50 protein-coding genes are annotated in these 57,671 nt (G+C 62.1%); 27 read left to right on the forward strand and 23 right to left on the reverse strand.

The genetic code is table 11. The features are described 5' to 3' along the window. Positions 1–163: 163 nt before the first annotated feature. The 7 genes from FEU76_RS16440 to FEU76_RS16470 form a co-directional block, all read right to left on the reverse strand. Positions 164–901 carry an anti-sigma factor gene (locus tag FEU76_RS16440; protein WP_144984396.1) on the reverse strand — a complete coding sequence of 246 codons (738 nt, stop codon included), beginning with the start codon at positions 899–901 and terminating at the stop codon, positions 164–166. Further along, a complete protein-coding gene (locus FEU76_RS16445) occupies positions 898–1,476 on the reverse strand; it encodes a sigma-70 family RNA polymerase sigma factor (RefSeq protein WP_096922757.1) in 579 nt (192 codons plus the stop codon). Before FEU76_RS16445 ends, FEU76_RS16440 begins: the two co-directional genes overlap by 4 nt. A gap of 115 nt (positions 1,477–1,591) precedes the next feature. Further along, positions 1,592–2,113 (reverse strand): DUF3455 domain-containing protein, encoded by a 522-nt coding sequence (locus FEU76_RS16450; RefSeq protein WP_039179550.1) that lies wholly within the window; start codon positions 2,111–2,113, stop codon positions 1,592–1,594. 107 nt (positions 2,114–2,220) lie between these two features. After that, on the reverse strand, positions 2,221–3,336 hold the full coding sequence (gene ugpC / locus FEU76_RS16455) for a sn-glycerol-3-phosphate ABC transporter ATP-binding protein UgpC (protein ID WP_039179547.1): 1,116 nt from the start codon (positions 3,334–3,336) through the stop codon (positions 2,221–2,223). Next, a complete protein-coding gene (locus FEU76_RS16460) occupies positions 3,324–5,003 on the reverse strand; it encodes an alpha-glucosidase (RefSeq protein ID WP_144984399.1) in 1,680 nt (559 codons plus the stop codon). Before FEU76_RS16460 ends, ugpC begins: the two co-directional genes overlap by 13 nt. A 140-nt stretch (positions 5,004–5,143) precedes the next feature. Further along, the gene (malT, locus tag FEU76_RS16465) at positions 5,144–7,846 is read right to left on the reverse strand and encodes an HTH-type transcriptional regulator MalT (protein ID WP_144984402.1); all 2,703 of its coding nucleotides are present in this window, start codon (positions 7,844–7,846) and stop codon (positions 5,144–5,146) included. A gap of 107 nt (positions 7,847–7,953) precedes the next feature. Continuing rightward, positions 7,954–9,489 carry a carbohydrate porin gene (locus FEU76_RS16470; RefSeq protein WP_144984405.1) on the reverse strand — a complete coding sequence of 512 codons (1,536 nt, stop codon included), beginning with the start codon at positions 9,487–9,489 and terminating at the stop codon, positions 7,954–7,956. Between the two features lie 352 nt (positions 9,490–9,841). On the opposite strand from FEU76_RS16470, the gene FEU76_RS16475 reads away from it, so the two are divergent. From FEU76_RS16475 to FEU76_RS16500, 6 genes are all read left to right on the forward strand, one after another. Next, on the forward strand, positions 9,842–11,113 hold the full coding sequence (locus FEU76_RS16475; protein WP_144984408.1) for an ABC transporter substrate-binding protein: 1,272 nt from the start codon (positions 9,842–9,844) through the stop codon (positions 11,111–11,113). A gap of 14 nt (positions 11,114–11,127) precedes the next feature. After that, positions 11,128–12,111, forward strand: coding sequence for a carbohydrate ABC transporter permease (locus tag FEU76_RS16480; RefSeq protein WP_096922752.1), 984 nt, complete (start codon positions 11,128–11,130; stop codon positions 12,109–12,111). Beyond that, on the forward strand, positions 12,111–12,953 hold the full coding sequence (locus tag FEU76_RS16485) for a carbohydrate ABC transporter permease (protein ID WP_016914219.1): 843 nt from the start codon (positions 12,111–12,113) through the stop codon (positions 12,951–12,953). Before FEU76_RS16480 ends, FEU76_RS16485 begins: the two co-directional genes overlap by 1 nt. Before the next feature lie 64 nt (positions 12,954–13,017). Further along, positions 13,018–14,634, forward strand: coding sequence for an alpha-glucosidase family protein (locus FEU76_RS16490; protein ID WP_144984411.1), 1,617 nt, complete (start codon positions 13,018–13,020; stop codon positions 14,632–14,634). Positions 14,635–14,700: 66 nt separating this feature from the next. Next, a complete protein-coding gene (locus tag FEU76_RS16495; RefSeq protein ID WP_039179523.1) occupies positions 14,701–15,807 on the forward strand; it encodes an ABC transporter ATP-binding protein in 1,107 nt (368 codons plus the stop codon). A 152-nt stretch (positions 15,808–15,959) separates the two neighbouring features. Continuing rightward, positions 15,960–16,991 carry a LacI family DNA-binding transcriptional regulator gene (locus tag FEU76_RS16500; protein WP_039179520.1) on the forward strand — a complete coding sequence of 344 codons (1,032 nt, stop codon included), beginning with the start codon at positions 15,960–15,962 and terminating at the stop codon, positions 16,989–16,991. Positions 16,992–17,000: 9 nt separating this feature from the next. Here the strand turns inward: FEU76_RS16500 and gap are convergent, their stop codons facing one another. Continuing rightward, on the reverse strand, positions 17,001–18,002 hold the full coding sequence (gene gap / locus FEU76_RS16505) for a type I glyceraldehyde-3-phosphate dehydrogenase (protein ID WP_026001738.1): 1,002 nt from the start codon (positions 18,000–18,002) through the stop codon (positions 17,001–17,003). A gap of 260 nt (positions 18,003–18,262) precedes the next feature. On the opposite strand from gap, the gene pyk reads away from it, so the two are divergent. Beyond that, positions 18,263–19,729 (forward strand): pyruvate kinase, encoded by a 1,467-nt coding sequence (pyk, locus tag FEU76_RS16510; protein ID WP_144984414.1) that lies wholly within the window; start codon positions 18,263–18,265, stop codon positions 19,727–19,729. Positions 19,730–19,751: 22 nt separating this feature from the next. Next, positions 19,752–20,228: a methylglyoxal synthase gene (locus FEU76_RS16515; protein ID WP_039179513.1), complete on the forward strand. Its 477-nt coding sequence runs from the start codon at positions 19,752–19,754 to the stop codon at positions 20,226–20,228. A gap of 34 nt (positions 20,229–20,262) precedes the next feature. Here FEU76_RS16515 and cra read toward each other — a convergent pair whose 3' ends face one another. After that, positions 20,263–21,237 (reverse strand): catabolite repressor/activator, encoded by a 975-nt coding sequence (cra, locus tag FEU76_RS16520; protein WP_144984417.1) that lies wholly within the window; start codon positions 21,235–21,237, stop codon positions 20,263–20,265. 236 nt (positions 21,238–21,473) lie between these two features. Between cra and ptsP the strand changes: the two genes are divergently transcribed. The 7 genes from ptsP to FEU76_RS16555 all read left to right on the forward strand — a co-directional run bounded on the left by ptsP (position 21,474) and on the right by FEU76_RS16555 (position 31,125). Further along, positions 21,474–24,341: a phosphoenolpyruvate--protein phosphotransferase gene (ptsP, locus tag FEU76_RS16525; protein WP_144984419.1), complete on the forward strand. Its 2,868-nt coding sequence runs from the start codon at positions 21,474–21,476 to the stop codon at positions 24,339–24,341. Beyond that, positions 24,341–25,309, forward strand: a complete 969-nt coding sequence (gene pfkB / locus FEU76_RS16530) for a 1-phosphofructokinase (RefSeq protein WP_144984422.1) — start codon at positions 24,341–24,343, stop codon at positions 25,307–25,309. The genes ptsP and pfkB overlap by 1 nt, the downstream gene beginning before the upstream one ends. Beyond that, positions 25,306–27,042: a PTS fructose-like transporter subunit IIB gene (locus FEU76_RS16535; protein ID WP_039179502.1), complete on the forward strand. Its 1,737-nt coding sequence runs from the start codon at positions 25,306–25,308 to the stop codon at positions 27,040–27,042. The genes pfkB and FEU76_RS16535 overlap by 4 nt, the downstream gene beginning before the upstream one ends. A gap of 224 nt (positions 27,043–27,266) precedes the next feature. Beyond that, positions 27,267–28,925, forward strand: coding sequence for a glucose-6-phosphate isomerase (gene pgi, locus FEU76_RS16540; protein ID WP_016914231.1), 1,659 nt, complete (start codon positions 27,267–27,269; stop codon positions 28,923–28,925). Positions 28,926–29,164: 239 nt separating this feature from the next. Then, entirely contained in the window at positions 29,165–29,422 is a 258-nt protein-coding gene (locus FEU76_RS16545; protein WP_052196421.1) for a helix-turn-helix domain-containing protein, read from the forward strand. After that, positions 29,419–30,693, forward strand: coding sequence for a type II toxin-antitoxin system HipA family toxin (locus tag FEU76_RS16550; protein ID WP_144984425.1), 1,275 nt, complete (start codon positions 29,419–29,421; stop codon positions 30,691–30,693). Before FEU76_RS16545 ends, FEU76_RS16550 begins: the two co-directional genes overlap by 4 nt. A gap of 90 nt (positions 30,694–30,783) precedes the next feature. Beyond that, positions 30,784–31,125: a gamma-glutamylcyclotransferase family protein gene (locus FEU76_RS16555; RefSeq protein ID WP_260851416.1), complete on the forward strand. Its 342-nt coding sequence runs from the start codon at positions 30,784–30,786 to the stop codon at positions 31,123–31,125. On the opposite strand, the gene FEU76_RS16560 is transcribed toward FEU76_RS16555, so the two are convergent. After that, complete coding sequence (locus FEU76_RS16560; RefSeq protein WP_144984431.1) at positions 31,103–31,687, reverse strand: cysteine hydrolase family protein; 585 nt, start codon at positions 31,685–31,687, stop codon at positions 31,103–31,105. The two genes, FEU76_RS16555 and FEU76_RS16560, sit on opposite strands and share 23 nt — an antisense overlap. A gap of 168 nt (positions 31,688–31,855) precedes the next feature. Between FEU76_RS16560 and FEU76_RS16565 the strand changes: the two genes are divergently transcribed. After that, positions 31,856–32,935: a PA0069 family radical SAM protein gene (locus tag FEU76_RS16565; protein ID WP_144984434.1), complete on the forward strand. Its 1,080-nt coding sequence runs from the start codon at positions 31,856–31,858 to the stop codon at positions 32,933–32,935. 38 nt (positions 32,936–32,973) lie between these two features. After that, the gene (locus tag FEU76_RS16570) at positions 32,974–33,270 is read left to right on the forward strand and encodes a winged helix-turn-helix domain-containing protein (RefSeq protein ID WP_144984437.1); all 297 of its coding nucleotides are present in this window, start codon (positions 32,974–32,976) and stop codon (positions 33,268–33,270) included. Here the strand turns inward: FEU76_RS16570 and FEU76_RS16575 are convergent. From FEU76_RS16575 to coxB, 4 genes are all read right to left on the reverse strand, one after another. Further along, positions 33,188–35,413 carry a heavy metal translocating P-type ATPase gene (locus FEU76_RS16575; RefSeq protein ID WP_260851417.1) on the reverse strand — a complete coding sequence of 742 codons (2,226 nt, stop codon included), beginning with the start codon at positions 35,411–35,413 and terminating at the stop codon, positions 33,188–33,190. The genes FEU76_RS16570 and FEU76_RS16575 overlap by 83 nt on opposite strands. Before the next feature lie 79 nt (positions 35,414–35,492). After that, positions 35,493–35,849, reverse strand: coding sequence for a hypothetical protein (locus tag FEU76_RS16580; RefSeq protein ID WP_016914240.1), 357 nt, complete (start codon positions 35,847–35,849; stop codon positions 35,493–35,495). A 4-nt stretch (positions 35,850–35,853) separates the two neighbouring features. Beyond that, positions 35,854–38,379 (reverse strand): cytochrome c oxidase subunit I, encoded by a 2,526-nt coding sequence (gene ctaD, locus FEU76_RS16585; RefSeq protein ID WP_039179483.1) that lies wholly within the window; start codon positions 38,377–38,379, stop codon positions 35,854–35,856. Continuing rightward, the gene (gene coxB / locus FEU76_RS16590; RefSeq protein ID WP_144984443.1) at positions 38,376–39,437 is read right to left on the reverse strand and encodes a cytochrome c oxidase subunit II; all 1,062 of its coding nucleotides are present in this window, start codon (positions 39,435–39,437) and stop codon (positions 38,376–38,378) included. Before coxB ends, ctaD begins: the two co-directional genes overlap by 4 nt. A 37-nt stretch (positions 39,438–39,474) precedes the next feature. On the opposite strand from coxB, the gene FEU76_RS16595 reads away from it, so the two are divergent. Next, positions 39,475–39,933: a DUF2231 domain-containing protein gene (locus tag FEU76_RS16595; protein ID WP_016914243.1), complete on the forward strand. Its 459-nt coding sequence runs from the start codon at positions 39,475–39,477 to the stop codon at positions 39,931–39,933. Between the two features lie 21 nt (positions 39,934–39,954). Here the strand turns inward: FEU76_RS16595 and FEU76_RS16600 are convergent, their stop codons facing one another. The 8 genes from FEU76_RS16600 to FEU76_RS16635 form a co-directional block, all read right to left on the reverse strand. Further along, positions 39,955–40,380, reverse strand: a complete 426-nt coding sequence (locus FEU76_RS16600; RefSeq protein ID WP_039179477.1) for a CopD family protein — start codon at positions 40,378–40,380, stop codon at positions 39,955–39,957. 82 nt (positions 40,381–40,462) lie between these two features. Beyond that, positions 40,463–41,329 (reverse strand): DUF2797 domain-containing protein, encoded by an 867-nt coding sequence (locus FEU76_RS16605; protein ID WP_039179475.1) that lies wholly within the window; start codon positions 41,327–41,329, stop codon positions 40,463–40,465. Continuing rightward, complete coding sequence (locus FEU76_RS16610; RefSeq protein ID WP_026001740.1) at positions 41,313–41,597, reverse strand: YeaC family protein; 285 nt, start codon at positions 41,595–41,597, stop codon at positions 41,313–41,315. The genes FEU76_RS16605 and FEU76_RS16610 overlap by 17 nt, the downstream gene beginning before the upstream one ends. Positions 41,598–41,622: 25 nt before the next feature. Next, positions 41,623–42,474 carry a rhomboid family intramembrane serine protease gene (locus FEU76_RS16615; protein WP_144984446.1) on the reverse strand — a complete coding sequence of 284 codons (852 nt, stop codon included), beginning with the start codon at positions 42,472–42,474 and terminating at the stop codon, positions 41,623–41,625. 199 nt (positions 42,475–42,673) lie between these two features. Next, on the reverse strand, positions 42,674–43,660 hold the full coding sequence (locus FEU76_RS16620) for a metallophosphoesterase (RefSeq protein WP_039179469.1): 987 nt from the start codon (positions 43,658–43,660) through the stop codon (positions 42,674–42,676). A 1-nt stretch (position 43,661) separates the two neighbouring features. Further along, positions 43,662–44,594, reverse strand: coding sequence for an NAD(+) kinase (locus FEU76_RS16625; protein ID WP_039179466.1), 933 nt, complete (start codon positions 44,592–44,594; stop codon positions 43,662–43,664). Positions 44,595–44,702: 108 nt separating this feature from the next. Next, the gene (locus FEU76_RS16630; RefSeq protein ID WP_096922732.1) at positions 44,703–45,572 is read right to left on the reverse strand and encodes a carboxylate/amino acid/amine transporter; all 870 of its coding nucleotides are present in this window, start codon (positions 45,570–45,572) and stop codon (positions 44,703–44,705) included. 80 nt (positions 45,573–45,652) lie between these two features. Beyond that, positions 45,653–46,234, reverse strand: coding sequence for a YqaE/Pmp3 family membrane protein (locus FEU76_RS16635; RefSeq protein ID WP_096922731.1), 582 nt, complete (start codon positions 46,232–46,234; stop codon positions 45,653–45,655). A 150-nt stretch (positions 46,235–46,384) separates the two neighbouring features. Between FEU76_RS16635 and FEU76_RS16640 the strand changes: the two genes are divergently transcribed. From FEU76_RS16640 to FEU76_RS16665, 6 genes are all read left to right on the forward strand, one after another. Further along, on the forward strand, positions 46,385–46,792 hold the full coding sequence (locus FEU76_RS16640; protein ID WP_096922730.1) for a CBS domain-containing protein: 408 nt from the start codon (positions 46,385–46,387) through the stop codon (positions 46,790–46,792). A gap of 230 nt (positions 46,793–47,022) precedes the next feature. Then, the gene (locus tag FEU76_RS16645; RefSeq protein WP_039179455.1) at positions 47,023–47,382 is read left to right on the forward strand and encodes a hypothetical protein; all 360 of its coding nucleotides are present in this window, start codon (positions 47,023–47,025) and stop codon (positions 47,380–47,382) included. A gap of 24 nt (positions 47,383–47,406) precedes the next feature. Further along, complete coding sequence (locus tag FEU76_RS16650) at positions 47,407–48,237, forward strand: AraC family transcriptional regulator (RefSeq protein ID WP_039179452.1); 831 nt, start codon at positions 47,407–47,409, stop codon at positions 48,235–48,237. Positions 48,238–48,517: 280 nt separating this feature from the next. Next, entirely contained in the window at positions 48,518–51,709 is a 3,192-nt protein-coding gene (gene putA, locus FEU76_RS16655; protein WP_096922729.1) for a bifunctional proline dehydrogenase/L-glutamate gamma-semialdehyde dehydrogenase PutA, read from the forward strand. Between the two features lie 354 nt (positions 51,710–52,063). Further along, positions 52,064–53,554 carry a sodium/proline symporter PutP gene (gene putP, locus FEU76_RS16660; protein ID WP_096922728.1) on the forward strand — a complete coding sequence of 497 codons (1,491 nt, stop codon included), beginning with the start codon at positions 52,064–52,066 and terminating at the stop codon, positions 53,552–53,554. A gap of 267 nt (positions 53,555–53,821) precedes the next feature. Next, positions 53,822–54,448, forward strand: coding sequence for an OmpW/AlkL family protein (locus FEU76_RS16665; protein WP_052196418.1), 627 nt, complete (start codon positions 53,822–53,824; stop codon positions 54,446–54,448). Between the two features lie 99 nt (positions 54,449–54,547). Here FEU76_RS16665 and FEU76_RS16670 read toward each other — a convergent pair whose 3' ends face one another. Next, positions 54,548–54,880, reverse strand: coding sequence for a YqcC family protein (locus FEU76_RS16670; protein WP_039179444.1), 333 nt, complete (start codon positions 54,878–54,880; stop codon positions 54,548–54,550). A gap of 284 nt (positions 54,881–55,164) precedes the next feature. Here FEU76_RS16670 and FEU76_RS16675 point away from each other — a divergent pair, with 284 nt between their 5' ends. The 3 genes from FEU76_RS16675 to rimK are packed head-to-tail and all read left to right on the forward strand — an operon-like array spanning position 55,165 to position 57,661. Continuing rightward, positions 55,165–56,211, forward strand: a complete 1,047-nt coding sequence (locus tag FEU76_RS16675) for a DUF3549 family protein (protein ID WP_144984449.1) — start codon at positions 55,165–55,167, stop codon at positions 56,209–56,211. A gap of 58 nt (positions 56,212–56,269) precedes the next feature. Next, positions 56,270–56,710, forward strand: coding sequence for an ATP-dependent zinc protease family protein (locus FEU76_RS16680; RefSeq protein ID WP_039179438.1), 441 nt, complete (start codon positions 56,270–56,272; stop codon positions 56,708–56,710). A 42-nt stretch (positions 56,711–56,752) separates the two neighbouring features. After that, positions 56,753–57,661, forward strand: coding sequence for a 30S ribosomal protein S6--L-glutamate ligase (gene rimK / locus FEU76_RS16685; RefSeq protein WP_016914261.1), 909 nt, complete (start codon positions 56,753–56,755; stop codon positions 57,659–57,661). Positions 57,662–57,671: the final 10 nt, after the last annotated feature.

Genomic DNA, 57,671 nt, shown 5'->3' on the forward strand with positions numbered 1-57,671 from the left:
GATGATTGCCCACGGCGACGTGCGCGTGGAGAGCGGTGATCACCTGATTCTGTTCGTGATCGACAAACGGCGTATCCGCGACGTCGAGCGGCTGTTTCAGGTCGGCTTGACCTTCTTTTGACAGACGCGCTCGGCTAACGCCGCGAATAGGCTGAAGGCAAACTCAGATCTCCACCGCGCGGCCAATGAACTCGATGGGGCCGGTGGGCAAGCCGGTGGGCGAGCCGGTCTCTTCTTCCAGGGTCAGCTCGAAGAGCTGGTTGTCTTCCAGCGGTGGGAGCTGGTCCAGGCGCAGGCGCAGCGGCTGGCCCGGCTCCACCAGCCCCAAGGAAACGGGTGCCTGCCAGTCATCGGCCTTGGTCCAGAACTCCAGCGCCTTGCCCTCCGGCACTTCGAAGGTGCCCAGCGGGATCAGCTGAATCTCCTGGCGGTTGGCCGCTTGCACGACCCAGCCTGCCGACTGCGTCTGTGGTGCCAGTAGCACCACCATGTACTCGGGTACGGCGGGCTGTGTGGTGACGTTGCTCAGCATGACGCCCATCGCCAACGCTGCCGCCAGGCCCGCCCCGGTGGCGGCCCGCCAGAACGGTAAGCTGTGCATCAATCGGCGGCGCGGTGCAGCCGGCGCGCGCGCGGGTGTCACTACCGGCGCAGTAGGCCGTACCGCGGATGCTTTCATGCTCCGCTCGATGCGCGGCCATAGGTAATCGGAGGGGGTGACGGGGTCGACGATGGCGGTATAGGGGAAAAATCGCTCTTCCCAGGCGGCGACCGCCTTTTGCAGCGCAGGCTCGTTGGCGAGACGCGCCTCGAACGCTTCACGCTCGGCTATCGGCAGCGTGCCCAGCACGTACTCCCCTGCCAAGGCATGCAGATCATCGGATTCATGAGCTCGTGTCATGCCATACACTCCCGTAAACGCAGCAGGCTACGCTTGATCCAGGCTTTTACCGTCCCCAGCGGGGTGCTGGTGTGTGCCGCAATCTCGGCGTGGCTGAGCCCATCTACATAGGCGTGCAGAACGCAGTTGCGACGCTCGGCTTCCAACTGCTGCAAGCACTCGTCCATGCGCTCGCCGGTTTGCCAATCGAACGCTTCCTCGACCTGGAAAGCGTGCTGAAAGGTATCGTCGTCGGCAAACTCATGGGGGTCGTTCAGGTCGGTATAGACATGGCGCTCACGCCCACGAATGGCATTGAGTGCGAGGTGGCGAGCGATACTGAATACCCAGGTGCGGGCAGCCCCCTTTTGCGGATCGAAGCTGGCGGCACGCTGCCATATGTTCAAGCAGGCATCGTGAACGATGTCTTCGGCCATGCCTCGGTCCTTGACGATGCGGTACACCACCCCGAGCAACTTGGCGCCTTCCTGCTGATACAGCAGGTGAAGCGCCGCCTGATCGCCACGGGCAATGCGAGCGAGCGCATCGACATGATCGAATTCGGTTACTTCCGTTGACCCAACTTCATCAGACACATCATCACTCCCTGGTAACGCGCCGGTCGCTGTCGCCGCAGTTCAGTGAGGATAATAGTTGGGGGCTCTCGATGCGAGCCCCCACAGTCAACGCACGATAGAAGCGTTGCCGAGATCAGTTAGCGGTCCAGAAGATGTAATCGGCCTGATAGGTGACCACGGCGGTGGCGCCTTCGTTATCGCTACCACAAGCCACGTCGGGTGCCACGCCACCTTGGGTGTCCAGGCGCTGAATGTAAGTGACACCGTTCATGGCACCTTCACCTTCGGCCGGGTTGGCTTCTACCAGCTGCAGCGGAATGTTGCCGTCACCGTTGGGAGATACGGCCAGCTGCGTTGCGGTCAGCTTGGAGCCGTCCAGTGATTCCCAAGTAGCGGGCGGGCCGTAGTAGCTGCCGACCTGATTGCCTTCGCGGTCATTCAGCGCCGCATGGGGGCCCTTGAAAACCCAACCCAGGCTACCGTCGTCCTTGGCTTCACACATGTAAGTAATCGCGCCTACGCCCACCGTTTCCAGAGCGACGCTATGGCCATCCGGCACTTGGATGTCGGCAGGCACATCGGCCAGCGCCGCTTGACTGAAGGATGCAATCAGGGTCGCAGCGAGGGTGGCACGCGTTAGATGTTGAATGGTCATGTCAGTCTCCTTGGGTTGTGTATCAGCCACTTTTGCCGTGGCTGTATAGGGGATACACACGAGGAGACCGATTGGATGCACTCTTTTTGAAAAAAATCTAAAAAACGTTATTGGCTCACCCCGTCCACCGTCACTTGGCGAGGGCAGGCATCCCCTTGGGCATCGAACAAATGGCAGCGCTTGCCGTTGATGCCCAGCCGAGACGCCTGCCCTTCTGCCAGCCGTGCCAGTCCGTCCAGGCGTTGGGTCAAGGGGGTTTCCAGCCCCGCCACTTGCCAATGGGCCAGGGTCTCGTAGCCCAGCTTTTCGGCCACCATGAGCGTGGCATCCAGGGTTGCATCCGCCTGTTCTGGGGCGACGAAATCTTCGGCGCGCAGCCCTAATGTGGCCTGATCACCCGCCTTGAGCTGCTGCCCATTCACGGCCACCGCCAGGCTGTCGCCGGTGTGCAGGCGTACCAGCGTGCGGTGCTGGCCGGGGTCGACCACCGTCACCGGCAGGGTATTGATGCGCGGGGAGCCGATGAACTCCGCCACTTCCAGCGTGTTGGGAAAGTGGTACAGCGACAGCGGTGCGCCTACCTGGGCGATACGCCCTTTTGAGAGCAGCACGATACGGTCTGCCAGGGTCATCGCCTCGACCTGATCGTGGGTGACGTAAATCATGGTGGCGTTCAAGCGCTTGTGCAGCCCCGCAATCTGGATACGCATGTCCACGCGCAGCGCGGCATCGAGGTTCGACAGCGGCTCGTCGAACAGAAACACCGCCGGCTCTTTCACCAGCGTACGACCAATGGCCACCCGCTGGCGCTGGCCGCCAGAGAGATCCTTGGGCTTGCGCTCCAGAAGCTCGGTGAGGTGCAGCATTTCTGCGGCGTGCTGCACCCGACGGCGAATCTCGGCCTTGTCGGTACGCGCCAGCTTGAGCCCGAACGCCATGTTCTCGGCCACGCTCATGTGCGGGTAGAGGGCGTAGGACTGGAACACCATGCCGATGTCCCGCTCCTGGGGTGGAATCTCGTTGATCCGCTGGCCATCCAGCTGCATGTCCCCGGTGGTGATGTCCTCCAGACCCGCAATCATGCGCAGCAGCGTGGATTTACCACAGCCGGAGGGGCCCACGAACACCACGAACTCGCCGTCTTCGATGGTGAGGTCGATATCCCGGGAGATTTCGACGCCGTCAAACGATTTGCCGATGCCGCCAAGGGTCAAACGTCCCATGATGCATCCTCCTGAGCCTGTGGGCAGCGGGCAATTGCCACGCCAAACGGCGGCAGCGTCAGCGTACCTGCCTGCCACTCGCCCTTGAGCCAATGGGGGGCGCCTTCCAGTGCTTCAGCATGCTCGGGCGCCGAGCGGGTAATGGTCTGATCGCTGAAGTTCAGCGCCACCAACAGGCGGGTTTGCTGATAGGTGCGCTCCAGGCAGAGCACCTCGTCACGCACCGGGTGGTAGCGTACCTCCCCCTTGACCAGCGCGAGCTGGGTGCGGCGAAACGCCAGGAACTCTCGGTAAGCGTTGAGCAGCGAATCGGCATTCTGCTCTTGCTGATCGACTGCCAGCGCTGCATGGGCCTCGGGCACCGGCAGCCAGGGCGTGGCAAGACTGAAGCCAGCATGGCGGCTATCTGCCTGCCAGGGATGCGGCGTACGGCAGCCATCACGGCCTTTATAGGCAGGCCAGAAGGTAATGCCTGCCGGGTCCACCAGCTGCTCGAAGGTCAGCTGCGCTTCGGGCAGCCCCAACTCCTCGCCTTGATAGAGGCACACGCTGCCCCGCTGGCTGAGCAAGAACACCATGTACAGACGCAGCTTATCGAGCTGCCCCTGGGCCTGCCAGCGAGTCGCCAGCCGCGTGACGTCATGGTTGCCCAGCGCCCAGCAGGGCCAGCCATCGCCAATCCGCGCTTCCATCTCGGTCAGCGTTTCGTGCAGGTACGTCGGGTCGGCCTTGTCGGTCAGCAGGTTGAACGAGTAGCACATGTGCAGCCGCTGCCCTCCCTGGGAGTAGGCCGCCATGACGCCGAGGGCGTCGTCATCCCCCACTTCACCGACGCTGGTGGCGCCGGGGTACTCATCGAGCAGCGCCCGAAGCCGCTCCAGAAATACCAGGTTTTCCGGCTGGGTCTTGTCGTACTGGTGGAGCTGATAGCCATAGGGGTTGTCGGGGCGCACACCCAGAAAGCTTTCGGTGATCTCCTGACGCTGCGGATTATCCTTCAACTCGCCGTGGGTACAGAAATTGACCGCATCGAGGCGAAAGCCATCGACCCCACGCTCCAGCCAGAACCGCGCTTCTTCGAGAATGGCCTCGACCACGGCAGGGGTGCGGAAATTGAGGTCTGGCTGGCTGGCCAGAAAGTTGTGCAGGTAATACTGACAGCGTCGGGTATCCCACTGCCAGGCGCTGCCGCCAAACACGGATTGCCAGTTGGTCGGCGGCGCGCCATCGGGTTTGGGGTCGGCCCATACGTACCAATCGGCTTTCGGGTTATCGCGGCTTTGGCGACTCTCCTCGAACCAGACGTGCTGGTCGGAGGTGTGCGACATGACCTGATCGATGGTGACTTTCAGCCCGCGGGCATGGGCCGCCTCGACCAGTCGGTCGAAGTCTTCCAGACTGCCGAACATTGGATCGACATCGCGGTAGTTGCTGATGTCGTAACCAAAATCCTTCATGGGCGACGTAAAAAAGGGCGAAAGCCAAATGGCGTCGACATTCAGAGAGGCAATGTAGTCGAGCTTCTCGATCACTCCTCTCAGGTCGCCAATGCCGTCGCCGCGACTATCCATAAAGCTGCGCGGGTAGATTTGATAAATCACTGCGCCGCGCCACCAGTCGGCCCCCTGGCTGCCAACGTAGTGTGAAGTGGAAGGTGTCTGCATCATGGCGAATCCTTATGGTTGTTATCAGTGATAAGGGCATGATGCAGGCTGCGCGGCGGGATCGAATCCTCCCCCGCAGGGAGTACCGGGCGTAGTCGAGAGGAGGAGGCGAACCGAGGGCGCTGGGCAGCCTCCCCACCGGGTCAATCCCCGTGAATATGGGCCAGCAGTTGCCCCGCCAGGTGTATGGCCTCCTCCCGGCGACGAATGTTCTGCTTCTGGTAAAGGCTGCGGATATGGGTCTTGATGGTGGTCTGGGCCACCGAGAGCTGCTCGGCAATCTGCTCGTTGGATAGCCCCGCATGAATCAACCCGAGGATCTGCCACTCACGGCGGGTCAGCGGTGAGGTGCGAATCAGTTCCGGCACATCCGGGCGAGCCACGATATCGGCAATCACCGTCTCGTCGAGGATCAAACGCCGGGCGCTGCCAAAATCCTTTTGACGCCCTGCCAGCGCCATCAATCGCTCGGCCCTCGCTTTTTCGAGGGCCCCTAGCGAGTCGCTTTCGAGCAGGCCAGCCAGCAGCTCCCCCAACGGCTTGCCCAACCGCAAAAAGCTGCCCACCAGGCCGGTGCGCGACGCCAGGCTCAGAGCCTGCTGCATATGCTCGCGAGCGCGCTCTTTTCTTCCTGCATGCCAGGCGGCTGCGGCCAGGCAAAGCTGGTTACGGTTGGCGTCGGTCACCAACCCTGACTGCCGAGCGTGCGCTTCGAGGGCCTCCAGCAGCGTGCGGGCTTCCTCGCACTGGCCCAGCAGCGTGAGCGCCCGGGCGTGGTTGCGCACGTTGCACTGGGCGAAATGGTTGGTGGCCCTGTCGGTGATGGGCGGCGGCGCTTCCTGGCGCCAGCGCTCCACTGCCTCCAGGTCCTGGCTCGACTGCCACCAGCTAAGCAGCGTCGCGTGGGCGTTGGCGACCCAGTCGATATGGTAATCGCCTTCTGCAAGAATTTTGCGCAGCCGCCGAATATGGTCGGCACACTGGGCCTGATCGCCGCGACTCTGGGCAATCTTGGCCAGCTGAATATGGCACTGCAGGGTCCAGCGCTCGCCCTGGCTGTCCAGCACGGCAATGCCCTTGAGCGCCGCCTGCTCGGCTTCGTCCAGCCGATGCCACTCCCAGAGCAGCTGACTGCGGATACGATAGAGAAACTCGGCCACCGGCAGATGCTCGAGCTCTGCGCGCTCGAGATGCACGAAGGCGCGCTCCTGAATATCGTAGGCAGCCTGCAAACGCCCTTGGGCCACCAGCGTTTCCGACTGGTGGCAAAAGGCCCATATCAGGCGCTGGTGATCATCGTGGTGATGGGCTTGGCGCGCTACTTCACACACGTTCAGCAGCGACTCCTCCAGGTGCCCCTGAACGAAACGCGCTTCACTGAGGATCGCGGTGGCCGTCAGGGGCGTCGATGCCAGGTAACGCGCCGGAACCCCCAGCGCCTGCTCGGCCAGCGGCGCGGCGCGCTCGGCGTTCCCCTGGTTGATCGCCAGCTGGGCACGCAAGGTGGCAAATTCGGCGCCCAGCGCTTGCCACTCCGGCAGGTGCAGTTGAGCTTCGATCCAGCCAATCACTCGGGCCGTGATATCGAACTGGAACTGGGCATGAGACACCCAGCCATAAAGCAGCGCCAGCTCGGGGCACTGGCCGAGCTGCGGCTCGCCCAGCCGCTCCAACCCTCTGGCCAGCAGTGCGTAGGCGCCTTGGGAGAGCAATGCCGGCCCTTGCGCGATGAGCAATGGGCTGATCAGGTCCGGCGCGTCGGCCAGAATGGCCTGGCGCAGCGCCATGACCGGGTCATCGAGCGCCAGCCAGGCCTGACTGGCCCGCTGATGCAGCGTGCGCTGGGTGGCCAGGCTCAGCTCATGGCGGCGGTGACGCAGGTAGTCGCCAAACAGGCGATGAAAGCGATACCACTGGGCATGCGGGTCGGGTCGCTCGATGAACAGCCCGGCCTGCTCGAAGGCCTCCAGCCGCTGCGTCAACCGCTCCCCTTCCAATAGCCGCGCCATCAGTTCGGGAGAGAACCGCTCCAGCACTCCCAGTTGAAGCAGCAGTTCACGCTCCTCACTCGGCAAGGTAGTGGCCAGCAGTTCGTCGAACCAGGCGACGAAATCGGGATGCGCGCCGCTCAACCGTTCCAGCAAGGCATCGAATCCCGCCCGGGTAGTGGTGCGCTCGACCAGCCAGTTGAGCGCCATGGGCCACCCACCGCTCAAGCGTAGCGCACGCTCCAGGCTCACCCGGGTAGGCGGAAAGCTCAGCTGTTCGGCACACAGGGTATGCGCCTCTTCACTGTCGAATGCCAGGCGGTGCAGGTCGATCTCTTCCAGCTCACCGCGCAGGCGCAGGCTGGCAAGCCCCAGTGCCGGGCGTGACCGGCTGGCCAGCGTCAAGGTCAGCCAGGGCGGCTGATGGCGCAGCCAGTGGGCCAGCGCGGCAAGAATCTCGGGGTTGGCAAGATGCTCGAAGCCATCCACGACCAGTCGGCAAGGAGCGTGCTGTTCGGGTAGCTCCGTCAACCAGCGCTCCATGTGGGCAATGCATTCGCTGTCATCCCACGGCGTCAGCGTGACCAGAGGGGCCAACAGTGTGTCCATGGCCGCCTGCCAGTAGGTCAGAAAGCGGTGTGTCTGATTGTCCTGATCGTCCAGTCGCAGCCAGCTTGCCTGCTGCTCCAGGGCGGGCAGCCGCTCGGCCAGCAGCGTGGTCTTGCCATAGCCCGGTGGCGCTTGAACCACCAGCAGGCGCACCTGCTCGTTCAACGCGAAGTGGTCGTTCAAACGCGGGCGCGCCACCGTACAGGGAGGTAGCGGCGGCGCCTTCAGTTTTTCCTTGAGCAGCAGCATCGGTGCCTCCCTGGGTCGAATCTGACGAGCAAAAAGCCCGCGACGGAGCGCGGGCAATCGGCATTGGTGAAACAGGCAAGGAAACCTGCCAGGCATGGTGCGATGGGTTAGAACCAGATTTCGCTCTGCACGCCAAAGCTCCACTGGCCACCGGTAAACCCATCGTTGCCGAACGAGTCTTCCAGGGTATAGCCGTTCAGCTCGGCATCCCAATCAGTATAGGAGGCGAACAGGCGAATTTCAGGACGCTTCCAGAAGCCACCGACATCCGGCTTGAAAGTGGGCGCAATGGTCAGCTTGCCGAAATTGCCGCTGACGGCATTGCGATCGCTGAAACCGTTGGGGTCCAGGTCCATGTACTGGTAGCTACCCTCGTACTGCATCTCGAAATTCTGGGTAATTTCGTTGGCCAGGCGCACGTTCAGCGTGGCCCAGGAGTAGCTGTCGCCATCGGCAAACCGGTCGTCGCTGACCTCTGCCAGAATCGAGGGTGCAATGCGCCACTGCGGGGCAATGTAGGTGGTACCGTAGACCGCCAGGCGGGTCGCCGTGGCGTCGTCGGTCAGGTCGCCATTGCTCCCCAGCCCTTTCACTTCCGCACCCAGCCCTTGACCGTGCAGCAACGCCGCCTTGAAGTTACCCTCGCCCAGGCCAAAGAAGCTGTCGCCGTGGTACGCCACCATGGTATGCCAGCCACTGTCGGCAGCGGTCTGGCCTACGCCGATGTCGCGCTCGTCGTTATCGGCGGCCGACATCACGTTCGCCATGACCTGCCAGTTACCGAAGTAGTTGTTGGAGGTCAGAATCAAGTTGTCGGTGTTGCTGCCTTCACCGTCCAGGCCGGGGTTTTCGCGGTTGATGACGTCAAAGTCACTGAAGCTACGGCCATACAGCGAGAAGTTGGACTTCCAGTTATCGGCCAGTTGAATATCGTAGATACCGCCACCGGTACCGGCCAGGAACACAACGTCGCTGTCCAGCCAGTGGATATCGAAGTTATCCCGGTCGAAGCGCTTACCCGCCCAGATGGAGGCATTTTCGAAGGCCCCGGTGAAGCTGGGCAGGTCGCTGAACTCGGCATAGGCCTGACGGACGTTGAGGTTGGTATCGTCGCCAACCCAATCGTTGCTGGAGTTGGTGCCAGCGGCCAGCATGGTGGTGTAACGGGCGCGGGCGCCGTTATCGAACTGCATGCGGTAGTTGAGAATGGCTTCGGTGTAGGTATCGGGCTCGTTGCCCAGACGACCCACGGCACCGCCCAGGTTACCGGCTGGAGTCACATAGGGGCCGCCATCGATGCTCTTGCGATCTTCACCCAGCAGCAGGCCAGAGCGGGCGTAGACGTTGAACGAAAAGCCTTCATCACCGCTGGCCTGTCGCTCTACTCGCGCCAAGCGCTCTTCGATGTCGGCATCGGTAGTGGCGGCCGCCGGGGCGCTGGATGGGGGTGGCGTTGCACCCTGCTCCGCCAGCTCGGCACGACGCTCGGCAGCGTCTGCACGCTGCTCGGCCGCCGCGATGCGTGCCTCAAGCTCGGCAAAACGTTCTTCGAGGGACAGGTTGGCGCTGGCCAAACCGCTCATGCCCAGGCTTGCGGCTGCCACCGCAATGGCCAGCGGCGTCTTGAATGCTGTCTTGTGCATTGTTTTAAATCCTATTGTTTTTAAACCGCTATTGTTCTGATCGTGACGCTGGCTCCAGGCACCGCTTTCCCTTGAATGTTGCAAAGCAACTTCTGTTTTGAGCCGAAGAGCGACAGCCACTAAAACTTAATCGATTAAGTGTTAGTAAACCAACAAGCTTTTACTAATTATCGACCAATGTCTAACTGCCTATTTCACTTGGCAAAAACACTATCCGCCACGTTAGACAAAAGTCGCTATTGAACTTCATGCCGACAGACGGCTAACTGGCACTCAACTTAATCGTTTAAGTTGGCGCCGTCAGCGCTTTGTCACTTCACTCCCATAACAATAAACGTCGAGGAACGCCGTTATGAAAAAGACTCTTCTTTCGTCTGCGATTACCTTAGCCAGCCTTGCCAGCATCAGCGGTGCCGCTCAGGCCGCCGACCTGACCATCTCCTGTGGAGCCGTGGGTGCAGAGCTGACCCTCTGCCAGGAGGGCGTTCGGGCCTGGGAAGAAAAAACTGGCCACCAGGTCGACGTGGTCTCCACACCCAACTCCTCTACCGAGCGTCTGTCGCTTTACCAGCAGATTCTCTCGGCCAACTCCAGCGATATCGACGTCATGCAAATCGACGTGGTGTGGCCCGGCCTGTTGGCCAATCACCTGCTCGATCTTCGCGAGGTATTGGGTGACGACGCAGCCGCGGGCCATTTCGAGACGATCGTGGTCAACAACACCATCGATGATCGTCTGGTCGCCATGCCCTGGTTTACCGATGCGGGCGTGCTGTACTACCGGGAAGACCTGCTGGAAAAGCACGGTCATGACGTTCCGACCACCTGGCAGGCACTCACCGAGACGGCCCGCGAGATTCAAGCGGCCGAACGTGACGAAGGCAACAGCCGCATGCAGGGCTTCGTGTTCCAAGGGCGCGCCTATGAAGGGCTGACCGTCAACGCCTTGGAATGGGTCGCCAGCTTTGGCGGCGGTACCGTGGTCGATAACGACGGCGAAGTGACCATCAACAACGAGCGCGCCGCACAGGCCCTTGACCTGGCGGCTTCCTGGGTAGGCGATATCGCCCCGGAAGGCGTGTTGAACTACACCGAAGAGGAAGCCCGCGGGGTCTTCCAGGGCGGCAACGCGGTGTTCATGCGCAACTGGCCTTACGCCTGGGCGCTGGCCCAAAGCGATGACAGCGACGTACGCGGCAAGGTGGGCGTGGTCCAGCTGCCGGCCGGTGGTGATGACGGGCAAAGCGCTGCGGGCCTGGGCGGCTGGAACCTGGCGGTTTCTCGCTATAGCGACAATCCCGAACTGGCGGCCGACCTGGTGGCTTACCTGACGGGCGAGGAAGAGCAGAAACGTCGCGCCATTCAGGCGTCCTACAACCCCACCATCGATGCGCTCTACCAGGACCAGGAAGTACTGGAAGCGGTGCCCTTCTTCGGCACGCTCTACGACACGTTCACCAATGCCGTCGCGCGTCCGTCTGCACCTACCGGCGATGCCTATGGCCGGGTCAGCAACGCCTTTTTCAGCACCACCCATGACGTACTTTCCGGCAACAAGGATGGCGCCCAGGGAGTTGCCGACCTGGAAGGCGAACTGCTGCGCCTGAAGCGTCGTAACTGGTAATTGCGGAGACTCCCATGCCGAGCACTTCTCACCACGACGCGCCCTCCGGGGCGCGTTCCATAGCGCCCCCAAGGCGCCAGCGCGGCACCAAGGTGCGCCGCCAACGGGTCAAGGCGGCCTGGCTGTTCCTGGCCCCCATGCTGATCGCCCTGACTCTGGTGGCTGGCTGGCCGCTGCTGCGGACGTTCTTTCTGAGCTTTACCGACGCATCGCTATCGGACCTGGGCGCGGCCAACCTGATCGGTTTCGAAAACTATCTGGTGTATGACGATGGTCGCTGGTTTGGTGTACTCGCCGACCCCATCTGGTGGCGCTCGGTCTGGAACACGGTCTACTTCTCGGTGGTGTCCGTCTCACTGGAAGTCATCTTCGGCGTCATCGTGGCGCTGATCCTGAATGCCGAATTCAAGGGCCGGGTGATCGTCCGAGCCGCGGTGCTGATCCCCTGGGCCATCCCGACCATCGTCTCTGCCCAGATGTGGGCATGGATGCTCAACGACCAGTTCGGCATCATCAATCATATGCTGATGGCCGTCGGCATCATCGACAACCCCATCGCCTGGACCGCCAGCGCCACCTACTCCATGTGGGCGGTCATCATGGTGGACGTATGGAAAACCATTCCCTTTGTTGCGCTGCTGGTACTGGCCGCGCTGCAGATGCTGCCCAAGGATTGCTACGAAGCCGCCGAAGTGGACGGCATTCATCCGGTACGCGTGTTCTTCAAGGTCACGCTGCCACTGATCACACCCGCGCTGATGGTGGCGGTGATCTTCCGCCTGCTGGATGCGCTGCGCGTATTCGACGTGATTTACGTACTGACCTCCAACTCCACCAGCACGATGTCGATGTCGGTCTACGCCCGCCAGCAGCTGGTCGAGTTTCAGGATGTCGGTTACGGCAGCGCGGCCTCCACGCTGCTGTTCCTGATCATTGCGCTGGCCACCATTGCCTACCTCTATCTGGGCCGCAACAAGATCCAACTGGGAGGTGACTGATGACCACTCGTCAGCTAGCCAAAATAGCCAAACGCGTCGGCTTCTGGGCGCTGATTGCGCTCATCATGGTGTACGCGGTCTTCCCGTTCTACTACGCGGTGATCACCTCGCTCAAACCCTCCAGCGACCTGTTTCGCGTGGAACTGTGGCCCTCCAACTGGAACCTGAACAACTACGTTCAAATCTTCAGCCAGACCAGCTTCCTGCGCGCCATCTTCAACTCGATCATCGTCGCGTTCAGCGTGGTGTTCATTGCGCTGCTGCTGGGCATTACCGCGTCCTATGCGCTTGGGCGGGTACGTTTTCGCGGTCGCTCCACGGTGCTGCTGGTGATCCTCGGGGTATCCATGTTCCCCCAGGTGGCGGTGTTGTCGGGGCTATTCGAGGTCATTCGCGCGCTGAACCTTTACAACAACCCGGCGGGCCTGATTCTCAGCTACACCATCTTCACCCTGCCGTTCACCGTCTGGGTACTGACCACGTTCATGAAGCAGCTGCCCATGGAGCTGGAAGAGGCCGCGATCATGGATGGCGCCACCCCCTGGGTCACCATCACCAAAGTGTTTTTACCGTTGATGTGGCCCGCCATGGCCACCACCGGACTGCTGGCCTTCATTGCCGCCTGGAACGAGTTCCTGTTCGCGCTGACCTTCACACTCACCGATGCCCAGCGCACGGTGCCGGTGGCCATCGCCCTGCTCTCGGGCGGCAGTGCTTATGAATTGCCCTGGGGGCCGATCATGGCCGCGTCCGTCGTGGTGACCGTGCCGCTGGTGATCCTGGTGATCATCTTCCAGCGCCGCATCGTGTCTGGCCTGACGGCTGGCGCGGTGAAGGGCTGACCCGATAGACGCTCTCGATGAATTCGCTGATGACTCTCAGCAACCGTTTTTAAGGAACGATGGTATGCAAGACAATACGATGTGGTGGCGCGGCGGCGTTATTTATCAAATCTACCCGCGCAGCTTTCTGGATAGCCGTGGCGACGGCGTTGGTGACCTGAACGGCATCACCGAGAAGCTCGACTACGTGGCATCGCTCAACGTGGACGGCATCTGGCTCTCGCCCTTCTTTACCTCGCCGATGCTCGACTTTGGCTACGATGTCAGCGACTACCGCGACGTGGACCCGATGTTCGGCACCCTGGACGACTTCAAGGCGCTGCTGGCCAAGGCCCACTCGCTGGGCTTGAAGGTGATGATCGATCAGGTGATCAGCCACACCTCGGACCAGCACCCCTGGTTCAAGGAGAGCCGTCAGGATCGCACCAACCCCAAGGCGGACTGGTTCGTCTGGGCGGACCCCAAGCCCGATGGCACGCCACCCAACAACTGGCTGTCGATTTTTGGCGGCCCGGCCTGGACCTTCGACTCCCGCCGCCAGCAGTACTACCTGCACAACTTCCTGACCAGTCAGCCGGACGTCAATTTCCACAATCCGGAAGCGCGTCAGGCGCAGCTGGACAACATGCGCTTCTGGCTCGATCTGGGCGTCGATGGGTTCCGTCTGGACACGGTCAACTTCTACTTCCACGATGCCGAGCTGCGGGACAACCCGCCGGTGCCCAAAGGAGAAGCCAAAACCCTGGGCGCCCCGGAAGCCAACCCCTACACCTGGCAGCGCCATGTCTACGACCTCAGCCGCCCGGAGAACCTTGGCTTCCTGCAGGACCTGCGCGCGCTGATGGATGAGTACCCCGGCACCACGACGGTGGGCGAAATCGGCGACGACAATCCGCTGGAACGCATGGCCGAGTACACCGCCGGGGGTGACAAGCTGCACATGGCTTACACCTTCGACCTGCTCAACATGCCCCATTCGGCGCGCTACCTGCGCGAAGTCATCGAGCGCTTCCAGCGTTTGGCGGGAGACGCCTGGCCCTGCTGGGCCACCTCCAACCACGACGTAGTGCGCAGCGCCACCCGCTGGGGCTCCGAAGAAGACCCGCATGCCTACCCCAAAGTCATGCTGGCCATGCTGTTTTCGCTACGCGGCAGCGTGTGCCTTTACCAGGGTGAAGAGCTGGGCCTGCCGGAAGCCGACGTGCCCTTCGAGCGCATTCAAGACCCCTATGGCAAAGTGCTGTGGCCCGAGTTCAAGGGCCGCGACGGCTGCCGCACGCCGATGCCCTGGAGCGATGGCGAACAGGGCGGCTTCTCGGCAGTCGAGCCGTGGCTGCCCATGGAGCCCCGCCATTTGGCCTTATCGGTGAGCCGCCAGCAGGATGACCCCAACGCCACGCTCAATAGCGTACGCGCCCTGCTGGCCTTCCGGCGCCAGCACCCCGCGCTGTTCGATGGTGACCTGAACCTTGTGGACGTCGGCGACGACCTGCTGGGCTTTACCCGGCAACAAGGCGACGAAACGCTGCTGTGTGTCTTCAACCTGACCGACCAGACCCAGCACGCTTCGCTGCCCGTCGAAGTGACCAGTGACCTGGCCGTGGCCAACTTCACCGCCACCCGGGACGGCAGCGCGCTGACGCTACCGGCGTACCAGGCTGCCTTCATGCAGGTTGCCTGACCGCCACCGTTACCTTTAATAATGATAGCCGACCCGATCGCGGGTCGAGGTCGGCAAGGAGTTACCATGGCAAGTGTTACGCTTGAAAAGGTCAACAAGGTCTTTGGACGTGACCACATCATCAAGGATGTGGATCTGGCGATTGGTGACGGTGAATTCGTCGTGTTCGTTGGCCCCTCTGGCTGTGGCAAGTCCACCCTGCTGCGCCTGATCGCCGGGCTCGAGTCGATCACCGACGGCGACCTGAACATTGGTGGCACGGTGGTCAACGACCTGCCTCCACGGGAGCGCGGGGTGGGCATGGTGTTTCAGTCCTACGCCCTTTACCCCCACATGACCGTCTACGACAACATGGCATTTGGCCTGAAGCTGGCCAAGACCGCCAAGGAGACGGTACACGAGCGGGTCATGACCACCGCCAAAATCCTTCAGCTCGAAGAGCTGCTGCACCGCAAGCCCAAGGCGCTTTCGGGAGGCCAGCGCCAGCGGGTGGCCATGGGCCGCGCCATGGCCCGTGAACCGCGCATACTGCTGTTCGACGAGCCGCTCTCCAACCTGGATGCCTCGTTGCGGGTGCAGATGCGCAACGAAATCGCCCGCCTGCACAACCGGCTGGGCTCCACCATGATCTACGTCACCCACGACCAGGTGGAAGCCATGACCCTGGCCGACAAGATCGTGGTCCTCAACCGTGGCCATGTGGAGCAAGTGGGCAGCCCCCACGAACTCTACCAGCGCCCGGCCACCAAATTCGTGGCAGGCTTCATTGGCTCGCCCACCATGAACTTCCTGCCGGCCCAGTTGACCAGCGGCTCCACCGACGGCTGCCGAGTCAAGGCCACGGGCATTGGCGAACTGGCGCTGCCACAATCGGCAGAAAGCTACTCGCCCGGCACGGGCCTGACCCTGGGAGTACGCCCCGAACACCTGCGCCTGGAAGCCCCGCAAGGCGACAACTGCTTCGACATCGTCAATGTCGAGTATCTGGGTAACGAGGTGTATGTCTACCTGGAGCCCAAGGAAGGCAGTACGCTGCTGATTCATCGCAGCGAGGCCCCCAGCCAATGGCAGGAGGGTCAGCAAGTGTCGCTGGTGCCCGACCAGGCGCATGTACACCTGTTCGATGAAAGCGGCAGCGCACTGACGCTGTCGGCCAGACGTTCGGCGGCCTGAACCCCAGATCGCCCTCTTCGGCCCTGACCCAAGCGCCCTTCAATGAAGGGTAGTCTTGGCCCCCTCAGGGCCGCTATCCTGTGCAACACTCGAATAATTAGCCTGCGTCCTACTTAACCTGCTCAGGAAGCACCGTGACCGTTTCCCGTCGAATGACCCTAAAAGACCTGGCGCTGGAACTTGGCGTTTCCACCGCGACGATTTCCAATGCCTTCAATCGCCCGGACCAGCTCTCCCCCTTGCTGCGCGAACGCATCCTGCGCGAAGCCAAGCGGCTGGGTTACAACGGCCCCGATGCCAAGGCACGCAGCCTGCGCACCGGCCGCTCCAGCATCGTGGCGGTCATCCTGGCCGAGAGCCTGACCTACAGCCTCAACGATGCCGTGGCCAGCGAGTTTCTCTCCGGCGTGGCAGAGGTGCTCGATGCCCACGGGCATACCCTGCTGCTGCTGCCGGGGCGCGGACACGCGTCACAGCTACCCAATTCCGCCAACATTGCCGATGGCTTCATCGTCTACGGGCTGATGCCCAATGGCAAGATGATCGATGAGTTGCCCACCCAGCGGCCGCTGGTTTCAGTGGATTTCGACATCGACGGCTGCCCGACGGTGCATATCGACGACCGTGACGCCAGCTACGCCATGGCCATGCACGCCCTGCAGCAACGGCCCGAACGCCCTGCCATCATCAATTTGCGGCTGACCAAAGAGCACTGCAATGGACGGGTGACCGCTGCGCATACGCTGCTGCCCGACAGCAGCACCATCAGCCGCGCGCGGCTGGCAGGCTTTCACGCAGCGCTTGCCGAACATGGCTTCGATACCGAAAAGATTCCGTTATGGAATATCGAGGAAAATGTCTTCGATGTGTGCGCCCCGGTACTCACCGAGATACTCGATCAGCCCGCCAGCCAACGCCCCGACCTGCTGCTGTGCATGTCTGATCGCATCGCGCTGACAGCGCTGACAATGGCCGAGCAACGCGGTATCGGCGTGCCCGACACGCTGCGCATTACCGGGTTCGACGGGATTGCCGAAGGGCAGTACCGGGCACCGCGACTGACCACGGTGCGCCAGGACAGTGCTGGCAAAGGGCGTACGGCGGCCAAGATGATTCTGGGTCGCATACCCAAGGCCCAGCAGCTGCTCAAGACCGAGCTGCTGCTGGGCGACACCTGCCCTTGAAACGCCTGATCAGGCGGTTTTCTGCATGGCGATGGCGGTATCCAACATACGGTTGGAGAAGCCCCACTCGTTGTCGTACCAGGCCATGATCTTCACCAGCCGACCGTTCACACGGGTGTGATTGGCATCGAAAATCGACGAGTGGGCGTTGTGGTTGAAGTCAATCGACACCAGCGGCTGAGCATTGACATCCAGCACCGCAGAGCCTGCAGCGGCTTTCTCGACGATGGCATTGATCTCTTCCTTGGTCGTGTCACGCCCGGCGGTGAATGTCAGGTCGACCAGTGACACGTTGATCACGGGCACTCGCACGGCCAGGCCATCGAATTTGCCCGCCAGCTCCGGCAGCACCAGACCAACCGCCTGAGCCGCACCGGTCTTGGTGGGAATCATCGAGTGCGTGGCACTGCGTGCCCGGTACGGGTCCGAGTGATAGACGTCCGACAGGTTCTGGTCGTTGGTGTACGCGTGCACGGTGGTCATCAGACCGTTCTCGATGCCCACGGCATCGTTCAACGCTTTCGCCACGGGGGCCAGGCAGTTGGTGGTGCACGAAGCGTTGGAAACGACCTTGTGCTCGGCAGTGAGCACGTCGTCGTTGACGCCGTAGACCACGGTGGCATCGGCATCCGGGCTGGGCGCCGAGATCAGCACCCGCTGGGCACCGGCGGCAAGGTGTTTGGCCGCCGCGTCACGCTTGGTGAACAGGCCAGTACACTCCATCACCAGGTCCACGTTCAGGGCTGACCAGGGCAGATTGGCCGGGTCACGCTCGGAGGAAATGGCGATTCGGTCACCGTCCACGGTGATGCTCTCGGCGTCGTGCTCTACCGTGAAGGGAAAGTGGCCGTGCACCGTGTCGTGGCGCAGCAGGTGGGAATTCAATGAAGGGTCACCCAGGTCGTTGATGGCAACCACCTGAACGCGGTCACGGTAGCCGTTTTCATACAGTGCGCGCAGCACGTTGCGGCCGATCCGTCCAAAACCGTTAATGGCAACTCTTATTGTCATGGTAGCACCTCTATCAAGCAGTGGTCGTCGATGGCGTATTCAGTAAAAAAATTACTAAAAATACGTCTTTAATCACCTGAAGGCCGATTAAAACCTGCCATAACCGCCCCAAAAGGCTAATAACTATCCAATATGTAGTAAAATTACTATATAAAGGCTATCGTAGTCCAATACTTAATGACCGATTCATCGGCCTGCGCGGCAACGCACCGCAGCTGCCTGTTTCGAGCGTTGCCCCTACCTATTCAGGAGTCTGCCCCATGACCACCCCAGCGCCCTCTTCGCCGCTTCGTCGTACCAAAATCGTGGCCACGCTAGGCCCGGCCAGTGACCGCCCCGGCGTGCTGGAGGCCATGCTCAAGGCGGGCGTGGACGTGGTGCGCCTCAACTTCTCCCACGGCTCGGCAGACGACCATCGTCGTCGGCTCAATGACGTGCGCGAGATTGCCCAACGCCTGGGCCGCAGCGTGGCAGCGCTGGGCGACCTGCAAGGGCCCAAGATTCGTATCTCGCGCTTTATCGAAGGGTCCGTGCAGCTGGAAGTCGGCCAGCCCTTTGTGCTCGATATGGCGCTGGATGCCCAGCAAGGCACCACCGAGCGAGTTGGCTGCGACTACAAGGCGCTGATCGAGGACGTGCGCCCGGGCGATAGGCTGCTGCTCGACGACGGCCGCGTGGTGCTGGACGTCACCTCGATTAGCGGGCAGGAAGTGCACACCCGGGTACACGTGGGTGGCAAGCTTTCCAACAACAAGGGCATCAACAAGCAGGGTGGCGGCCTTTCCGCCCCAGCGCTGACCGACAAGGACAAGCAGGACCTGCAGACCGCCATCGAGATTGGCGTCGATTACCTGGCCGTGTCGTTTCCCCGCAGCGCGGCGGACATGCAGGAAGCCCGCGCCCTGCTGGGGGAAGCAGGCAAGGAGATCGGCCTAGTGGCCAAGCTGGAGCGGGCCGAAGCCGTGGCGGACGACGCAACCCTGGACGCCATCATCGTGGCCTCCGAGGCGGTCATGGTTGCCCGGGGGGACCTGGGCGTGGAAATTGGCGACGAAGCGCTGATCGGCACCCAAAAACGCATAATCAAGCACGCCCGCACGCTGAACCGCGCCGTGATCACCGCCACCCAGATGATGGAGTCGATGATCGAGTCGCCGCTGCCTACGCGTGCCGAAGTATTCGACGTGGCCAATGCCGTGCTGGATGCCACCGATGCGGTGATGCTGTCGGCGGAGACCGCCGCAGGCGACTACCCGGTCGAAACCATTGAAGCCATGAACCGCGTCTGCCTGGGCGCCGAACGGGAGCGGGTGGCCCAGGCGTCCGGGCACCGAATTCACGAGGGCTTCGAGCGCATCGATGAAACCATCGCCCTGTCGGCCATGTACGCCGCCAACCACCTGACGGGCGTGCGCGCCATCGCCTGCATGACCTCCACCGGCTACACCCCGCTGATTGCGTCACGCATCCGCTCTGGCTTGCCGATCGTCGGCCTGGCCCATAGCCCGATTGCCCAGCGCCGCATGGCGCTCTATCGCGGCGTGGTCTCGCTGCCGTTCGATACCAGCCAGATGGCGGCAGACCAGGTCAATGCAGAAGCCATCAAACTGCTCAAGACCCACGGATTGGCACGCCCGGGCGAGCATGTCATTCTTACCCGAGGCGACCACATGAACGCCCATGGCGGCACCAACACGATGAAAGTGCTGGCCGTTGACGCCGACTAATCCTTGCTCTGGAGAGCCCGACATGACCGATGCCCGCCCACCCCGCCAAGCCGTACGTACGCTGCCCGCGCGCAAGCGCATCGCGCTGATTGCCCACGACGGCAAGAAAACGGAGATGCTGGCGTGGGCGGAGCGCTGGAAGGATACGCTCAGCCAGCACACCCTGGTGGGCACCGGCACGACCTCGGGGCGGCTGACCACCTCGCTGGGCCTGCAGGTGGAAGGGCTGATGAGCGGGCCATTGGGCGGCGACCAGCAAATTGGCGCTCGGATTGCCGAGCAGCAGCTCGATATTCTGATCTTCTTCTGGGACCCCTTCGCCCCCCAACCCCACGACCCGGACGTCAAGGCCCTGCTGCGCCTGGCCGCCCTGTGGAACGTACCGGTGGCCTGCAACGCCGCCAGCGCCGATTTCCTGCTCTCCTCCCCTTACCTGGGGGAGCACTACGACATGGCCATTCCCGATGCCAACGCCTGGGCCCAGGCGCGCTCGGTGTGAGCGCCGCCCGGGCATTCGCCTCACATCTGAGTATTCAGCGGGAACGCAGGTGGCGCTCGACCACCTGCTGGCCAGGCTGGTAACGCCCGTTCATGGCATCCAGTGCACATTGCAGCGTCAGCTCGGCAATGCGGTCGTAATCCTGCAGTGCCGAATTGACCGGCTGAGGCAGGAAATCCAGCAGCCGATGATCGCCAAACGTGGCCAGCCGCAGCGACGCGGACAATCCGCCCCTGGCCAGCAGCTCGTCGAAGACACCCTCCATCAAGGCATAGGACGCGGTGACCAGCGCATCCACCGAGCCGTTCTCGAACGCCTGACGTGCCAACGCGACCCCGACATCGCGTTCGTAGCGCTCGCCGCTGAACGTCAGCGCCTGGATATTCTGACCGGCCAGCGCCTGCTGAAATCCGGCCCGCCGTTCCCGGCTCACCGACAGCTCGGGCATCGCATCCAGCCATGCCACCGTGCGCGTGGTGGGGCGGATGACCGAACGGGTCAACGCATACGCCGCTTGCTGGTCATTGCTGACCACGCTGGCAAAGCGGTGCGGTGCAAGCCCACGGTCCATGCCCACCACGCTCCAGCCCTCTTCCGCCAGGTCGGCATAAAAGGGGTCGTTTTCCGGCAGGCAACTGGCGGTGATCAGCACTTCACAACGCTGGGCCCGTAGCGCCAGCGCCAGCGCTCGCTCGCTCTCGGCACAATCATCGGAGCTGACCAGCAAAAGCTGATAGCCCCGCTCACGAGCGCCCCGCTCCAGCCGCTTGGCCAGCCGGGCATAGCTGATGTTTTCGAGATCTGGAACGATCAAGCCAATCAAACGGCTTGCGCCACGGCGCAGGGCAGCGGCCTGTGGGTCGATGTGGTAGCGATACTGGCGCACCACCGCCATGACTTTTTCGATGGTGGCGGCACTGATTCGCCGCTGTTCGGCCTGGCCGTTGATTACATAGCTTGCCGTGGTGCGCGAGACCCCGGCCAGCCGGGCAATATCGGCAAGTGTCATGCTGGTTTCCCCCCTAATAAAGACGGCAGTTTAGCAGCCGTTTCACCCTCTTCAGACCAAAGTCTAAAAAGACAACCCTTGTGTCTAAAAGTGAATCGATTCAGCATAGCCACTATACACAGGTGACACGATTCATCCAGCTAACCTCAACGCTCTACGACTAACGTTTTATGCGCGCACATTCGCCGCCAATCGCAGACGTTGCCGTTACCTGACCGCGTTTACAGGAGAACCCTATGCTGACCCTCGGCCCTGATGACATCTTGCTCGACCGCCATGCGCAGGATTGGCAAGCTGCACTCGATAGCGCCGCCAAGGCATTGGCCGAGGCTGGCCTGGTGGAGGCCGAGTACCGCGATGGCCTGCATGCCCGTGAGGCGCAGTCCTCTACTTATCTGGGCAACGCCATTGCCATCCCCCACGGCACCCCGGAAAGCCGCCATCTGGTGAAGCGTACCGGCGTACGCGTGCTGCAGTTCCCCCAAGGGGTTCAGTGGCATGACGGCAACACCGTGCATGTACTGGTCGCCATTGCTGCACAAAATGACGAGCACCTGGACATTCTGCGCCAACTGACCCACGTGCTGGACCGAGACGGCGTGGCCAGCGAATTGGCCAACGCCAGTTCAGCCGCCGACGTGGCCCGGCTGCTTTCCCGCCCCGCCGTGGCTCCCAAGCTGGACGCCGACACCCTGTGTGTCAACTTCCCTGCCCGAGACCCGCAGGAGCTGGCCTTGGCCGCCGCGGCCCGGCTGCGCCAAAGCGGCTGCGTCGACAATGCTTTCATCAGCGCCGTGGCCAGCTCTGCGCCACAGTGGTTGGGCAAAGGCCTCTGGCTCGCCAGCCAGGCAACGGGGGTACGCCAGCCCGCGCTGGGCGTGGCCACGCCCGCTGATGCCATCGAACACGACGGGCGCGCCGTCCACGCCCTCTTCTGCCTGGCGGCCAGCGGCGACAGCCACCGCCCGCTGCTCGAACAGCTGCTGGCACTGGTGGAGAGTGGCCAGAGTGAAAGCCTGATGGGCAAGAGCAGTGCCCAGCTGTTGGCGCTGCTGGCGGGAGAAACCGCCCAAACGCAAACACGCCGTGTGCGCGTTCTCAACCCCCACGGCCTGCACGCCCGCCCGGCCAAACAGCTGGTGCAAATCGCCCGCGCCCAGACCATGCCCATCAACGTTCGTCTGGAAGAGGGCAGCGCCACCACCGTCTCGGCGGCCAGTTTGACCAAGGTCATCGGCCTTGGCGCACGTCGTGGCCAGTGGCTGATCTTCTCTGCGGAAGGCGAGCAGGCCAGCCATGCCCTGGATGCCCTCGCCGCCGCCGTGGAAGAGGGCCTGGGCGAGAAAGTCACGCCCTTCGATGGCGGCCGCGAGACCCGCCCCGCCACCGATACCCGCCAGCCCGATATCACGCCACTGGCGGCCGATACCCCGCATACCGGCGTGGCGGCGTCTCCGGGGCTGGCCATTGCACCGGTGTTCGTCATTCGTCCGCTGGCGTTCGACTATCCCGAGCACGCCAACGACCCTGAGGCCGAAGCGCGCCGCCTGAGTGCAGCGCTGCAGGAAGGCGCCGCCCAGCTGCAGGCGCTGGTGCATAACGCGCCCGGCGGTGAAGTGGCCGACATCCTCTCCATGCATGAAGAGATGCTGGACGACCCCGAGCTGCGTCAGGCGGCGCTGGACGCCATCGGCGAAGGGCGCTCGGCGGAGGCTGGCTGGTGGGAAGCCATCGACACCGCCGCCCGTGCTCAGGAGATGCTGGCCGACCGGCTGCTGGCAGAGCGGGCCGCCGACCTGCGCGACGTCGGCCGCCGAGTGCTGGGTGTGCTGTGCGACGTGACTCTGCCCGAGCCACCCGACCACCCTTACATTCTGGTGATGGACGACATTGGCCCTTCCGATGTGGCGCGCCTGGATACCTCTCGGGTGCGAGGCCTGCTCACCGTTCGCGGCGGCGCCACCGCGCACAGCGCCATTCTGGCCCGTGCGCTGGGCATTCCCGCGGTGGTGGGCGCAGGCGAAGCGGTCATGGCGCTGGCCAACGGCGGCATGATGATTCTGGATGGCGAGCGCGGCCGCGTGATCTCGCAACCTTCCGAAGAGCGCCTGCGGCGCGCCGAACAGCAGCTGCTCGACCAGCAGCAGCGTGAAGCCGACGCCTGGGAGCTGCGCTTCGAGCAGGCCCAGACCCGCGACGGCCACCGGGTAGAGGTCGCTGCCAACCTGGGCAATACGGCCCACGCCGCCGATGCCGTCGAGCGTGGCGCCGAGGGCGTTGGTCTGCTGCGCACCGAGTTTCTGTTCATGGCCTACGCCAGTGCTCCGGATTTGGCGACGCAGATCGCCGAGTACCGTGAAGCCACCGATGCACTCGCTGGCAGACCGCTGGTCGCCCGAACGTTGGACGTGGGCGGCGACAAGCCCCTGCCCTACTGGCCAGTCCCCCAGGAAGACAACCCCTTCCTCGGCCTGCGCGGCATTCGCCTGGCGCTGACCCAGCCGGACGTGCTGGAAACGCAGCTTCGCGCCCTGCTGATGGCCGCCGTAGGCAAACCGCTGCGCATCATGCTGCCGATGGTCAAGGACGTGGCCGAATTCCGCGCCGCCAAAGCCATCTACGACCGACTGCTCAAGGAGATCACGGAGCAGCAGCGCGCCACCGACGTGCAGCTTGGCGTGATGATCGAGGTGCCCTCCAGCGCGTTGCTGGCACCGACGCTGGCCGCCGAAGTGGACTTCTTCTCGGTGGGCACCAACGACTTGACCCAGTACACCCTGGCCATCGACCGCGGCCACCCGGAGCTGTCTGCCCAGGCCGACGGCCTGCACCCAGCCGTACTGCGGCTGATCCAGATGACCGTCGACGCAGCCCACGCCCACGGCAAGTGGGTAGGCGTCTGTGGCGAGCTGGCATCGGATGCCATGGCGGTTCCGGTGCTAGTGGGCCTCGGCGTCGACGAGCTGTCGGTCAGCGCGCGGCAGATCCCGCTGGTCAAGGCCCGCCTGCGGGAGTTCGACCTGGCAGAAGCGCAGGCCACGGCGCAGCTGGCCCTGAGCAAGGCAACCAGCGATGACGTGCGCGATGCGCTGGAGGCTCGCTGATGGCACGAGTGGTCTGCATCACGCTGAACCCAGCCCTGGACCTCGCCTTCGACCTGGAGACGCTGACGCTGGGGCAGGTCAATCGCCCCACTCACGCCCAGCTGGAGGTGGCGGGCAAGGGGGTCAACGTCGCCAGGGTGCTGGCCAGCCTTGGCCATGAGGTGGTCGTCAGCGGCTTTCTGGGCCAGGACAACGACGCCCCTTTTCGTCTGGCCTTTCCGCATTACGGCGTTCAAGACGCCTTCGTGCGGGTGCCGGGCAACACCCGTATCAATGCCAAGCTTGCCGAGCAGAGCGGCCGGGTGACCGATATCAACGGCCCCGGCATGCCCATTGAAGCAGCTCATCTCAGCGCTCTGCGTACGACGCTCAACGGCCTGTTCGAGGACACTGCGCCGCAGGCCATCATCGTGGCAGGCAGCCTGCCGCCGGGCATCGACTCGGCCATCTTCAATGAGCTACTCGATTTCCTGAAAGGCTTTGGCGTGCCGCTGTGGGTGGATACCAGCGGTCCGGCACTGCTGACGGCCATCGCCGCCCAGCCTGCGGCGGTGAAGCCCAATGAAACCGAGCTGGCCGAGTGGGCGGGGCACGCCCTCGATTCCGATGCCCAGCGCCAAGCTGCTGCCCAGCGCCTGCATGCCAGCGGTATCGAACACGCGCTGATTTCCGCCGGTGCCGAAGGCGTCTTGTGGGCCAGCCAGTACGGCACCTGGCACTCGACGCCGCCCAGCGTTCACGCAGTCAACACCGTGTGCGCGGGCGACACCTTCGTGGCAGGCATGCTGCATGGGCTGCTGAGCCAGCACGACCCCGACGCCACGCTGCGCTTCGCCACGGCGCTGTCTGCCGAAGCCGTTCGCCATGTTGGCGTGGGCAACCCCCACGCCGACGATTTCGACTCACTCCAACAACAGACCCGGGTACGGCGTCTTGACGACACCCACACCGAGGGAGCCACGCGATGAACCTGATCCTGATTACCGCCTGCCCCAGCGGCATGGCGACCACCTTCCTGGCCGCCAAGCGCCTGGAACAAGCCGCCACCCGGCTGGGCTGGCACGTCCATGTGGAAATGCATGGTGAAATTGCCCCTCTGCAGGCGGCCACCGCCGCACAGATCGCCAACGCCGACCTGATCGTGGTCGCCGCCGACCAGGTACCGGCCCCGGAGCGTTTCGAAGGTAAGCGGCTGTTCAAGGCGCCGATTGCCAGCGCCCTTCCCGATCCTACGGCGTTTTTGACCCAGGCAAAACGCGACGCCCCCCTGTACAGCGCCCCAGCCACCACCGCAGCGGCCCCCGCTGGCAGCCCAGGCGGCCAACGTATCGTTGCCGTCACCGCCTGCCCCACCGGCGTTGCTCACACCTTCATGGCCGCCGAAGCGCTGGCCGAAGCGGGCAAAGCCATGGGCCACCAGATTCGCGTGGAAACCCAGGGCTCGGTGGGCGCACAAAACAAACTCACCGATGAAGAGATCGCCGCTGCCGACGTGGTCGTGCTGGCCTGCGACATCGAAGTGGACCCCTCTCGCTTTGCGGGCAAGCGCATTTATCGCACCTCCACCAGCAACGCGTTGAAAAAGCCCCGCCCGACGCTGGAAGCCGCGCTGACTGACGCAGCGGTGGAAGATGGCACCAGCGCCGCTGGCGGTGCCTCGGCCAAAAAGGGTATCAAGGAAAAAGGCGTATACAAGCACCTGCTGACCGGCGTTTCCTTCATGCTGCCCATGGTCGTGGCGGGCGGTCTGTTGATTGCCCTGTCGTTCGTGTTTGGTATCGAAGCGTTTCAGGAAGAGGGCACCCTGGCGGCAGCATTGATGCAGATCGGTGGCGGCACCGCCTTTGCACTGATGATTCCCGTGCTGGCAGGCTACATTGCCTACTCGATTGCCGACCGCCCCGGCATCGCCCCCGGCATGATCGGCGGCATGCTGGCCGCCAATATCGATGCCGGTTTCATCGGCGGCATTCTGGCCGGTTTCCTGGCCGGCTATGTGGCGCTGGCCGTGACGCGGTACGTCAAGCTGCCTGCCAGCGTGGAATCCCTCAAGCCGATTCTGATCATCCCGTTCGTGGCCAGCCTGGTCACCGGCCTGACCATGATCTACGTAATCGGCGAACCCGTGGCCGCCATCATGGCCGCCCTGACCGGTTTCCTCTCCTCCATGGGCTCTACCAACGCCGTACTGCTGGGCATTCTGTTGGGCGCCATGATGTGCTTCGACCTGGGTGGGCCCGTCAACAAAGCCGCCTACACCTTCGGCGTGGGCCTGCTGGCATCGCAAACCTACGCGCCCATGGCGGCCATCATGGCAGCAGGCATGGTGCCTGCCATTGGCATGGGCATCGCCAGCTTTGTGGCGCGCAACAAGTTCTCTGCCCCTGAGCGGGAAGCGGGCAAGGCATCGTTCGTGCTGGGCCTGTGCTTCATCAGCGAAGGCGCGATTCCCTTTGCCGCGAAAGATCCGCTGCGGGTGATTCCGGCCTGTATCGCGGGTGGTGCGGTGACCGGCGCGCTCTCCATGCTGATCGGCGCTCAGCTGATGGCGCCGCACGGCGGTATCTTCGTGCTCCTGATCCCCAACGCCATCACCCCGGCGTTCCTCTACCTGGGGGCGATCATTGCGGGCTCCTTGATTACTGGCCTGGGCTATGCGTTCATCAAGCGCGGTGCTGCACAGGTAGCGGTGGCCAGCTAACGGTTGCACATTGGCCTTACCAGGGGCGGGCCCAGGCCCGCCCTTTTTGTAGTCACGCCCCCCAGCTCGCACCAAATCTAGTTTTATTACTCTTTTTCTAACGACTTAAGCTACAAAGCGCTTTCATGGCGCCCGATATGTAGTATTTTTACATAAACAAGAATCACGATTGGAGCCCCCTCTGATCTGAAACAACGATGTAAAAACAAATAGGACCGCCCGTTATGTTTCAACTCACCCGCAGCGTTACCTGGCAGGCCCTAGAGCGCCTGCGCGATCAAACCGCCAACGACCGTATTCGCGACTATTTTTCCCACGACCCGAAGCGCTTCGAAAAAATGAGCCTGCGCGTCGGAGGCCTTTTTCTGGACTACTCCAAGCACCAGGTGTCTGATGCGGTACTGGCCAAGCTGATCGAACTGGCCGACCACTCGGCCCTGGTACAGCGCCGCGCTCAGATGTTCTCCGGCGACATCATCAACGTCACCGAAAACCGCCCGGTGCTGCACACCGCGCTACGCCATCTGGGCGACGAGCCGGTCTACGTGGACGGCGAAGACGTGATGCCCGAAATCACCCGCACCCGCGAGCAGATCAAGGTGTTCTCCGAGGCGGTGCGTAACGGCGAGTGGAAAGGCTATAACGGCCAGCGTATCAAGGACGTGGTCAATATCGGCATTGGCGGCTCGGACCTGGGCCCCAACATGGCGGTGCGGGCGCTGCTGAAATACCGGCATCCGGAGCTACACTTTCACTTCGTGTCCAACGTGGACGGCACTCACATTCAGAAGGTGCTCTCACGGCTCGACCCCGCCACCACGCTGTTCATCGTTTCTACCAAGACCTTCTCCACTCAGGAAACCCTGCTCAACGCCAAGACTGCGCGGCGCTGGTTCCTGGAGAACGCCGGGGAAGACGCCGACGTGGGGGCGCACTTCATTGCCGCCTCCACCAACCGCAAAGCGGCCATGGAGTTCGGCATTCGTGAAGAGAACGTGTTCGAATTCTGGGCCTGGGTGGGCGGCCGCTACTCCATGTGGTCTTCCATTGGCCTGCCCATTGCGCTCTCGATTGGCTTCGAAGGCTTTATCGAGCTGCTGGAAGGCGCCCACGAGATGGACCGCCACTTCATCGAAGCACCTTTCGCCCAGAACATGCCCGTATTGATGGCGCTGATCGGCATTTGGTACATCAACTTCATTGGCGCCGAAACCCAGGCCATCGTGCCCTACGACCAGGCGCTGAACCAGCTGCCCTCTTTCCTGCAGCAGCTGGACATGGAGTCCAACGGTAAGTCGGTGGATATTTTCGGCCACCCGGTGAATTACAAAACCGGCCCCATCGTGTGGGGGCAAACCGGCTCCAACGGCCAGCACGCGTTCTTCCAGCTGCTGCACCAGGGCACCCGCTACGTGCCCATCGACTTCATCGCTTCGCTCAAGCCGGAGCCGGGCGTGGAAGACCACCACTTTGCCCTGCTCACCAACATGCTGGCCCAGGCCAACGCCTTCATGGAAGGCAGCCAGGGCGACAGCAAAGAACTGAGCCAACTGGACCCCTACAGCTGTCCCGGCAACCGCCCTTCCAGCACGCTGTTGCTGGACGAGCTGACTCCGAAGAACCTCGGCGCGCTGATTGCGCTGTATGAGCACAAGGTGTTCGTTCAGGGCGTGATCTGGAATATCAACTCCTTCGACCAGTGGGGCGTGCAGCTCGGCAAACGCATTGCCGGTGAGATCAGCGAGCGCATCGACGCCAACGCCGCCGACTTCGACGCCTCCACCCAGGGCCTGCTGGAACTCGTCCGCGCCCACTTCCCGGGCACCGCACACCGCGCAGACCCCGAAGCCGGAGACAAAAAGCCCGCTCGCAAGAAGCGTTAGGCTCAAGCGGCATTGACTGATGGCCTCCACTACGGTGGGGGCCATTTTTTTATGCCCAGACTTACGCAGTGCCCCGAGCCCAGGTAGCGAGTCGTTACAACCCACCGGCCACGCTTTCCCCATAGGGATAAAATCACCGCTTTTCACTGACACTGCCTTTTATTTTCCCTATCGGGAAAGTTCGGCTACTATAAGTATTCCAGTCCGGTAATTTTCCTTATAGGGAAACGGGAGCGTATATGCCTACCCTACCTGCCCCAACCAACACAGCGCTTTATTCGATTGAATCCGCCAGCAGTCTTGGCCTGATTATCCGTCAGGCTCGTAAACGCCAACATCTGACCCTGGAAACCCTGGCGGGACTGTGCGGCGTCAGTATTCGCTTTTTAAGTGAACTCGAAAACGGCCGCGACACATGCGGCATGGGCAGAGTATTGCGCGTCCTGGAAACACTCGGTATCGAGCTTTTGGCACAGCCAATGGATAGCGATTCATGACCACTGAAACGCTCATCGTGTGGCAGAACCACCAACGGGTGGGCACACTCTGGCGCGGCGCAGATAGCCGCCTCATGGGCTTTGAGTATGACGCAGAGTGGCAAGCTAGTGGACAGGCCATTTCCAACAGCCTTCCTTTACACCAACGGACATGGCCGCCCGAAGCACTGACTGCCCATCATTGGTTCGGCAACCTACTGCCAGAAGAGCAAGCACGTGCGGCGATTATCCGCCAACTGGGCATTCCTGATGACGACTTCTCGCTGCTGACCGCGCTTGGTGGAGATTGCGCCGGGGCACTGTCGATTCTGCCGCCTCATCAACTACCAGAGCCTGCGTCCAGCAATAACGACGGTACGCCACTGCCGCAAGAAAGACTTAACGAGTGGGCGGCCTTTCAACAACGTTATGCGCTATTTGCAGCGTCACAACCAGCCCCCAGGCCACGTCTTTCACTGGCCGGTGCACAAGACAAGATTCCTGTGATCTGGCGTGAGGAAGCTTTTTATTTGCCCCAAGGCACTGCTGCCTCTTCGCATATCATCAAGTTTGCGGTAGATGGACGCGACCAAGTTATTTTCAATGAGCTTTACCTCAACACGCTGGCCAAGCTGGTCGGCATCGAGTGCCCCCGCACTTCAATACGTTATGCAGGGAAGTGCCCACTATTAGTGGTTGAGCGTTACGATAGAGCATGGGTCAACGGCTCTCTGCAACGCGTGCATCAGGAAGATTTATGCCAGGCAATGGGCAGACCGCGTACGCAGAAATACCAGGAACACGGCGGACCGACGCTGGCCGACTGCTTTCATCTGTTACGTGAGGTATGCAGGCCACCTGCCCCAGCATTGCAACAGTTGCTCCGCTGGCAAATTTTTAACGTATTGGTAGGCAACAGTGATGGCCACGCAAAAAACGTGTCATTACTACAAGATGCAAAAGGCAAATGGCGTATTGCTCCCGCTTACGACTTGGTGGGCACCATTGTTTTAGGATATGACCCTAGCCTGGCATTCTCCATTGGCAACCAAAACAACACCATGCAGCTTTTATCTCGTGACTGGAAGCAGCTGGCGACGCAGAGCCAAATTAGCTATCCATTCATCAAACGAGAAATTGAGCGACTTAAAGCGCTACTGCTTCGATTTGTTGACTCCACAGAAATGCAGCAAGCTTTAATAGAGGCAGGGCTATCCGAGGGCGCTTGGCCACGTTTACAAAAACAGCGCCACCACATCGTAAAACAGTGCAAGAAAGCAGCGCATTGGTGACTTCATTCTCTTGCTAAACCCAGCTCCCAGGTAACGAAAAACGAGCATCCTAATGAACTACCTTTACCAGGCAGTCCAACGCTGCCCCGCGTGGCGGTATACGGCACGTTAAAGCACGGTCATCGCAATCATCATTGGCTGGGCGGCGCAGACATGCTGGGCAAGGACTGCTTGACGGCGATTACGCTTTACGACCTGGGCCCCTACCCCGGCGCCAAGCTCATACCCTCCACAGGCGTTGTGGTGGAAGTGTATGCCATCGATGCCGAGCGGCTAGCCCGGCTCGATGAGCTGGAAGATTACCTGCACCACTCCCCCCAAAAAGGGACCTACGACCGGGCGGTGCTGGCGACCTCTCATGGCGATGCCTGGTGCTACCTCTACAACCCCGCCGTCGAGGAAGCATCGCTCATTCGCCGCGGCGAGTGGTAAACCGCGCCAGCGCTCCTTGCGTATCCACGATCTGCGCATACTCCCCCGCCAGATTGGCCAGCGACATGGCGTGCACTTCATCGGCGGTACGCTCCGTGCCCGCATAATCGCACTTGGCAAACGTAAACGTCGCGTCGCTCACGACCCAGGTATCGAAACCGAGATTGCCTGCGGTGCGCGCCGTGGCTTCCACCGAGTTGCTGGTGCTCACCCCAACCACCACAAGATCACGGATGCCCCGAACGTGCAACCAGCGCTCCAGGCCTGAGTGAACGAACGCGTCCGGCACGTTCTTCTCGACCACATGCTCGGAGGGCAAGGGCGCTAGCGCTGGCTGAAACAGGACGCCGCTCTGCCCGGGCCAAAACGGTGAGCCAGGTGAGCGCGAGATATGTCGCACATGTACGACCACCCCGGCAGCTTGCCGCCAGGCCATCAATAGGCGCTGAATATTGGCCTCTGCCTGCGGATTATTGCGTGCCCCCGCGTCAGGCGTCGCCATGCCCTGCTGCATGTCGATAATCATCAACGCCACTGCTGGGCTGGCTTCATGTTGTTTCATGGTGACTCTCTCAAATGGACAGTTGCAGCCAGTTTACGTCGCCCCACGGCGTTTCCCAACGGCATCGAGCAGTTGATGGCCTACCGCTGCCCCTTGCTTGCAGAGCACGACAAACACCCTATACTGTATGGATAAACATATTATAGGTAGCTCAGCGCGAGGCTCCCGATGACCGCCCATAACCTTCCCCTATCCGCCGTGCATAAAGGTCGCGGTGCCACTTACGACCCCCATAACCGTTTTTCACCGACCCGCAGCGTCATGGAGGACGATGGCTGGTGGCAAGAGGAAGCTCGCCCATCGCTGGCTACCGAAGTGCGCGAAGAGCCCAGCAAAAGCGCGCTCTCCTGGAACCGCTCACCCGATCTTCCCTTTGACCGCTCCCTGAACCCTTACCGTGGCTGCGAACATGGCTGCGTGTACTGCTATGCCCGCCCTTCCCACGCCTATTGGGACCTGTCGCCGGGGCTCGATTTTGAAACCCGACTGATCGCCCGCAGCGGCCTGGTCGAGCATCTGAAAGAGGAGCTTTGCCATCCGCAGTATGTCTGCCGCCCCATCAACCTGTCTGGCAACACCGACTGCTACCAGCCGCTGGAAGCCACTTACCAGACGACCCGGCGCCTGCTGGAGCTGCTGCTGGCCTGTCGCCACCCGGTCACCCTAGTGACCAAGAGCACGCTGGTCCTTCGCGACCTGGACCTGCTGGCGGAAATGGCGGAGCATCGTTTGGTACGGGTGTTCGTCAGCCTGACCAGCCTGGACGCCAACCTCAAGCGCACGCTGGAGCCTCGGGCGGCATCGCCCCAGGCACGCTTGAGAGCCATTCGCGAGCTGAACACGGCAGGCATACCGGTAGGCACGCTGGTGTCACCGATCATCCCGGGACTCACCGACCATGAAATCGAGCGCATCCTCGAAGCGGCCAGCCGGGCGGGGGCGCGTACCGCGACCTGGATGCTGCTGCGACTGCCCCATGAAGTCGCCCCTCTGTTCGAAGCCTGGCTGAACGCCCATTACCCGGAACGTGCCGCCAAGGTCATGAGCTTGATGCGCCAGTGTCGAGGCGGCCAGAACTACGATGCACGGTTTGGTAAGCGCTTTCGTGGGGAAGGGGTCTTTGCCGACCTGATCGCCCAGCGTTTCCAGCGCGCCAGCCGTCAATGGAACATGCAATCGCGCACCGAGCAGGGCTTGAACACCCGCGACTTTCGGCCACCGCGGGCACAGGGGGACTTATTTGATTAGACTGCTGGAGTACACATCACCAAGAAGACGCCCTCGCTATGTCGCTCAGTAAAACAAAATCCAGCTTTTACCGCCGCCTATACGTGGCCCACTTGATCGAACAAGGCATTTCCAGCGTGCCTGCGCTGATGGAAGCCACCGGCATGCCCAGGCGCACGGCTCAGGATACTATCGCCTCGCTGAGCGAACTGGACATCGAGTGCGTGTTCGAAAAAGGCGACGGCGAGCGCCATAACATCGGCCACTACGTCATCAAGCAGTGGGGCGCGATCGATCCGCGCTGGGTGGCGCAACATGCTCAGCAGCTGGGTGAGGCGTTGGGCTACCGTGAGTAGGCCAAGGCGCATCGGGCTCGGCCCAGGTCAGCCTCGCGGCGTTGAGTGTGACGCTGAGGGAACTGGCGGCCATGGCCAGCACAGCAATCAGCGGGGGAATGGCCATGGTGACCACCAACCCCAGCGCCAGAGTGTTATAGAGCGCCGATAACAGCAGGTTCTGGACCATGATGCGACGCGTTCGCTGCGCAACCCTCAACAGCCTGGCGACCCCCGCAATACCGGGAGACAGCAGCTGAGCAGCGGCCCCTTCCCGGGCAGCGTCGCTGGCGTGCAGCGGGGCCACGCCCACCGCTGCTGCTGCCAGGCTCAGCGTGTCGTTGACCCCATCGCCCACGTACAGCGTGGGCGATGGCAGCGCCTCCAGCAAACGTGCCTTGGCCTCCGGGGAGCGCTGGGCATAGCACGCTTCCCGCGATAGACCAACACGCTGGCCCAGCCACTGCACCGGGCCCTGGCGATCTCCGCTGATCAGCGCCAGCACGTAACCGGCGCTCTGCAGCTGGGCAAGCGTGGCCTGGGCATCCGGCACGGGCTGGTCGGCCAGGTACAGGGTGGCCAGCCATCCTTGCTCATCCGCCACCAGCACCTCGGATGCAAAGCCATATGCCGGGTGCTTTGCATCGGCGGGGATCTCCTTGCCCTGCTGGGCCAGCCACGCGTTACTGCCCAGCCACCAGGTGTGGCCATCGGCGAATGTGATGGTTTGCCCGGCCCCCGGCGTTTCATGAACCTCCACCTGATCCCGCGAGGTGCCGCTTGCCCAGTGGCGCAGTCCGTTCGCCAGCGGGTGTTCACTCTGCCTGACTGCCACGGCCAACTGTAGGCGAAACCCTGCGTCGTCAGCCCCCTCGCGCAGCATCGCGTGCAGCACGCGATGCTGCCCCTGGGTCAAAGTACCGGTCTTGTCGAACGCCACCGAGCGCACCTTGGCCAACACTTCCAGCGCGGCAGGGTCGCGCAGCGCAATACCCTGCTGGGTGGCCTGGCTGCTGCCCGCCAGGCTTGCCAGCGGCACAGCCAGACCCACGGCGCAGGGGCAGGCCACCACCAGCACCGAGAGCGCGCGCACGCTCGCTTCATCCCACCCCACGCCCATCAGCCAGGCAATGGGCAGGGTCACTGCCGCCAACACCAGCGCCGCGGGGCTCAGCCAGGCGGCAAACCGTTCGGCCAAGGTGTGCAGCTCCCCTTTTTGCGTTTGAAAGCGACGCATCTGGTCACACAGTTTGTCCATTCGCCGCTGGCCCGCCGTGGCGGTCACGGTCAGTTCCAGCGAGCCGCCCTGCCCACCGCGGCCCATAAAACGACAGCCTGCATACACTGGCTGCCCGGCACCCACGAAGCGCGGCTGGCTTTCACCGGACAGCGTGGCGGTGTCCAGCCAGCCGTCGGTCTCCAGGGTGCCATCCAGCGGCACCACGTCGCCTGGGGCAACGGCAATGCGTTGGCCCAGCGTGACCTCCTCGATGGCAGTTTCCTGAACCTGCCCTTGATGCAGCACCGGCACCGACGTATCGGGCAGCGCCAGGGCATCGAAGGCTTTCAAGCCCCGCTGACGACACAGCGTTTCGACCAGCCGCCCCACCAATAGCAGGACGATGAGCATCACCGCCGTATCGAAATAGACCTCTACCGAGCCACGCCACAAAAGGCCCAGCGATACCACTACGGCGCCCAGCACGCCCAGGCTCACCAGCACGTCCATGCCGGGCCGCCTTGCCCGCAGTGTGCGCCAGCCCGCCCGGTAGAAAGGCAGCCCGGCATAGCTCACCACGGGAATCGCAAAGGCACCCGACACCCAGGCCAGCACGCTCTCCAGCGCGGCCGTGGGCATGGCCCCAGCGTAGATCAGCAGCGAGGCCAGCATGGTCCACATGCCAAACACCGAGCCGACGATCAAGCGCAGGGTCAAGTAACGGCTTTCCTGCTCCAGCCGGGCATGGGCGTCCTGCAGGTCTTCCAACGGCGCCAGCCGATAGCCCAGCCGCGCCACGTTGGGCGCCAGTGCGTCCAGCGCCGTGGCATCGGGCTCACCCTTCACCCACACGGTGGCGGTCGGGTAGTGGACGCTGGCGTCGAGCACGCCCGGCTGCTGTTTGAGCGCTCCTTCCACCGCCAGCGCACAGCTGGTGCACCACATGCCGTGCAGCGTATACAGCGGTGCTTCCAGGCCGTCGGGTTGGGCCGCGTGCGTGGCCGATGCGTCGCTCAAGGCCACGTTACACGCAAGGCGGAATGCCTATGATCGGCAGCGCCACGAACACCACGCTGAGCGCGGAGAACAGATACAACCCCGCCGAAACCACGGCATTGAACCGGGCGCGCCCCTGATGGCGCTGGCCCGCTTGCCAGCACCACCAGGTAAGCGCCGCCAGCAGCGCGGTCGTGACGAGACTCAGCAGCAGCATCCAGCCATTGAGCAGCGTGAACACGCCACGCTCCGTGGCGGGAGCCGCCACCTCGCAGGCCACGGCGTGGCCTCCATAGACGGCGATGAACCAGATGCACCACACGGTCAGGCCCACCACGAAGTGGATGGGATGCGTCAACCTCAAGCGCTCGAGTAAAGGTGACATGGCCTCAACCTCCAATGACGCGGGGCAACACAGCGAGCGAGCCCACCAGGATCCAGAACACCACGGCGTTGTAGCGCCACAGCTGTACCACTACGGCAGGTTCGAACGGCGCGTGGGCCCCCACGTAGCCGTAGCGCACCCGCAGCGCCTGCATGACCGTCAGCACGACCGCCAGCCCGCCGTGGAACAGGGCATAAATCAGGCCCAACAGCAGCACGGCATCGTGGGTGGTCTCGGTGGGAGCCAAATCGGCGGCCAGCATCACCCAGGTGGTCACGGCCACCTGCACGGCTCCCAGCGCACCGGCCAGATAGAAACCGCTGGCAAGCCCGGCATCCTGCTGGCGGCGCAGCCCGCGAATCATTTTGACCATCACGATGTAGCCCGCCGTCATGGCCAGAGCCGCTACCACCAGCCCCACCAACGACAGTGGCGATGTGTCGGGCATGCTCCACTCCGGGGAGACGGTCCATAGATAGAACCAGCCAAACAGGTACGAGAGGAAGAACGAGCCGTTGGCAATCAGGAAGGTGCCCATGGCCCACACACCCGGGCCATCCATGGTGCGAGAGTGCAGCGGCGGGTCACCGGGTGACACATCGGCATCCGGCGAGGCCTTGGGATGCGCGCCGTTCTCCCAGGACCAGCGCAGCAGGAACACCCCGGCAATCAGCACGAAGACACCGGCCAGCGCATAGACCCGCACCAGCAGGCTGATACACACCACCGCCAGCGCCATGGCAGCAAACAGCGGCCACCAGGAGTTACCCGGCAGGTGAATGATTTCACGCACCTTGCCGGAGATGGGATCAGTGCCCCACATCTCACGCCGCCCGTGGGTGGCCACCGCCAGCGAGTGCTTCCCTTCTGCCATGGTGACAGGCAGGTTGGGGTCATCCCACAGGGGGTGACGGGTTTCGATCTTGGGCAGGCTGACGAAGTTGTAGGCACTGGGCGGCATGGTGTTGGCCCACTCCAGCGTATCGGCGTTCCAGGGGTTCTGCTTGGCGGGTTTGCCAAAGCGGAAGTGCAGCGCAATATCCAGCAGCACCATGGCAATACCGGCAGACATGACAAAGCTGCTGACCGACGAAAGCAGGTTGTAGATATCCCAGCCCATGCCGGTATCGTAGGTGTAGACCCGGCGCGGCATCCCCAGCAGCCCGGTCCAGTGCATGATCAGGAAGGTGCCGTTGAAGCCCAGGAACGTCAGCCAGAAACCCCAGCGTCCAAGGTTCTCAGAGGGCATGCGCCCGGAAAACAGCGGCAGCCAGTAGTAGAGCCCGGCAATCAGCGGGAAGAACATGCCCCCCACCAGCACGTAGTGCATGTGCGCCACCACGAAGTGGGTATCGTGCACCTGCCAGTTGAACGGCACCAGCGCCAGCATGACCCCGGTCAAGCCACCACAGACAAAGATGATCAGAAAGCCCAGCACCCACAGCATGGGCAGCTTCATTTTGGGCTTGCCCAGCCATAGCGTGGCCAGCCACACGAACACCTGAATGGCCGTGGGCACTGCCACCAGCATACTGGCCGCCGAGAAGAAGGCCTGCGCCAGCTGGGGAATGCCCACCGTGAACATGTGGTGAACCCACAGGCCGAAGCTGATGAACCCCGTGACGATAATGGCAAAGACCACCCAGCCGTAGCCGACGATGGGCCTACCGGCAAAGACCGGAATCAGCGTCGAGATGATCCCCGCCGCTGGCAGGAAGATGATGTAGACCTCAGGGTGCCCGAACAGCCAGAACAGGTGTTGCCACAGAATCGGATCGCCACCACTGGCCACTTCGAAAAACGGCATGCCGACGGCGCGCTCCAGTTCCAGCATGACACTGGCCAGAATCAGCGGCGGAAAGCCCACCACGATCATCAGCGCCATGGCAAGGATGTACCAGGCAAACAGCGGCATTTTATGCAGCGCCATGCCCTGGGTACGGGTGCGCAAGATGGAGACGACGATTTCCACCCCGGCAGAAAGCGCCGAGATTTCCACGAAAGTAATCCCCAACAGCCAGAAATCAGGGCCGAGGTCAGGGGAAAACTCGCTGCTGCTGAGCGGGGTATACATGAACCAGCCGCTGGAAGGAGCGATTTCCAGAATCAGGCTGGAGGTCAGAATGATGCCGCCGAACAGGTAACACCAGTAGCCCAGCGAGGTCAGCCGGGGGCATACCAGGTCTCGCGCGCCGATCATCTTGGGGATCATGTAGATCGCCAAGCCCTCCAGCATGGGGATGGCGAACAGGAACATCATGACCGTGCCATGCATGGTCGTGACCTGATTGTAGATATCCGGCGACATGAAATCCTGATCGGGCATGGCCAGCTGAGTACGCACCAGCATGGCCAGGATGCCGCCGATCAGGAAAAACACCATCCCGGTGATCATGAAGCGCAGGCCCAGCGTCGTATGGTTGACGATGGTCAGTGCCTTCAATCCCTTGGGGTTGCCCCAGATATCGTGCAGGTCTTCGTGGAGCTGCTTCGGGTCCTGCTCAACGGCTTTTTGACTAACGCTACTCATGGGTTCAAGGTCTCCAACCAAGCACCCAGGCTGTCCAGGGTGTCCGTGTCGATATCATCGTGGGACGGCATCAGGTTACCGGGCTTCAGCGTCTGATGATGCTGCAGCCATTGGCTGATGGCGCCATCGTCCATGGCCATCACGCCAGCGCCCAGCGTCGCTCGGCTGCCCACGTCGGAAAGGTCGGGCCCCAGCGTGCCACCACTGACCCCGGCCACCGTATGGCAGCTGGCACAGTGAGTCATGAACGCGCTGCGCGCCTCGTCATCGGCGGCATTGGCCGTAGCCGCTGCTGCCAGCGCGTCCTGCTGGCGCTCGGCCAGCCAGGCGTCGTACTCTTCTCGGGGCAGGGCTTCGACGAACAGGTGCATGTGGGCATGCCCGATGCCACACAGCTCGGCGCACTGGGCACCGAAGACGGCAGGAATGTCTGCCTGCAGGCGAATGCGGTTTTCCCGGCCGGGAATCATGTCGACCTTGCCGCCCAGGCGCGGAATCCAGAAACCATGGATGACGTCGGCGCCGGTCACGTGGAAGTCCACCGGCTCGCCGACCGGCATCACCAGATGGTTGGCCGTGACCACCTCGCCGCCTTCGGCATTAGGGTAGCGCACTTCGAACCACCACTGGTGGCCGATGACTTCGATCACCTCGCCGGGTTCGCCAATGGCCAGCATGCGCTGACCGGCGGGCACGCCAAAGGCGAGCAGCGCCACGATGCTGGCCACGGGCAGCAGGATACCGCCACCCAGAATCCAGTGGCGAGCCACCTTGCGCTCCTGGGAAGGCGTGCGGGTGACGTCCCTGGGCTTGAAGGCAAACAGCCACAACGCCGTGATGACCGCCAGCACCACGGTGCTGAAGGTCAACATGATCCACCAAATCAGGGCAACATCTCGTGCAGCCTGCCCAGCGGGGTCTAGAATGGACTTATCGCCCGCACAGCCAGCGGTCAACAGGATCAGTCCAAGAACCGCCAAAATGGCCATCCGGTTGACCCGCCGACCCGTAACGCGTTGAATGTTGGGCGAGGCTATATTGCTGTTGCGTTCCCTCATATGCTGTTTCCCTTTAGTCTGCCCACAGGAAGTGACCATGGCGCCAACTCCCCAACGTTCGATCAAAAGCCGAGCCTCTTTGGCTGGCCACCCGCTGCACCCCGTAATGATTCACTTCCCCGTTGCTGCCCTGATGGCCCTGGTGGCAAGCGACCTGGCCTACTGGTATACCGAAGACCCCTTCTGGATGCGCAGCGGCCTGTGGCTGGCGGGCGTCGGTGCCTTTGGCGGCTGGGTCGCCTCGATAGCCGGTATCATCGATCTGGTCACGGTGTCGCGCATTCGGCGTCTGATTACCGGCTGGAGCCACGCCATCGTGGCGGTGGTGATGCTCTCGCTGGCGTCGTTCAACTGGCTGCTGCGCTTCAACGAGCCCGACGCGATCCTGCCCTGGGGGCTGGCGGTATCGCTGCTGACCGGAGGACTGATTGCGCTGGCCGGCTGGCTGGGCGGCCAACTGGTTTATGAACACGCCGTGGGCGTGGATGTCGACTGACCACCTGCTCATGGGCATCGGCTAACTCCAATCAAGTGGTTTGGCCAGCACGAAGCCCAGTACGGCCAGAATACCCGCCACTGCCAGCAACAGCGCCAGCAGGTTGGCGGGTTTCACACCGCGATAGATGCCCATTTCCAGACGTAGAATCAGCCAGCCAAAACAGCCATGGGCAGCCACCATGGCGACCACCGCAGCCAGCTTGAAGATCAGCCACCCACCCATTAGCCCGTGAAGCAGGAACAGCAGCGTGCCCGACGCAATGGCCAGCAGCGCGGCAGGGGTGGCAACGGAGTTGTAGAAGTAGCGCGGCATGGGCGGTGAGCCCTGCGCAAATCCAGCGTCCTTGCGCAGCTGAAGGGCGTGACTCAGCAGCGCAGGTAAGTAAAGCAGCGAACCGCACCAGATAACCAGTGCGGCAATGTGAAGCAATTTTAGCCAGGGCATTGCGGCTTCCTTGCGTTGCATTGGGCAGGGGGAGAAATAACTCCGTTAACCTTAGACAACACTGGCCACTCTGGCTAGGCGTTTAGCTAACGATAATCTCGTAACCCGTGAATTTACGAAGATTTATCACGCCGGTATCGAGTATCAGATACTGCCCTTTCACGCCCTGCAAGACACCCTCTACCTGTGGCTGCTTATCGAAATTGTGCGACACCACCTTGCGTGGAAAAGCCTCCACCGGGTAGTGGAAGTGGTGAGGCGTTTCATCCAGTTCACGAATGGCATCCTCACCGTGCACCTGGCGCAGTTGCGCCAGCCCATCGGCCAATACGCTCAACAGACGGTCTCGCTCTGCACACAGGTCCAGCGTGGCCACCTCGCCTTTCAACATGGCCCGCCAGTTGGTGCGGTCGGCGACCTGCTCCTTGAACAGCATTTCGACCATGCCGGACTGCTGCCGCGTATCGACCTCCAGAATGGGCAGCGCCTGAATGGCTCCCTGATCCAGCCAGCGGGTAGGCATCTGGGTTTTGCGGGTGATGCCCACCTTCAGCCCCGAGGAGTTGGCGAGATAAACGATATGGGGCTGGAAACAGTGGGCCTCGCCCCACTCGGGTTCGCGGCAGGTGCCCTGGTAGTAGTGGCAGGTTTCCGGCTTCATGATGCAGGTATCGCACTGGGCCAAGCGCTTGAAACACGGGTAGCAATACCCCTGAGCAAAGCTCTTGTTGGTGGCGCGCCCGCAGTGAGTGCAGGCAATGGCCCCGCTCCAGTGCAGGCGTATGAACGACCCTACCCGCTCGTTCAGGCCAACCCGATGCTCCCCGGCACGCAGGTGGTACACCACCTCGGCATCCTTGCGGCCTGGCACACTGGCCGCCATTTTCTGCAGACACCCCTGCACCGGCGTAGCATCGGTGGCAAACAAATCATCAGTCACGGGTGGCATCCCGAGCCAGGCCTGCCATTTCCGGGCTGACGCCCGCCCCCGTGGCACCCGCCCCACAGGTGCGGCGCTCCAGGTAGCCCACCCGATTGGCTTCGGGCACGTTGTTTTCCATTTCATAGCGCATCACCGCCTCCAGGCAGAGCTCGGTCTGCTCGGCGGTCAGGCGACGCCCATCCGGCCACTTGCGCAGGGCAACCGCCTGCTTGAGGCTTTCATAGATGGTGGGCGTCATTTGATGAATCATCTTGTCGAACGTCATGTCACTCACGGTCAGCACCTCTTTTGCGGGTTGCTCAAAGCTTTTTGAAGCGGGAAGAATAATACCAGCCGGTTGCCAGCCCCACGAGCAGGCCACCCAAATGCGCCTCGTTGGCAACGTTGCCAAAGCCCACGGTGCCTGCAATGCCGGTCATGGTAAAGACCATCCAGCCCAGCATGAAGACCACCAGCATTTGCGGCACGAAAAAACCGCTGCCTGGGGCACGCCGGGACATCAGCCACACATGCGCCAAAAGCGCATAGACGACCCCGGACATGCCACCAAACAGCACCGTGCCGGTCATGTACTGGGCAAGGTTAGCTCCGATGCCCGCCAGCAACAGCAATAGCAGCATCGTTTTGCTGCCCTGGCGCCGTTCGATCTGCTGGCCGAAATACCACACCCACATCAGGTTGAAGATCAGGTGCATCCAGCCAAAGTGGAGAAAAGCCGGTGACAGCAGGCGCCACACCTGACCACTGAGCAAGGTATCGGGCAGCGAACCGTAGACCAGTTGCCCCCCAGAGACACCCACCGGCACGATGGTCAAAGAGACGATCAACAGGTCGCCCCAGATCCCGGTCAATGCAAATACGGCCAGACTGATCAGAATCATCAGCGCCGTCACCGGTACTTGTCGCAGAGTCGCGACCAGCCCTTGGGCGGGCAGCGAGCGCTTGGGTGGCGCAGCGTCGCTGATCAGCTCGTCGCCTCGCTCCCAGCGAGCCACCAGGGCACGGAGCTCATCGTATTGGCGCGGGTCAGCCACCCAGAGGAGCTGGCCGTCTTCTTCATCGGTGATGCGATGGCCTATCCGGTAATGCCATAGGGCCTTGCGCAGCGCTTGAGTGTCTGCATCGGGGGGCAAGAGCATGACGGGGTGCATGACATCTTCCTTTTAACCAGTGGTCATGACGCTTACGCGCACGTTTGCCATCGGATACGCAAAAAAATCCGGCGGAGGGGGCCGCCGGATAAAAGCAAGGGATCATTCAAGGGAACACTTACTCTGATAGCCGGCAGCAGGGTTAGTTCAGCAGTTTTGCAAAAATTATGTAACCAATTGTAATAATTACTCAAAAGGGTCAATCAAAATCGATCTCCCAGGGCTTGGGCAATGCCCGCTCTTCTCTAGGCACTTGAATCCAGACGAAATGATCGGCATTCAACTGGCGTTCACCGCTCCAGCGATAGGCCACCAGCCGACCAAATTTTACCGCACTGTAGTCCAGGCAAGCGATATTGGCGGCGGGCAAGGCGGGAATGCCCTCGCACCAGTAGTGGCCGATGAACAGCGGCGGCTGCTCCGGGCCGTAATAGCTGAGCCGCTCGCGCTCCTGCAGCGTCAATGGCCGCGTCTCCAGGTCTCCCGGCAGGTTATCCGGCTGGAATACCACATCGCCCCACTGCTGCGGGTTGGCCGACCAGAAGTGCGCGCGAAAGGTCTGGCGGGTAAAGCCGTCGCCCGAGTGGATGGCCACGCCCTCCGGTAGCCGAATGTGCGGGCCACGGGTCAGGCGGTCGAGAATTCGGAACGCCTGGGTCGAGGGGTCGGTGGACTCCACCAGAAAGCGGTCGTCCAGTTGGGCAGACGGGGAGCGCTGGCGAAGCTGGCGAATCAGCTCGTCGTCCCAACAGGCGTGCACCACCCGGATACCGTCCAGTTCCAGGCACAGCGGAATGGTCTTGAACCAGGCCAGGGTATCTTCCCATTCGTTGGTATGGTCACGATACTGGTCGAGGGTATCCTGAATGATGCGATTATGGCGCGGCGTATGCTCGCGCAGCCAGCGCTTGGCGCTGCCTGGCGGGGCCGGGTGCATATAGGCCAGGGCGTTGTATTCATGGTTGCCCATGACGATATGCGCCTCGCCCTCCTCGACCATGCGCCGCGCAATGGACACCGCCAGCCGAATGCGTGGGCCGCGATCGATCAGATCCCCCAGGAAGATCACCTTGCGGCGCGGGTGGCGATACACGCCCTTGCGCTGATGGTAGCCAAGCTTCTCCAGCAGCGAGGCCAGTGTGGCACCGCAGCCGTGGACATCACCAATGAGATCGTACCCCTCCATGTCAATCTCCTAGCCGATGGCTCCAACCGAGTTTGCTGCGCAGCACTTCATAGAAGTTATGCCCCAAGGGGTGTACCAGTTGAACGCGCTCCGGCTTGCGAGTAATCACCAGCACATCGTCGGGCTTGGCCACCGCGCGGGTTTGCCCGTCGCAACTGATATGCGGGTAGGTCTGGTTGGTTTCGCCGATGTGTATACGAATCTCGCTGGCGGCATCGATCACGATCGGACGGCTGGAGAGGGTATGCGGGAACATGGGCACCAGCGTGACCACATCCAGCTTGGGGTGCATGATTGGGCCCCCACCGGAAAGCGCATAGGCCGTCGAGCCAGTCGGCGTAGCGACGATCAATCCATCGCTGCGCTGGCTGTAGACGAACTGGCCATCGATGAACAGCTCGAATTCGATCATGCGAACCGCTTTGCCAGGGTGCACGACGACTTCGTTGAGCGCTTCGCCGTTACCCACCGCCACGCCATTGCGGTACAGCACGGCATCCAGCAGAAAGCGCTCTTCTATTTCGAACTCGCCTGCCAGCACCTCCCCCACGCGCTGCTCCAGCTCGTCGGGGGAGATATCGGTCAGGAAGCCGAGCCGCCCGCGGTTGACGCCCAGAATCAGCGTGCCACTGCGGCACAGGGTACGGGCGGCGCCCAGCAAGCTACCGTCGCCGCCCACCACGATGACCAGATCGCACAGCTCGCCCAGCATGCGACGACTGGCTTCCGGCTGGCCATGATGCGGCAGCGCGGTGGCGGTACGGTCCTCGATCAGCACCTTGTAGCCATGGCCAACCAGGTAATCCACCAAGCGCTGGAGCGAGTCCAGCACCTTGTCGCTGCCCAGGCGGCCAATCAGGCCAATGGTCTTGAACGGCGGCGTGGCTGGACGCTGGCGCCCGGCGGCGGTTTGTGAGGTTGAGGTATGAGACATGGGCGACTCTCGCTGGCATCAGCCCACATTATGGGGAGTCACGAGGTATCGGGCAAATCCGACGGCGTGGCGATGCCCCCTGCCACGCCGTAAAATCAGCAGCTTGGGTCAGGCCAGGGCAACCTTGCGGCGCTGCAGCCACCAGTGGTTGAGCCACAGAGACGCCCCCATGATGGCCGCGCCCAGCAACAGCTTGCCCAAGTCTGCATCGCGGTTCCAGATGACCAGGTTGACCACCAGCCCGGCAGGCACCAGCGCGTTGTTCATGATGGCCAGGGTGCCCGCATCCACCCGGGTGGCGCCCTGGTTCCAGGCGAAGTAGCCCACCCCGGAGGCCACCAGACCCAACCATGCCAGCACGCCCCACTGCACCGGAGTGCTGGGTAGCGCTGACACGTTGCCGAACAGCAGGAAGGCCGGCAACGCCACCAGCATGGCGCCGATGAAGAACCAGCCAAACACGTTGTGCCAGGCCAGGGTGGGCGGCAGGTCTGCCGCTAAACGGCGATAGCCCACTTGACCAATCGCAAAGCACAGGTTGGCCCCCTGAACGACCAGAAAGCCCAGCCAGAAGCCGCTGTCAATGCCGTCGTAGCGGATCACCCCGGCACCCAGCACCGCCAGCAGCGCAGTGACCAGATAAATGGGCGTGAATCGCTTGAACATCAGGTCATCCAGCAGGGCGATATACACGGGGGTGAAAATGGTGAACAGCAGGACTTCCGGCACCGACAGCAGCAGGAAGGATTGGTAGAAGAAGGTGTACATGACGCCCAGCTGAATGGCGCCCAGCGCCATCAGTGCCAGCCGCTGCTTACCCTGCAGCAGGCCCGGCCGTAAAAACGGCAGGAACACCAGCATGGCGAGTGCCACCCTGATCAAAACGGCAAAGTAGCTGTCCACCTGCCCCGCGAGGTAGACGCCGATCAAGGAGAAAGAGAAAGCCCAAAGCGCCGTGACACCGACCAGATAGCTCATCAGTAAACCCCGAAAAACATTAAAAGTTGACGGAGATTATACGCAGTTATCGTTGGCTGCCAATGGGCACGGCGAGGAAATCAGCGCTCAGTGCGATGCTGGCCAAGCCAGCGCCAGGCGTAGATCACCCCAGGTAACCAGCCCAGCAGGGTCAGGAGCGTCGCCGTGGCCACCCGCTGTCCGCCGCCATCGGTCAGCCCCACCGCCAAAGGCGGCAGCAATATGGCCAGCGCGCGATAGGCCAGGCGCAAGGCAGCTGGTTCCTGCACGGGGGGCTGCCCAGGAGATGCCTGCGATACGCTCAAAGAAGCAGGCTGCGCCACCGCTGGCGGCGTGTAGTGCCCCACCGGGGCATGGGCTGGGGTGCTTGTGGCCTGCGTATTCGAGGCCTTCGCCTCTGACGCTTCGGCCTTCTCCTGAGCGCGGGCCAGCGCTTTGCGGTGCGCTTCCTTGTTGATTTTCTGCTCCAGGGTCTCGACGCCTTCGGTCAGGTCATCGTGAAAACGCTCCCAGTCTTCCCAGTCATGGGGCGTACCCGCCTTGGGGCGCTGGTTACCGGAGCCGCGCGCCCGCTCCCAGGCTTTCTCTTCCAGGGTATTGGGGCGCTCCGGCTCTCGCTCCAGACCGACTCCCTTGCGGTTGAGGTATTCACGTGCGTCCATAAAAGCTCCTGACTACGTCGCTGACGATTCGACCATGGTCAACCGTTGAATGTCTGAAGTATGGGGGCAAGGCAGGGCAAGTTAAATCTCCTACAGTAAAAGAGTTGGCCGTGCCTGGCGGCCACTGCGTCACGCTCGAGGAGACTGCCCATGAACAACAAGATTCCGGATACCGTACGCGATATCATGTCCCGCGATTGCTACCGCGTCTCGGGGGAGACGTCCATCACCAATCTGGCGCAAGGCCTGGCGCTGCATCGCCTGCCCGGCGCACCGGTCGTCGATGCAGCCGACCGGCTGATCGGCTTCATTTCCGAACAGGACGTGCTTGGCCGCGTACTGGACAGCATATACCATGACGACGAAGCCCCACTGGTCAAAGAGCTGATGCGCCAGGATGTGCTGACCGCGTCGCCCAACCAGAGCATCACCGACCTGGCTCAGGAGATGCTGGGCAAGAAGCCCAAGATCTATCCGGTGGTCGAACAACAGCGGTTGATCGGCATCGTTACCCGTCGCGACATCCTGATCGCCCTGTTGACCATTCGACGTCATTGAACCGACATTTTCTTCATCGCAAAAAAAACCGCTGCTTTAAAAAGCAGCGGAAGCAAGGGATCGAAAACAATAGCCAGAACAACACTATTAGCGACTGCCATCGCGATGTTGCCTGTACACTATCAGACACTGCCCAGAGGAAAAGTTCGCACAAAGGTCAAAATTTTCGTCTTCCCCAAGGGACGCGTATACTAGCCACTCCTCTCTCACCGCGACACAGGGAGCGTGACATGGCACTTTATTTACTGGTCTTTGGCGTTTGCGTCGTGGTGATTGGCGGCGTGCTGTTGGCGCTGATGACCGCCAGCACACCGCGCTACCGCACCGAGCCTCAGGATCTGATCGCCCTTTTCGACAAAGCCCTGGCCAGTCAGGTGAGCGAAACCGAGTGGAACACCATCATTGGTTACCCCATTCGTCATGACGAATATCTGGATAACATACGCCGTCGCGCCTCGCACTTGATGGATAGCCACGGCAGACGCTGGCAGATCGCCCAAGGCAAACCGCTGCTCAACGCCACCGGGCAGGAAGAGCTTCAGGCCCTGCGCGATCATCTGGCGGCCCATACCGCGCTACGCCAGCGTTAGCCTTGCATCGTCGAGGAGACCTTCATGCCCAGCACCATTCGCCAAATCCCGCTGGAGAGCGCTACCCGCCACCACGCCCATGACTTTCATCAGATCGTCATTACTCTGTGCGGCTCGTCCGAGTTCGAGATCGAGGGACTGGGCGGACGCGTCAATGCGTTTTCAGGCTGTATCGTGCCCGCCAATCACGAGCATTACTACTCCGGCAGCGGCCATAACCGCCAGCTGATTCTGGACCTGCCGGAAGACGCCCCCGCACTGACGGGAGAGCATCGCGAGCTGGTAGCGCTGTTCGATGCGCCGCGTTTTTTTGCGCTGGACAGCGCATTACGCCACTACCTGACCTTCGTCGAAAGCGAGCTGGCCCGAGGATTCGACAATTCGGCCACCTCCTTTCAACAGGACCGTCTGGCCGCGACGCTGCTGGGGTCGTTGAAAGCCCGCCTGGGGGCAGAGCCATCCGCTGCCCAACGGCGCATCGACCTGCACCAGATCGACCGTTTCATTCGCCGCCATCTGGCCGACGAGCTGCGCGTTGCCGACCTGGCCAAGCTGGCCTGCCTGAGCGAGGCCCACTTCTCGGAACGCTTCCGTGCCCAGACAGGCTTGTCGCCTTGGCAATACGTGCGTCGACAGCGCCTGCACGCCGCTCGGCAGCTGATTCTGCAAAGCCGCCTGCCTTTGACCGATATTGCCATCCAGACCGGCTTTGCCAACCAGAGCGCGCTCTCTCATGCCTTTCGGAGCAGTTACGGCGCGTCGCCTCGCCAGTTGCGCCAGGGCACTGCCAGCGCCACCCTCCCCACGACCAATGGAACGCCGAGCACTGCCTCTGCTGCTGCTCCCTCACGCTAGGCTCGGTTCGGCTGGCACAGGCCGGCATTCCCCTATGATGGCCCGGCAGCGTTGAGAGCGGTGCTGGCAAGTCGCCAACCGCTCTACTAAAGTCGTAAACAGGCGCTTCTTGCCGAGAATTTGACACGTTTTGCCATGAAAACGACATACAACTGACGGGCGCGCGCTCTACATTCGACAACATACTGGGCACCTGCCCTGCTATCACTGTTTTTAAACGCTGGTGAATCCAGCCATTCGCTTCAGCAGCCTGTTTCAGACCTGTCTTACGGGGGCCTCAATGCTTAATGCCAAGAAAATGCGTGACCCAGCCATCTGGCAAACCGACCTTGATACGCTGATGGCGCGTATTAGCGACCACTACATCGTGGATGAGGATGCCTACGTTAGCGAGCTGATCAAGGTACTGAACGCCGACTCGGACGACTTCTCCCGCATCGAAGCCAACACGGCCGCGCTGGTGCGAGAAGTGCGCAACATGGATACCGCCGTCGATACCATCGACGAGCTGCTTCAGCAGTACAGCCTGGACACCCATGAAGGCCTGATGCTGATGTGCCTGGCCGAAGCCATGCTGCGCATCCCGGACACCGCCACCGCCGACGCCTTGATCGAAGACAAGCTTGGCCCGGCCGACTGGCAGTCCCACGTGGGCAAGAGCGAGTCCTGGATGGTCAACGCCTCGACCTGGGGCCTGCTGATGACCGGCAAGGTACTGAAGCTGGACCACCCCAAAGAGGGCCAGCCTGCTCACTTCATCAATCGCATGGTCAACCGTATGGGTGAGCCGGTGATTCGCCGGGCGATGATGGAAGCCATGAAAATCATGGGCAAGCAATTCGTGCTGGGCCGCGATATCAACGAAGCGCTCAAGCGCTCGAAGCCGCTGTTCAACAAGGGCTACACCTACTCCTACGACATGCTGGGGGAAGCCGCCCGCACCCGCGCCGATGCCAAGCGCTACTTCGACGACTACGCCCGTGCCATTGAGCAGGTGGGCAAAGCCTGCAAGACCCTGGGCGACAAGACCCCTGCACCTTCAGTGTCCATCAAGCTGTCGGCCCTGCATCCGCGCTATGAGTTTGGCCGTCGCGAGCAGGTGCTGGCCGAGCTGGTGGACACCGTGATCAAGCTGGTCACCAAGGCGCGCGAGCTGGACGTGGCCGTCACCATCGACGCCGAAGAAGTAGACCGCCTGGAGCTCTCGCTGGAGGTCTTCCGCGCCATTTATCAAAGCAGTGCTGCCAAAGGATGGGGCCACTTCGGCCTGGTGGTGCAAGCCTACTCGAAGCGTGCGCTGCCCGTTCTGCACTACTTGAACCGACTGGCCGACCAGCAAGGCGACGAAATTCCGCTGCGCCTGGTGAAGGGCGCCTACTGGGACAGCGAGATCAAGGAGTCGCAGCAGCTGGGGGTCGATGGCTACCCGGTCTACACGCGCAAAGCATGTACCGATGTGGCCTACCTGGCTTGCGCCCAGTTCCTGCTCTCCGACGACACCCGCGGGCGCATCTTCCCGCAGTTCGCCACCCACAACGCGCACACCGTGACCACGATTCTGGAGCTGGCCAACCAAGACAGCCGCCCGTTCGAATTCCAGCGCCTGCACGGCATGGGCGAAGCGCTGTATGACGCCGCCCTGGCCCGGGCCCCCAAAGGCACCTACTGCCGCATTTACGCCCCGGTGGGCGCCCACAAGGACTTGCTGCCCTACCTGGTGCGCCGTCTGCTGGAAAACGGCGCCAACTCTTCGTTCGTGCACCAGATCGTCGACCCCGAAGTGCCGGTGGAGTCGCTCTGCAAGCACCCCATCGAAACCCTGCGCCAGCAGAAGAGCTTCTACAACAAGCGGATTCCGCTGCCCAAGGACATCTACGGTGCGAAACGCCGCAACTCTCGTGGCGTCAACCTCAATATCCGCAGCCAGTACTATCCGCTGATGGAGAAGATGGCCACGTTCATGGACAAGCAGTACCCCACCCGGCCACTGCTGGCGTTCGACGTGGCCGAAGATGCGGGCAATACCCATCGCGTGACATCGCCCTTTGATCGTCGCCAGACCGTGGGCAGCGTGCAGTGGACCAGCAAGGAGCAGGCGGCCAAGGCACTGGACGCTGCCTGGGAAGCGTTCCCGCGCTGGGATGCCACGCCGGTTGCCGAGCGCGCGGCCATCGTTCGCCGCCTGGGCGACCTGATGGAAGAGCACATGGCCGAGCTGATGACGCTCTGCTCCCGGGAGGGTGGCAAGCTGCTCACCGACGGCGTGGACGAGATCAAGGAGGCCGTGGATTTCTGCCGCTATTACGCCATGCGCGCCGAAGAGTCGTTCGGCGAGCCCATCGAGCTGCCTGGCCCCACCGGTGAATCGAACCGGCTATCCATGGGCGGCAAGGGCGTGTTTGCCGCCATCAGCCCCTGGAACTTCCCAGTGGCCATTTTTTGCGGTCAGATCGTCGCAGCCGCCGTGGCAGGCAACACCGTGCTGGCCAAACCCGCCGAGCAGACCTCCATCGTCGCGCATCGCGTCATCGAGCTGCTTTACGAAGCGGGCATGCCCCGCGATGTAGTGCAGCTGCTGCCGGGCGACGGCCCCACCGTGGGTAGCGTGCTGACCTCCGACCCGCGCATCACCGGCGTGGTGTTCACCGGCGGCACCGATACGGCTCAGATCATCAACCGCGCCCTGGCCGCCCGCGAAAACGCGCCGCTGCCAACCCTGATCGCGGAAACCGGCGGCATGAACGCCATGATCGTGGATTCCACCGCCCTGCCCGAGCAGGTGGTCATGGACACGATCCAGTCAGCGTTCCAGAGCGCCGGGCAGCGCTGTTCTGCCCTGCGTGTGCTTTACCTGCAGGATGACGTGGCCGACCGCGTCATCGAGATCCTCAAGGGCGCCATGAGCGAACTGCGGATCGGTGATCCGCGCGATTTGGGCACCGACGTGGGCCCGGTCATCGATGAGGACGCGCGCAAAGGGCTGCTGGCACATATCGACAAGCTCAAGGGCGAAAACCGGCTGGTCGCCGAAACCCCGATGACCGCCGAGCATACTCAGCACGGCACTTTCGTGGCCCCGGTCGCCTTTACCATCGACAGCATCGATGCGCTGACCCGCGAGCAGTTTGGCCCCGTGCTGCACATCGTGCGTTACAAGGCCCGCGAGATCGACAAGGTGATCAACGACATCAACGGACGGGGATATGGCCTGACGTTTGGCGTGCATAGCCGTAACGAATCCTTTGCCGCTGAAATAGCGCAGAAAATTCGAGTAGGCAATGTGTACATCAACCGTAATATCATCGGCGCAGTGGTCGGCGTGCAGCCATTCGGCGGTCAGGGCCTTTCGGGCACCGGCCCCAAAGCGGGTGGCCCGCATTACCTGCAGCGCTTCGTGACTGAGAAGACGATCACCAACAACACCGCCGCCCTGGGTGGCAACGCGTCTCTATTGGCGCTAGGGGATGAGTAGAACGCTCATCGACATAAACTAACCTGAACTCCTGAAAAGGATCCGTCTCATGGTTGACAATAATAGCGTGACTGCCTGCGCTGCCACGGCCCTCCCAGGCCGTGCACCAGGCACAGGGAACTCGACATCGATACTCCGCCATACCCTTTCCGGCGCCCTGCTTGACGGCTCGAGCCGTGGCCAGCCACTGGCCACGCCGAACCGGCAGGGAAATTAACAACAAGATCAACGTGCCTTGGCCACGCACCGCCAAGGCGCTGACGCTGTCGGAGTCAGGAATGTACGAAAGAGCGGCCAGCACGCGCGGGCTTTCGTAGGTGACCTGACTCCGTTCTGACGAACTGGAGAAGTGTTATGGCTACTGGTGTTTGGATTAGCTTGCTTGGATATTTTGCGCTCATGATCGCCATCGGCATCTATGCCATGCGCAAAGCGACCTCTTCCTCGGAAGATTACATGTTGGGGGGCCGTACTCTCAGCCCGCAGGTCGCGGCACTCTCGGCAGGGGCCTCCGATATGAGCGGCTGGCTGCTGCTGGGCTTGCCCGGGGCCATGTTCGTGTCTGGGCTGGGCTCTGCCTGGATCGGCATTGGCCTGCTGGTGGGCGCACTGCTCAACTGGATACTGGTCGCGCCTCGTCTGCGCGAGCAGACCATTCATTACGGCAACGCGATTACCATTCCGGCGTTTCTGGCCAACCGATTCCCGACTCGTGCCCTGGCACTGCGCACCGTGTCGGCCATCGTGATCGTGATCTTCTTTGCCGTGTATACCGCCTCGGGCCTGGTAGCCGGTGGCAAGCTGTTCGAAACGGCCTTCACCGGAGTGTACAACTTTGGCGACATGAGCAATTACGCCATGGGCGTCATCATTACCCTCGGCGTGGTGCTGATCTATACCGTGGTAGGCGGCTTCCTGGCCGTGAGCATGACCGACTTCGTGCAGGGCTGCATCATGATGCTGGCCTTGATCATCATGCCTGCGGTGGTGCTGTTCGGTGACGGCGGCGGTGGTTTCTCACAGGCGTCGGAGACGCTCAACAGTGTCGATCCCACGCTGCTCTCCTGGACCACGGGGCTGACGTTCGTAGGCTGGCTGTCGGCGGTGACCTGGGGCCTGGGCTATTTTGGTCAGCCGCATATCATCGTGCGCTTCATGGCCATTCGCTCACAAGAAGACGTGCCTGTAGCGCGTAACATCGGTATGGGCTGGATGCTGGTCTCGCTGATCGGTGCCGTGTCGCTGGGCTTGGCGGGTCGCGCCTTCGCAGTGCGTAACGGCATGGACATCCAGGATCCTGAAACCATCTTCATCGTGCTGGCCAATCTGCTCTTCCACCCGCTGATCACCGGCTTCCTCTACGCGGCGCTGCTGGCAGCTATCATGAGTACCATCTCCAGCCAGCTGCTGGTGTCCTCCTCTTCGCTGACGGAAGACTTCTACCGCCTGTTCCTGCACAAGAATGCCACCGAGCAGCAGTGCGTGGCGGTGGGCCGTGTGTGCGTCGTGCTGGTGGGTATCGTGGCCGCCATCATTGCTTCCAATGAAGACTCGCAGGTGCTGGGGCTGGTCAGTAACGCCTGGGCAGGCTTTGGCGCTGCCTTTGGTCCGCTGATCATCCTCGCGCTGATGTGGCCGCGCACCAACGGTGCAGGCGCATTGGCCGGCATGATCGTCGGTGCCGCCACCGTGATGATCTGGATTTCGCTGGGCTGGAGCGGCTCCTTCATGGGCGGCCCGGGTGTCTACGAAATCATTCCCGGATTCATCGCCTCCTTCATCGCCATCCTGGTCGTCAGCAACATGACCGCCGATGCCGGTGAGTACCAGCACATCGAACGCTGATCCTGACCATTACGCCTGGCGACGATTTTTAGCCACGGCTCTTGGCCAGCATGCCACCCTCACCGCCTGCTTCGGAAGGCGGTGAGCATCGGCAAGCAGTCATCCGAGACCTCCTCGTCAAGGCCCCGCCTTGCAGGAGGTCTCTTGCATTGTTGGCCGCTTGCGCACCGCTCTTTGCCTCAGGTCAATAACGCACCGCTTCTGGCTGGTTATAGTGGCGCCATGGATCGCGAACCACTCACCCTCATCATGGTCAGGAGCAACATTATGCGCCCGTTCAAACCCTCTCTTCTCATCGCTGCCAGCATGGCCGCTGCAACGCTGGCCGCCAGCAGCCAGGCCTTTGCCTACGGCGCAGGTGACTTCTTTACCCGCGTGGGCGTGGCACAAGTGACACCCAAAAACGACAACGGCGCCTTGGCCAACGGCGCACTGGCGGTGGACGTTCAGGACAAGACCGACTTCGCCTTTACGCTGGGCTATCGCTTTCACGATAAGGTGGGCGTCGAACTGCTGGCCGCACTGCCCTTCAAGCACGACATTGCCCTGAACGGCGAGAACCTTGCCTCGACCAAGCACCTGCCACCCACCCTGACGCTGCAGTATTACCCGCTGGGCGGCACCCAGGCACGGGTTCAGCCCTACATTGGCGCTGGTATCAACTACACGCGCTTCTCGGACGAACAGCTGGCGATTGGTGAGTTGGATCTGGACGACTCCTGGGGTCTGGCAGGCCAATTGGGTATCGACCTGCTGATCGACGACAACTGGGCGCTCAACGCCGCCGCCTGGTACCTGGACATCGATACGGACGCCACGGTGAACGGCGCCGCAGCGGGCACCGTCGAAATCGACCCCATCGTGGTCATGGCGGGTCTCAGCTACCGCTTCTAAAAGATACGGAGCTACCCATCAAACCGAACAGGCCCGGGGCATTAGCTCCGGGCCTGTTCGGTTGAGAAGCACGACAGCACCGCGCTGACGGCCACCTGTTCAGTTGTCTGTCACCAGTTGGTCGACTCTTTCCATGGCGCGAATCACCAGCACCTGGTCGCTGGCGCGCACTTTTTCCTGCATCAGATAAGCGGCCATGGCGGGCGCTACCTCACATTTGGCGGGCAGGGTCGCCTGAGCTTCTACCAGCGCGGTCAACCGGGACACGAACACATAGCGCACCCACTGGGGCAGCGACATGGTATCCACACAAAAGGGCTCCTGACTGGCAAACGCACTCGCCTCTGGAAGGGGGGTTCGCCATAGGTTGGCGGCTTTCATCGCGGCTTCAAGCTCGAGAAGCGCGGTTTGAAGCTGTTGATGGACGCTCATAAACAGTCTACTCATAAGGAATGGTCGGCGTGATTATCCCAACTCTGTGTGTAACTTGCCACCGAGAGGCATGGCCAACGCGTTTATGCACAGATTCACAGAAAACCTGCAAGAGACTGTGGATAAACTATGGAAAGGTGTCGCAACGGCTACTCCCACGGGGCCTGGGGAATGTTGTTCACTTTTTGACCACTTCGACGATAAGGTATGGTTTTATCAATGGTTACGGCTGACAGTGACCGAGCATCAAGGTAGAGTGCACGCTTGAAATGCGGAAGGATGTCATGCAACCAATTACTACCCTCGACGAGTTCTTTATCCGCAGCGGTGCCGACGTGACGCTCTACCATATGGGGCGTCGTGTGGTGCCCTGCTCGCGGGATACCCTGCGCGGCTTCGAGCAGGCCGAACACGCCTGGCCCGAGCCCTGGCTGGGTCAGGCGCGTCTGGGCATCGTGTTTCGGCTGGGTGCGATGCCTGAACCGGCTATTTGGTTCCTCGCCCTGCCCTTGGACGAGCAGGGCATGCTCTCGCCTGCACAGCGGGATGGCTTCATCAATCGCTTGCTGGAAACTCTGGGGCGTAATGCCCTGGCGTCAGAGCAGACATTGTCAGCTGACGCCAGCGCTGGCGTAGACGACCTGATGAAGGACAACCCGCTGGCCTTCACGCCCGACGTCACCTTTCAGGCCATGCTCAATGCCCGTGCCACACTGCACCTGGGGCTACCTGCCAGCCAGCATCTGGAACCGGTAGAAGCGTATCTGAGTGGCCAGCAGTCGATCGATTGGCAAGCGCTCGGCGTGCAGGGGCTGGCTGACTTTGCGGTGCGCATGGACGACGATGCAGCCAGAGCGCTGGCCGAACGGCTGTCTTACCTGCCCGCCAGCGTTACGCGTGCGCTATGCTACTGCCTCGAGCACCAGCCTTTGCCAGGCTGCCTGCTGGAAGCGCTTCAGGCGCGTGGCGAGCAGGCGGCCAGCGAGGGAGACGTGGAAACCGTGTGCGCCTGCGTAAGGGCTGTCGGCAGCTCACCAGAACCCACGGTAGGCGATTGGTACACGAGCTTGCTTGAGGATAGCGCTGCCTGCGGCCCTGACCTGATGGCTGCCATGGCCGGGCGCGGCTGGCAACTGCTGGAAGACGAGACACGCCTGCCGCTGTTCCTGAACCGACTGGCCGAAGACGAGCGTGCCGATTTCTCAGCCGTCGTGCGTGATATCGCCCTCGTTCCCAGGCTACGCTTGCCTGTCATGTTGACCCTGCGTGACGCACCTGTCGGTTCACCCATGCACGCACGCCTGGCAGGCCTGATGCCGCGCCGCGCATAAATTCGTAACAGGTGACGGTCATCATGCTGTTCTTCCAACTAGATGTCAGGAGTCAACCGTGAAGGAATTACCCTATCAGGCCAAGGCCGTGATTGGCCGCCGTGAAATGGTCACGCTGACCGACCTTGGCCTTCACCTGTGCTGCAAGGCCGATACCGGCGCGCGCACCTCTGCCCTGCATGCCGAAGAGATCGAGACGGAAGAAGACGCCCATGGGCAGCTGTGGGTCAGTTTCGTGACACATAGCGGGGGTCCCGACACCCCTGGGCATCGTTATCGTCTACATTTACATGACAGAAGACGGGTGACCAGCTCGAATGGGCACAGCGAATGGCGCTACGTCATTCGCACACAGATGGAACTGGGCCAGCTCAGCTTCCCCGTCGAACTTACCTTGACCGACCGCAGCAATATGCGCCACCCCATGCTATTGGGCAGGCGCGCCATGCGTCGTCTGTTAGTCGCACCCGGCGCTGCCTTTTTGCACGGCGAGCCTTGAATATACTTAACACGCCTTTCCTGTTTTGGCCCGGAGCCCTGCATGCATATTGCCCTACTTTCGCGTAACCGCAATTTATACTCGACCCGCCGCCTGGTCGAAGCCGCCGAGCAGCGCGGCCATACGGCTCGTGTCGTGGATACGCTGCGCTGTTACATGAGCATCGCCTCTCATCACCCCTCGATTCATTACAAGGGGGCCGAGATCGAGCCCTTCGATGCGGTCATTCCCCGCATTGGCGCCTCGGTGACTTTCTACGGCTGCGCCGTGCTGCGCCAGTTCGAAATGATGGGCACCTACGTGATCAACGACTCGGTCGCTATCACGCGCTCCCGCGACAAGCTGCGCTCGCTGCAGCTACTTTCCCGCAAGGGGCTGGGGCTGCCCATCACGGGGTTTGCCCACTCGCCAGACGACATTCCCGACCTGATCACCATGGTCAAAGGGGCGCCGCTGGTCATCAAGCTGCTGGAAGGCACCCAAGGCATTGGCGTGGTACTGGCCGAGACCAACCAGGCTGCCGAGTCGGTGGTGCAGGCGTTCATGGGCATGAAGGCCAACATCATGGTGCAGGAGTACATCAAGGAAGCCAAAGGCGCCGACATTCGCTGCTTCGTGATTGGCGACAAAGTCGTGGCGTCCATGAAGCGTCAAGCGGCCGAAGGCGAATTTCGCTCCAACCTCCACCGTGGCGGCACGGCCAGCGTGATTCGCATTACCCCTGAAGAGCGCTCCACCGCCATCCGGGCAGCCAAGGCCATGGGCCTGCGCGTTGCCGGTGTCGATCTGCTGCGCTCCAACCATGGGCCGGTGATCATGGAGGTCAACTCTTCTCCTGGGCTGCAGGGAATCGAGAGTGCCACGGGCAAGGACATCGCGGGCATGATCATCGAACATATCGAAAAAAACGCAACGCCTGCCCGAAAAGCGCCCCCCAAGCCTAAAGGCTAACGTCCAAAGG

Origin of the sequence: Halomonas sp. C22, from assembly GCF_007655045.1 — a bacterium.
Taxonomy (GTDB): domain Bacteria; phylum Pseudomonadota; class Gammaproteobacteria; order Pseudomonadales; family Halomonadaceae; genus Vreelandella; species Vreelandella hamiltonii.

What these genes read in the sequence shown, in the direction of transcription:
- FEU76_RS16440 (WP_144984396.1), bottom strand. Translation starts at nt 901, where the DNA reads ATGACACGAGCTCATGAATCCGATGATCTGCATGCCTTGGCAGGGGAG.
- FEU76_RS16450 (WP_039179550.1), bottom strand. Translation starts at nt 2,113, where the DNA reads ATGACCATTCAACATCTAACGCGTGCCACCCTCGCTGCGACCCTGATT.
- ugpC (WP_039179547.1), bottom strand. Translation starts at nt 3,336, where the DNA reads ATGGGACGTTTGACCCTTGGCGGCATCGGCAAATCGTTTGACGGCGTC.
- FEU76_RS16460 (WP_144984399.1), bottom strand. Translation starts at nt 5,003, where the DNA reads ATGATGCAGACACCTTCCACTTCACACTACGTTGGCAGCCAGGGGGCC.
- malT (WP_144984402.1), bottom strand. Translation starts at nt 7,846, where the DNA reads ATGCTGCTGCTCAAGGAAAAACTGAAGGCGCCGCCGCTACCTCCCTGT.
- FEU76_RS16470 (WP_144984405.1), bottom strand. Translation starts at nt 9,489, where the DNA reads ATGCACAAGACAGCATTCAAGACGCCGCTGGCCATTGCGGTGGCAGCC.
- FEU76_RS16475 (WP_144984408.1), top strand. Translation starts at nt 9,842, where the DNA reads ATGAAAAAGACTCTTCTTTCGTCTGCGATTACCTTAGCCAGCCTTGCC.
- FEU76_RS16480 (WP_096922752.1), top strand. Translation starts at nt 11,128, where the DNA reads ATGCCGAGCACTTCTCACCACGACGCGCCCTCCGGGGCGCGTTCCATA.
- FEU76_RS16485 (WP_016914219.1), top strand. Translation starts at nt 12,111, where the DNA reads ATGACCACTCGTCAGCTAGCCAAAATAGCCAAACGCGTCGGCTTCTGG.
- FEU76_RS16490 (WP_144984411.1), top strand. Translation starts at nt 13,018, where the DNA reads ATGCAAGACAATACGATGTGGTGGCGCGGCGGCGTTATTTATCAAATC.
- FEU76_RS16495 (WP_039179523.1), top strand. Translation starts at nt 14,701, where the DNA reads ATGGCAAGTGTTACGCTTGAAAAGGTCAACAAGGTCTTTGGACGTGAC.
- FEU76_RS16500 (WP_039179520.1), top strand. Translation starts at nt 15,960, where the DNA reads ATGACCCTAAAAGACCTGGCGCTGGAACTTGGCGTTTCCACCGCGACG.
- gap (WP_026001738.1), bottom strand. Translation starts at nt 18,002, where the DNA reads ATGACAATAAGAGTTGCCATTAACGGTTTTGGACGGATCGGCCGCAAC.
- pyk (WP_144984414.1), top strand. Translation starts at nt 18,263, where the DNA reads ATGACCACCCCAGCGCCCTCTTCGCCGCTTCGTCGTACCAAAATCGTG.
- FEU76_RS16515 (WP_039179513.1), top strand. Translation starts at nt 19,752, where the DNA reads ATGACCGATGCCCGCCCACCCCGCCAAGCCGTACGTACGCTGCCCGCG.
- cra (WP_144984417.1), bottom strand. Translation starts at nt 21,237, where the DNA reads ATGACACTTGCCGATATTGCCCGGCTGGCCGGGGTCTCGCGCACCACG.
- ptsP (WP_144984419.1), top strand. Translation starts at nt 21,474, where the DNA reads ATGCTGACCCTCGGCCCTGATGACATCTTGCTCGACCGCCATGCGCAG.
- pfkB (WP_144984422.1), top strand. Translation starts at nt 24,341, where the DNA reads ATGGCACGAGTGGTCTGCATCACGCTGAACCCAGCCCTGGACCTCGCC.
- FEU76_RS16535 (WP_039179502.1), top strand. Translation starts at nt 25,306, where the DNA reads ATGAACCTGATCCTGATTACCGCCTGCCCCAGCGGCATGGCGACCACC.
- pgi (WP_016914231.1), top strand. Translation starts at nt 27,267, where the DNA reads ATGTTTCAACTCACCCGCAGCGTTACCTGGCAGGCCCTAGAGCGCCTG.
- FEU76_RS16545 (WP_052196421.1), top strand. Translation starts at nt 29,165, where the DNA reads ATGCCTACCCTACCTGCCCCAACCAACACAGCGCTTTATTCGATTGAA.
- FEU76_RS16550 (WP_144984425.1), top strand. Translation starts at nt 29,419, where the DNA reads ATGACCACTGAAACGCTCATCGTGTGGCAGAACCACCAACGGGTGGGC.
- FEU76_RS16560 (WP_144984431.1), bottom strand. Translation starts at nt 31,687, where the DNA reads ATGAAACAACATGAAGCCAGCCCAGCAGTGGCGTTGATGATTATCGAC.
- FEU76_RS16565 (WP_144984434.1), top strand. Translation starts at nt 31,856, where the DNA reads ATGACCGCCCATAACCTTCCCCTATCCGCCGTGCATAAAGGTCGCGGT.
- FEU76_RS16570 (WP_144984437.1), top strand. Translation starts at nt 32,974, where the DNA reads ATGTCGCTCAGTAAAACAAAATCCAGCTTTTACCGCCGCCTATACGTG.
- FEU76_RS16575 (WP_260851417.1), bottom strand. Translation starts at nt 35,413, where the DNA reads ATGTGGTGCACCAGCTGTGCGCTGGCGGTGGAAGGAGCGCTCAAACAG.
- FEU76_RS16580 (WP_016914240.1), bottom strand. Translation starts at nt 35,849, where the DNA reads ATGTCACCTTTACTCGAGCGCTTGAGGTTGACGCATCCCATCCACTTC.
- ctaD (WP_039179483.1), bottom strand. Translation starts at nt 38,379, where the DNA reads ATGAGTAGCGTTAGTCAAAAAGCCGTTGAGCAGGACCCGAAGCAGCTC.
- coxB (WP_144984443.1), bottom strand. Translation starts at nt 39,437, where the DNA reads ATGAGGGAACGCAACAGCAATATAGCCTCGCCCAACATTCAACGCGTT.
- FEU76_RS16595 (WP_016914243.1), top strand. Translation starts at nt 39,475, where the DNA reads ATGGCGCCAACTCCCCAACGTTCGATCAAAAGCCGAGCCTCTTTGGCT.
- FEU76_RS16600 (WP_039179477.1), bottom strand. Translation starts at nt 40,380, where the DNA reads ATGCCCTGGCTAAAATTGCTTCACATTGCCGCACTGGTTATCTGGTGC.
- FEU76_RS16605 (WP_039179475.1), bottom strand. Translation starts at nt 41,329, where the DNA reads ATGCCACCCGTGACTGATGATTTGTTTGCCACCGATGCTACGCCGGTG.
- FEU76_RS16615 (WP_144984446.1), bottom strand. Translation starts at nt 42,474, where the DNA reads ATGCACCCCGTCATGCTCTTGCCCCCCGATGCAGACACTCAAGCGCTG.
- FEU76_RS16620 (WP_039179469.1), bottom strand. Translation starts at nt 43,660, where the DNA reads ATGGAGGGGTACGATCTCATTGGTGATGTCCACGGCTGCGGTGCCACA.
- FEU76_RS16625 (WP_039179466.1), bottom strand. Translation starts at nt 44,594, where the DNA reads ATGTCTCATACCTCAACCTCACAAACCGCCGCCGGGCGCCAGCGTCCA.
- FEU76_RS16630 (WP_096922732.1), bottom strand. Translation starts at nt 45,572, where the DNA reads ATGAGCTATCTGGTCGGTGTCACGGCGCTTTGGGCTTTCTCTTTCTCC.
- FEU76_RS16635 (WP_096922731.1), bottom strand. Translation starts at nt 46,234, where the DNA reads ATGGACGCACGTGAATACCTCAACCGCAAGGGAGTCGGTCTGGAGCGA.
- FEU76_RS16640 (WP_096922730.1), top strand. Translation starts at nt 46,385, where the DNA reads ATGAACAACAAGATTCCGGATACCGTACGCGATATCATGTCCCGCGAT.
- FEU76_RS16645 (WP_039179455.1), top strand. Translation starts at nt 47,023, where the DNA reads ATGGCACTTTATTTACTGGTCTTTGGCGTTTGCGTCGTGGTGATTGGC.
- FEU76_RS16650 (WP_039179452.1), top strand. Translation starts at nt 47,407, where the DNA reads ATGCCCAGCACCATTCGCCAAATCCCGCTGGAGAGCGCTACCCGCCAC.
- putA (WP_096922729.1), top strand. Translation starts at nt 48,518, where the DNA reads ATGCTTAATGCCAAGAAAATGCGTGACCCAGCCATCTGGCAAACCGAC.
- putP (WP_096922728.1), top strand. Translation starts at nt 52,064, where the DNA reads ATGGCTACTGGTGTTTGGATTAGCTTGCTTGGATATTTTGCGCTCATG.
- FEU76_RS16665 (WP_052196418.1), top strand. Translation starts at nt 53,822, where the DNA reads ATGCGCCCGTTCAAACCCTCTCTTCTCATCGCTGCCAGCATGGCCGCT.
- FEU76_RS16670 (WP_039179444.1), bottom strand. Translation starts at nt 54,880, where the DNA reads ATGAGCGTCCATCAACAGCTTCAAACCGCGCTTCTCGAGCTTGAAGCC.
- FEU76_RS16675 (WP_144984449.1), top strand. Translation starts at nt 55,165, where the DNA reads ATGCAACCAATTACTACCCTCGACGAGTTCTTTATCCGCAGCGGTGCC.
- rimK (WP_016914261.1), top strand. Translation starts at nt 56,753, where the DNA reads ATGCATATTGCCCTACTTTCGCGTAACCGCAATTTATACTCGACCCGC.